Source organism: Phycisphaerales bacterium, assembly GCA_029268515.1.
In the GTDB taxonomy this organism is placed as follows: Bacteria; Planctomycetota; Phycisphaerae; order Phycisphaerales; family SM1A02; genus JAQWNP01.
The window spans coordinates 230,686-287,607 of the sequence record JAQWNP010000016.1 but is presented as its reverse complement, the minus strand read 5'-3'; the positions used below and the strand labels follow the sequence as shown (position 1 = coordinate 287,607).

Annotated in this window: 63 protein-coding genes and 2 pseudogenes (1 of these 65 only partly in view); 57 read left to right on the top strand and 8 right to left on the bottom strand. The window is 49.6% G+C overall.

Going from position 1 to position 56,922, the window contains the following annotated elements; genetic code table 11:
• The 4 genes from P8J86_11495 to P8J86_11480 form a co-directional block, all read left to right on the top strand.
• Nucleotides 1-803, top strand: the 3' portion of a protein-coding gene (locus tag P8J86_11495; protein ID MDG2055317.1) for an NAD(P)H-hydrate dehydratase. Its footprint begins 160 nt before the window's first position; 803 of the gene's 963 nt are visible here — the last part of the coding sequence; its start codon lies beyond the left edge, outside the window; it ends in the stop codon at nt 801-803.
• 94 nt (nt 804-897) lie between these two features.
• Nucleotides 898-1,899: an HD domain-containing protein gene (locus P8J86_11490; GenBank protein ID MDG2055316.1), complete on the top strand. Its 1,002-nt coding sequence runs from the start codon at nt 898-900 to the stop codon at nt 1,897-1,899.
• 66 nt (nt 1,900-1,965) lie between these two features.
• Nucleotides 1,966-2,727, top strand: coding sequence for a glycosyltransferase family 2 protein (locus P8J86_11485; GenBank protein ID MDG2055315.1), 762 nt, complete (start codon nt 1,966-1,968; stop codon nt 2,725-2,727).
• Complete coding sequence (locus tag P8J86_11480; protein MDG2055314.1) at nt 2,691-4,160, top strand: hypothetical protein; 1,470 nt, start codon at nt 2,691-2,693, stop codon at nt 4,158-4,160. Before P8J86_11485 ends, P8J86_11480 begins: the two co-directional genes overlap by 37 nt.
• On the opposite strand, the gene P8J86_11475 is transcribed toward P8J86_11480, so the two are convergent.
• Together P8J86_11475 and P8J86_11470 are read right to left on the bottom strand one after the other, a co-directional pair.
• Nucleotides 4,058-4,873 carry a hypothetical protein gene (locus tag P8J86_11475; protein ID MDG2055313.1) on the bottom strand — a complete coding sequence of 272 codons (816 nt, stop codon included), beginning with the start codon at nt 4,871-4,873 and terminating at the stop codon, nt 4,058-4,060. The two genes, P8J86_11480 and P8J86_11475, sit on opposite strands and share 103 nt — an antisense overlap.
• Nucleotides 4,873-6,342, bottom strand: a complete 1,470-nt coding sequence (locus P8J86_11470) for a hypothetical protein (protein ID MDG2055312.1) — start codon at nt 6,340-6,342, stop codon at nt 4,873-4,875. Before P8J86_11470 ends, P8J86_11475 begins: the two co-directional genes overlap by 1 nt.
• A gap of 418 nt (nt 6,343-6,760) precedes the next feature.
• On the opposite strand from P8J86_11470, the gene rpsJ reads away from it, so the two are divergent.
• The 30 genes and pseudogenes from rpsJ to tyrS all read left to right on the top strand — a co-directional run bounded on the left by rpsJ (nt 6,761) and on the right by tyrS (nt 24,952).
• Nucleotides 6,761-7,069, top strand: a complete 309-nt coding sequence (gene rpsJ, locus P8J86_11465; GenBank protein MDG2055311.1) for a 30S ribosomal protein S10 — start codon at nt 6,761-6,763, stop codon at nt 7,067-7,069.
• Nucleotides 7,070-7,134: 65 nt separating this feature from the next.
• A complete protein-coding gene (rplC, locus tag P8J86_11460) occupies nt 7,135-7,821 on the top strand; it encodes a 50S ribosomal protein L3 (GenBank protein MDG2055310.1) in 687 nt (228 codons plus the stop codon).
• A 175-nt stretch (nt 7,822-7,996) separates the two neighbouring features.
• On the top strand, nt 7,997-8,668 hold the full coding sequence (gene rplD, locus P8J86_11455; protein MDG2055309.1) for a 50S ribosomal protein L4: 672 nt from the start codon (nt 7,997-7,999) through the stop codon (nt 8,666-8,668).
• Between the two features lie 2 nt (nt 8,669-8,670).
• Nucleotides 8,671-8,949: a 50S ribosomal protein L23 gene (rplW, locus tag P8J86_11450; GenBank protein MDG2055308.1), complete on the top strand. Its 279-nt coding sequence runs from the start codon at nt 8,671-8,673 to the stop codon at nt 8,947-8,949.
• Between the two features lie 41 nt (nt 8,950-8,990).
• A complete protein-coding gene (gene rplB / locus P8J86_11445) occupies nt 8,991-9,845 on the top strand; it encodes a 50S ribosomal protein L2 (GenBank protein ID MDG2055307.1) in 855 nt (284 codons plus the stop codon).
• 68 nt (nt 9,846-9,913) lie between these two features.
• Nucleotides 9,914-10,201 carry a 30S ribosomal protein S19 gene (gene rpsS / locus P8J86_11440; GenBank protein MDG2055306.1) on the top strand — a complete coding sequence of 96 codons (288 nt, stop codon included), beginning with the start codon at nt 9,914-9,916 and terminating at the stop codon, nt 10,199-10,201.
• Nucleotides 10,202-10,235: 34 nt separating this feature from the next.
• A complete protein-coding gene (rplV, locus tag P8J86_11435) occupies nt 10,236-10,568 on the top strand; it encodes a 50S ribosomal protein L22 (protein MDG2055305.1) in 333 nt (110 codons plus the stop codon).
• Between the two features lie 2 nt (nt 10,569-10,570).
• Entirely contained in the window at nt 10,571-11,269 is a 699-nt protein-coding gene (rpsC, locus tag P8J86_11430) for a 30S ribosomal protein S3 (protein MDG2055304.1), read from the top strand.
• Nucleotides 11,270-11,337: 68 nt separating this feature from the next.
• Nucleotides 11,338-11,748 (top strand): 50S ribosomal protein L16, encoded by a 411-nt coding sequence (rplP, locus tag P8J86_11425; GenBank protein MDG2055303.1) that lies wholly within the window; start codon nt 11,338-11,340, stop codon nt 11,746-11,748.
• Between the two features lie 47 nt (nt 11,749-11,795).
• Nucleotides 11,796-12,008: a 50S ribosomal protein L29 gene (rpmC, locus tag P8J86_11420; GenBank protein MDG2055302.1), complete on the top strand. Its 213-nt coding sequence runs from the start codon at nt 11,796-11,798 to the stop codon at nt 12,006-12,008.
• Between the two features lie 75 nt (nt 12,009-12,083).
• Nucleotides 12,084-12,341: a 30S ribosomal protein S17 gene (rpsQ, locus tag P8J86_11415; protein MDG2055301.1), complete on the top strand. Its 258-nt coding sequence runs from the start codon at nt 12,084-12,086 to the stop codon at nt 12,339-12,341.
• 55 nt (nt 12,342-12,396) lie between these two features.
• Nucleotides 12,397-12,783 (top strand): 50S ribosomal protein L14, encoded by a 387-nt coding sequence (gene rplN / locus P8J86_11410; GenBank protein MDG2055300.1) that lies wholly within the window; start codon nt 12,397-12,399, stop codon nt 12,781-12,783.
• A 1-nt stretch (nt 12,784) separates the two neighbouring features.
• Entirely contained in the window at nt 12,785-13,123 is a 339-nt protein-coding gene (gene rplX / locus P8J86_11405; protein ID MDG2055299.1) for a 50S ribosomal protein L24, read from the top strand.
• Between the two features lie 59 nt (nt 13,124-13,182).
• On the top strand, nt 13,183-13,776 hold the full coding sequence (gene rplE, locus P8J86_11400; protein ID MDG2055298.1) for a 50S ribosomal protein L5: 594 nt from the start codon (nt 13,183-13,185) through the stop codon (nt 13,774-13,776).
• A 39-nt stretch (nt 13,777-13,815) separates the two neighbouring features.
• The gene (locus P8J86_11395) at nt 13,816-14,001 is read left to right on the top strand and encodes a type Z 30S ribosomal protein S14 (protein MDG2055297.1); all 186 of its coding nucleotides are present in this window, start codon (nt 13,816-13,818) and stop codon (nt 13,999-14,001) included.
• Nucleotides 14,002-14,071: 70 nt separating this feature from the next.
• Nucleotides 14,072-14,470 carry a 30S ribosomal protein S8 gene (rpsH, locus tag P8J86_11390; protein MDG2055296.1) on the top strand — a complete coding sequence of 133 codons (399 nt, stop codon included), beginning with the start codon at nt 14,072-14,074 and terminating at the stop codon, nt 14,468-14,470.
• A gap of 62 nt (nt 14,471-14,532) precedes the next feature.
• Nucleotides 14,533-15,090 (top strand): 50S ribosomal protein L6, encoded by a 558-nt coding sequence (gene rplF / locus P8J86_11385; GenBank protein ID MDG2055295.1) that lies wholly within the window; start codon nt 14,533-14,535, stop codon nt 15,088-15,090.
• Between the two features lie 21 nt (nt 15,091-15,111).
• Complete coding sequence (rplR, locus tag P8J86_11380) at nt 15,112-15,474, top strand: 50S ribosomal protein L18 (GenBank protein ID MDG2055294.1); 363 nt, start codon at nt 15,112-15,114, stop codon at nt 15,472-15,474.
• A gap of 79 nt (nt 15,475-15,553) precedes the next feature.
• A pseudogene (rpsE, locus tag P8J86_11375) lies at nt 15,554-16,069 on the top strand (30S ribosomal protein S5).
• A 322-nt stretch (nt 16,070-16,391) separates the two neighbouring features.
• Nucleotides 16,392-16,835, top strand: a pseudogene (rplO, locus tag P8J86_11370) (50S ribosomal protein L15).
• A 123-nt stretch (nt 16,836-16,958) separates the two neighbouring features.
• The gene (secY, locus tag P8J86_11365) at nt 16,959-18,374 is read left to right on the top strand and encodes a preprotein translocase subunit SecY (GenBank protein MDG2055293.1); all 1,416 of its coding nucleotides are present in this window, start codon (nt 16,959-16,961) and stop codon (nt 18,372-18,374) included.
• 46 nt (nt 18,375-18,420) lie between these two features.
• The gene (gene infA, locus P8J86_11360; GenBank protein MDG2055292.1) at nt 18,421-18,636 is read left to right on the top strand and encodes a translation initiation factor IF-1; all 216 of its coding nucleotides are present in this window, start codon (nt 18,421-18,423) and stop codon (nt 18,634-18,636) included.
• A 44-nt stretch (nt 18,637-18,680) separates the two neighbouring features.
• Complete coding sequence (gene rpmJ, locus P8J86_11355) at nt 18,681-18,797, top strand: 50S ribosomal protein L36 (GenBank protein ID MDG2055291.1); 117 nt, start codon at nt 18,681-18,683, stop codon at nt 18,795-18,797.
• A gap of 40 nt (nt 18,798-18,837) precedes the next feature.
• Nucleotides 18,838-19,218 carry a 30S ribosomal protein S13 gene (rpsM, locus tag P8J86_11350; GenBank protein ID MDG2055290.1) on the top strand — a complete coding sequence of 127 codons (381 nt, stop codon included), beginning with the start codon at nt 18,838-18,840 and terminating at the stop codon, nt 19,216-19,218.
• 89 nt (nt 19,219-19,307) lie between these two features.
• Nucleotides 19,308-19,682 carry a 30S ribosomal protein S11 gene (rpsK, locus tag P8J86_11345; GenBank protein MDG2055289.1) on the top strand — a complete coding sequence of 125 codons (375 nt, stop codon included), beginning with the start codon at nt 19,308-19,310 and terminating at the stop codon, nt 19,680-19,682.
• A 128-nt stretch (nt 19,683-19,810) separates the two neighbouring features.
• Complete coding sequence (locus P8J86_11340) at nt 19,811-21,097, top strand: DNA-directed RNA polymerase subunit alpha (protein MDG2055288.1); 1,287 nt, start codon at nt 19,811-19,813, stop codon at nt 21,095-21,097.
• Nucleotides 21,098-21,145: 48 nt separating this feature from the next.
• Entirely contained in the window at nt 21,146-21,883 is a 738-nt protein-coding gene (rplQ, locus tag P8J86_11335; protein MDG2055287.1) for a 50S ribosomal protein L17, read from the top strand.
• A gap of 85 nt (nt 21,884-21,968) precedes the next feature.
• On the top strand, nt 21,969-22,955 hold the full coding sequence (gene pheS / locus P8J86_11330) for a phenylalanine--tRNA ligase subunit alpha (GenBank protein MDG2055286.1): 987 nt from the start codon (nt 21,969-21,971) through the stop codon (nt 22,953-22,955).
• A gap of 30 nt (nt 22,956-22,985) precedes the next feature.
• Entirely contained in the window at nt 22,986-23,630 is a 645-nt protein-coding gene (locus P8J86_11325; GenBank protein MDG2055285.1) for a hypothetical protein, read from the top strand.
• On the top strand, nt 23,627-24,952 hold the full coding sequence (gene tyrS, locus P8J86_11320; protein MDG2055284.1) for a tyrosine--tRNA ligase: 1,326 nt from the start codon (nt 23,627-23,629) through the stop codon (nt 24,950-24,952). Before P8J86_11325 ends, tyrS begins: the two co-directional genes overlap by 4 nt.
• Nucleotides 24,953-24,971: 19 nt before the next feature.
• On the opposite strand, the gene P8J86_11315 is transcribed toward tyrS, so the two are convergent.
• Nucleotides 24,972-26,087, bottom strand: a complete 1,116-nt coding sequence (locus tag P8J86_11315) for a hypothetical protein (protein ID MDG2055283.1) — start codon at nt 26,085-26,087, stop codon at nt 24,972-24,974.
• Between the two features lie 58 nt (nt 26,088-26,145).
• Nucleotides 26,146-27,048, bottom strand: coding sequence for a diadenylate cyclase (locus P8J86_11310; GenBank protein MDG2055282.1), 903 nt, complete (start codon nt 27,046-27,048; stop codon nt 26,146-26,148).
• 248 nt (nt 27,049-27,296) lie between these two features.
• Between P8J86_11310 and P8J86_11305 the strand changes: the two genes are divergently transcribed.
• From P8J86_11305 to P8J86_11210, 20 genes are all read left to right on the top strand, one after another.
• Entirely contained in the window at nt 27,297-27,824 is a 528-nt protein-coding gene (locus P8J86_11305; protein ID MDG2055281.1) for a hypothetical protein, read from the top strand.
• On the top strand, nt 27,821-28,861 hold the full coding sequence (locus P8J86_11300) for a hypothetical protein (protein ID MDG2055280.1): 1,041 nt from the start codon (nt 27,821-27,823) through the stop codon (nt 28,859-28,861). The genes P8J86_11305 and P8J86_11300 overlap by 4 nt, the downstream gene beginning before the upstream one ends.
• Nucleotides 28,858-30,546, top strand: a complete 1,689-nt coding sequence (locus P8J86_11295; GenBank protein MDG2055279.1) for an RDD family protein — start codon at nt 28,858-28,860, stop codon at nt 30,544-30,546. Before P8J86_11300 ends, P8J86_11295 begins: the two co-directional genes overlap by 4 nt.
• A 183-nt stretch (nt 30,547-30,729) precedes the next feature.
• On the top strand, nt 30,730-33,387 hold the full coding sequence (locus P8J86_11290) for a tetratricopeptide repeat protein (protein ID MDG2055278.1): 2,658 nt from the start codon (nt 30,730-30,732) through the stop codon (nt 33,385-33,387).
• On the top strand, nt 33,384-33,902 hold the full coding sequence (gene flgN, locus P8J86_11285; protein ID MDG2055277.1) for a flagellar export chaperone FlgN: 519 nt from the start codon (nt 33,384-33,386) through the stop codon (nt 33,900-33,902). Before P8J86_11290 ends, flgN begins: the two co-directional genes overlap by 4 nt.
• A 7-nt stretch (nt 33,903-33,909) precedes the next feature.
• The gene (locus P8J86_11280; GenBank protein MDG2055276.1) at nt 33,910-34,866 is read left to right on the top strand and encodes an ATP-binding protein; all 957 of its coding nucleotides are present in this window, start codon (nt 33,910-33,912) and stop codon (nt 34,864-34,866) included.
• Nucleotides 34,863-36,329: a sigma-54 dependent transcriptional regulator gene (locus P8J86_11275; protein ID MDG2055275.1), complete on the top strand. Its 1,467-nt coding sequence runs from the start codon at nt 34,863-34,865 to the stop codon at nt 36,327-36,329. Before P8J86_11280 ends, P8J86_11275 begins: the two co-directional genes overlap by 4 nt.
• 125 nt (nt 36,330-36,454) lie before the next feature.
• Complete coding sequence (flgB, locus tag P8J86_11270) at nt 36,455-36,889, top strand: flagellar basal body rod protein FlgB (protein ID MDG2055274.1); 435 nt, start codon at nt 36,455-36,457, stop codon at nt 36,887-36,889.
• Nucleotides 36,890-36,930: 41 nt separating this feature from the next.
• On the top strand, nt 36,931-37,335 hold the full coding sequence (flgC, locus tag P8J86_11265) for a flagellar basal body rod protein FlgC (GenBank protein MDG2055273.1): 405 nt from the start codon (nt 36,931-36,933) through the stop codon (nt 37,333-37,335).
• Nucleotides 37,336-37,391: 56 nt separating this feature from the next.
• A complete protein-coding gene (gene fliE, locus P8J86_11260) occupies nt 37,392-37,712 on the top strand; it encodes a flagellar hook-basal body complex protein FliE (GenBank protein ID MDG2055272.1) in 321 nt (106 codons plus the stop codon).
• Between the two features lie 102 nt (nt 37,713-37,814).
• Nucleotides 37,815-39,485 (top strand): hypothetical protein, encoded by a 1,671-nt coding sequence (locus P8J86_11255; GenBank protein MDG2055271.1) that lies wholly within the window; start codon nt 37,815-37,817, stop codon nt 39,483-39,485.
• A gap of 3 nt (nt 39,486-39,488) precedes the next feature.
• Nucleotides 39,489-40,529 (top strand): flagellar motor switch protein FliG, encoded by a 1,041-nt coding sequence (gene fliG, locus P8J86_11250; protein MDG2055270.1) that lies wholly within the window; start codon nt 39,489-39,491, stop codon nt 40,527-40,529.
• Nucleotides 40,530-40,549: 20 nt separating this feature from the next.
• Nucleotides 40,550-41,266 carry a FliH/SctL family protein gene (locus P8J86_11245; GenBank protein MDG2055269.1) on the top strand — a complete coding sequence of 239 codons (717 nt, stop codon included), beginning with the start codon at nt 40,550-40,552 and terminating at the stop codon, nt 41,264-41,266.
• A complete protein-coding gene (locus tag P8J86_11240) occupies nt 41,263-42,690 on the top strand; it encodes a FliI/YscN family ATPase (protein ID MDG2055268.1) in 1,428 nt (475 codons plus the stop codon). Before P8J86_11245 ends, P8J86_11240 begins: the two co-directional genes overlap by 4 nt.
• Nucleotides 42,687-43,139 (top strand): hypothetical protein, encoded by a 453-nt coding sequence (locus P8J86_11235; GenBank protein MDG2055267.1) that lies wholly within the window; start codon nt 42,687-42,689, stop codon nt 43,137-43,139. Before P8J86_11240 ends, P8J86_11235 begins: the two co-directional genes overlap by 4 nt.
• Nucleotides 43,140-43,156: 17 nt before the next feature.
• Complete coding sequence (locus P8J86_11230; GenBank protein MDG2055266.1) at nt 43,157-43,900, top strand: hypothetical protein; 744 nt, start codon at nt 43,157-43,159, stop codon at nt 43,898-43,900.
• Nucleotides 43,818-45,482, top strand: a complete 1,665-nt coding sequence (locus tag P8J86_11225; GenBank protein ID MDG2055265.1) for a flagellar hook-length control protein FliK — start codon at nt 43,818-43,820, stop codon at nt 45,480-45,482. Before P8J86_11230 ends, P8J86_11225 begins: the two co-directional genes overlap by 83 nt.
• Before the next feature lies 1 nt (nt 45,483).
• Nucleotides 45,484-46,092 (top strand): flagellar hook capping FlgD N-terminal domain-containing protein, encoded by a 609-nt coding sequence (locus tag P8J86_11220; protein ID MDG2055264.1) that lies wholly within the window; start codon nt 45,484-45,486, stop codon nt 46,090-46,092.
• A 332-nt stretch (nt 46,093-46,424) separates the two neighbouring features.
• On the top strand, nt 46,425-48,197 hold the full coding sequence (locus tag P8J86_11215; GenBank protein MDG2055263.1) for a flagellar hook-basal body complex protein: 1,773 nt from the start codon (nt 46,425-46,427) through the stop codon (nt 48,195-48,197).
• Nucleotides 48,198-48,241: 44 nt separating this feature from the next.
• Nucleotides 48,242-48,439 (top strand): flagellar FlbD family protein, encoded by a 198-nt coding sequence (locus P8J86_11210; protein MDG2055262.1) that lies wholly within the window; start codon nt 48,242-48,244, stop codon nt 48,437-48,439.
• Nucleotides 48,440-48,458: 19 nt separating this feature from the next.
• Here P8J86_11210 and P8J86_11205 read toward each other — a convergent pair whose 3' ends face one another.
• From P8J86_11205 to P8J86_11190, 4 genes are all read right to left on the bottom strand, one after another.
• Complete coding sequence (locus tag P8J86_11205) at nt 48,459-49,625, bottom strand: DegT/DnrJ/EryC1/StrS aminotransferase family protein (GenBank protein MDG2055261.1); 1,167 nt, start codon at nt 49,623-49,625, stop codon at nt 48,459-48,461.
• 68 nt (nt 49,626-49,693) lie between these two features.
• Nucleotides 49,694-51,175: a hypothetical protein gene (locus P8J86_11200; protein ID MDG2055260.1), complete on the bottom strand. Its 1,482-nt coding sequence runs from the start codon at nt 51,173-51,175 to the stop codon at nt 49,694-49,696.
• A gap of 52 nt (nt 51,176-51,227) precedes the next feature.
• Nucleotides 51,228-52,931, bottom strand: coding sequence for a DnaA/Hda family protein (locus P8J86_11195; protein ID MDG2055259.1), 1,704 nt, complete (start codon nt 52,929-52,931; stop codon nt 51,228-51,230).
• Between the two features lie 743 nt (nt 52,932-53,674).
• Nucleotides 53,675-54,664 carry a GNAT family N-acetyltransferase gene (locus tag P8J86_11190; protein MDG2055258.1) on the bottom strand — a complete coding sequence of 330 codons (990 nt, stop codon included), beginning with the start codon at nt 54,662-54,664 and terminating at the stop codon, nt 53,675-53,677.
• A 121-nt stretch (nt 54,665-54,785) separates the two neighbouring features.
• Between P8J86_11190 and P8J86_11185 the strand changes: the two genes are divergently transcribed.
• From P8J86_11185 to obgE, 3 genes are all read left to right on the top strand, one after another.
• Nucleotides 54,786-55,427 (top strand): hypothetical protein, encoded by a 642-nt coding sequence (locus P8J86_11185; protein ID MDG2055257.1) that lies wholly within the window; start codon nt 54,786-54,788, stop codon nt 55,425-55,427.
• Nucleotides 55,428-55,510: 83 nt separating this feature from the next.
• Nucleotides 55,511-55,813, top strand: coding sequence for a 50S ribosomal protein L27 (locus P8J86_11180; GenBank protein ID MDG2055256.1), 303 nt, complete (start codon nt 55,511-55,513; stop codon nt 55,811-55,813).
• Nucleotides 55,814-55,886: 73 nt separating this feature from the next.
• On the top strand, nt 55,887-56,912 hold the full coding sequence (gene obgE, locus P8J86_11175; GenBank protein ID MDG2055255.1) for a GTPase ObgE: 1,026 nt from the start codon (nt 55,887-55,889) through the stop codon (nt 56,910-56,912).
• Nucleotides 56,913-56,922 lie beyond the last annotated feature (10 nt).

The window sequence follows — 56,922 nt, the reverse complement described above, 5'->3', positions numbered from 1 at the left end:
CAGCGGCCATGTGTGGACAGGCGGCAATGCGCGCGGGTGCCGGTCGTTGTGTCCTTGCTGTTCCAGAACCGTTGGCAGTCGCTGCTGGATGCATCGCGCCGACCGCAACGCTGGCTGGGCTTCCTGTCAATGCTCAAGGGCAGCTTCTGGCGAGTGCTGCCGCTGAAATTGTAGATCGCATCATTGACAGTGCATCAGTCGTTGCGATTGGTTGCGGACTTGGAACTGGTGAGAGCGTACAACAGCTGGTGCTACATTTATTAACACAAGATCGTTGCCCTATTGTTCTTGATGCCGACGGCCTACGCGCGCTTGCAGCCATTGTGGATGTTGGACCAGACATTCGAGCGCCCTTAGTTGTCACGCCGCATCCGGGTGAGTATCGGCTCCTGGCAGACGCGTTTCAGATAGAGGCTGACCCAGTGAGTGAAAAAGAGCGTTCGGCAGCCGCTCAGCTTCTGGCGCAAAGATTGGGCGCCGTTGTGGTGCTTAAGGGGCCATCTACTGTCGTGAGTGATGGGCAGCAGATCTGGATCAGTGATGTTGGAAATGTTGCTTTGGCCACTGGTGGCTCGGGTGACATACTGACGGGTGTGATCGCTTCCTTTATTGGTCAGTGGTCGGAAGGGGCCGGTTCGATAGGCCGGAAACTTATTACTTCTGCAATTTCAGGCGTATTTGTGCACGGGTCTGCAGGTGATCAATGGGCTCATCGCAATGGCAAAACAGGCATGCTCGCGACAGATCTATTGACTGAAATACCGACAGCTATTGCTGCTATTCGTGATTCTCAGGGATGTTAAGAAAGAGAGCAGGCCCAGTGGTAGAATAGTGGTCTCACTTTTTTGAGTGATGTGTTGGATGAACTGATTCAGGGTCTTATGAGAATGGCAAGACATGTCGATAGACACGCACCGTGATATTAGAAAACTGAAACCCCATGATTACGTCGAAGGTGCGTATAGCATTCTCAATCCGCAAATTGGTACCACGCGCAACGGTAAAGACTATTTAAAATGTTTACTACGAGACGCCACTGGGGATGCGCCTGCGCGACAATGGTCATTCAATCGTGATCATCTGAGCGAATTGGGAGAGACTGGCTTTGTCTGGATTTCGGGTCAGACACAGGATTACAACGGGCAACTACAGATTATTTTGGAGCAAGTACGAAAGCATGAAGTTTCTCAAGATGAGATGCTTTATTTACTTCCTGCGACCAAGAAAGATATTGATGTCATGTTTAGAGAGGTCGAGGGGCTTCTTCGTTCATTAGATCATCATGGAATGCGTGCGTTGGCCGAACTCTTTTTGACCGATGAAGATCTGATGCGTAGATTCCGCCAGGCCCCGGCGGCAATGTTGTTGCACCATGCTTGGATCGGTGGATTACTGGAGCACACACTACAGCTGATGAAGTTAGCAGATGGAATGCTGCAACATTATCCTGCACTGAATCGCGATCTCGTGCTGATGGGTTTGTTTCTGCATGACCTTGGTAAAGTCTATGAGCTGACCTGGGAACGTGGATTTGAATACACGATTGGCGGCAATCTCATTGGCCATGTTGTTGGTGGGGCAATGATCCTGAAAGAAAAGCTAAATGAAATGCCCGCTTCTGGGCAAGGTTCTTTGTCTGAGCATTCAGAAATGGCATTGATCCATATCGTTCTCAGTCACCACGGTGTGCTTGAATTTGGTGCGGCCAAGGTTCCGAGTACGCCAGAGGCGATCTTCGTTGCAAACTTAGACGATCTTGATGCCAAGACGCAGATGGGAATCACAGCTGCAAGGGATGGCAATGATGATGAAGAAAGCGTGCATCGTGGACCACTGACCGACAAGATCTGGGCTCTCAATACAAGGCTCTACAAGCCAGATCCGCTTGCAGGAGATTGATGATTGATAGGAAAAAGCGTTCTGGGGTTTTGATTGAGTTCTGTAGAGCCTTCAAAGGAAAATAAAATGCCAGCGAATGGTAGGGTGCTGATTGGCATTCCTGTATACAACGAAGAAGAAACGGTCAGTAGGGTCATTGAAGAAGTGGGGCGTGTTGCTCATGCCTCTTGTGCGGATGTGTTGGTTGTTGATGATGGATCAACCGACGGTACAAGCCAGGCGTTAGTGGGCCAGCCAGTCCATGTGATACGCAGTCCAGAAAACCGTGGCTATGGATGGGCAATTCGTCATATGCTTTCTTGGGCCGCGCAACATTCATTTGAGTGGCTCATTACGATTGACTGTGATGAGCAACATGAGCCAGCATCAATACCGGTCTTTCTAGAGGCAATTGCGGAAGATGATTCAGATGTGGTATCCGGCAGTCGGTATCTGGAATCGCGGCCTGAGAATGATGCGCCTCCCGCCGACCGTCGGCGTATTAACCAGCTGATGACCCATGAGCTCAATCGCTGCTTGGGTCTAAGAATTACTGATGCATTTTGTGGTTTCAAGGCTTACCGAGTAGCGGCCTGTCAGAAGCTGGAGCTCGACCGTGATGGTTATGACATTCCAATGCAGTTTTGGGTGGAAGTTGCCGAAGCTAAACTTCGTATCAGAGAGATTCCAGTAAAGCTTTTATATCCAGACGAAAATCGTACCTTTGGTGGAGAGCTTGATGACTTTAGCATTCGGCTTGCTCACTACCGCAGTGCCGTGACAGAACAACTTGCTCGGCGAGGTAAGGCGCCGTGTCCGAAAATGGACGCCGTTGTTTCATCGTCGTGAGTGAAGGTTGGGACCAAGGTCTGTGGTTTGATGGACCATCGAACGGTCCAAAATGGCGCACGCCAGATAAAGCCCATGGGGACTTAGATGGCAAGCCTATCTCTTGGTGGGGTGACGCAACCAAAGAAGCAGTTGGCGTTCCTCTTGCTCAGCCTATTGTGATGACAGGTCATCAGCCAACAATGCATCATCCAGGTATTCTGGTGAAATACATTGCGCTTGCGGAGCAAATGCGTGCTAAACAAGCTGTAGGTGTGGAACTCGTCATTGATCATCATGTGGGACCTGCTGGGGTGGTACCGATTCCGAAAGTTGTGGAGGGTGATGATGTTGTTGGCGATGGTTTGATACGACATTATTTACCGCTGCTATCACTCGATTCGACGGTTCCACTGTGCTGGCAATCGGCACAGCAACCAAAGCCCCTGGACACGGCAGATTGTCTTGCAACCGAAGGTGTTGCAAACGGTCTTCAGTTGATGCATGAGTTACTGGGTAATCATCTAGATGCAACTGATGCAGCTGGGCAACTTGCCATGATGACATCCAAACTCCGATCGCCATGGGTTAAGCCTGTGCAGGTTGTACGTGCCTCAAATTTATTGAACACGCCAATTGGTCGTCGCTTGGTGGCGCTGATGTATGAGAATCCTCGGTCGTGTGTAGAAGCCTATAACAAGGCTGTACAAGCATGGCCCGATAGCAAGATGCGGCTACTGAAAGTTGACGCGTCTCAAATTGAGCTGCCATTGTGGAAGCGTGATCAATCTGGACAACGTATTGCAGTGAAGATTCCAATCACAGGAGAATCCATACCTGAGCTCGATGCGTTGCTTCCCAGAGCGTTAGTGATCACAGCGATTAGCCGAATCGCCCTGGCGGATCTATTTATTCATGGCCAATCCGGTGCTATCTATGACAAAGTCATGGAGCAGTGGATGAATCAATGGTTGGGGATTCGCCCGGCTGGGGCTGTCGCTATTAGTTGCACCTTGACTTTGCCAGGTCTGAGTGTCTTTAGGGATAAGAGTAATCGTGGTTTAGATCGATTAATCTCGCTCGGGCATCGTCTGTGGCACGATCCTCAGCGGCTCGACTTACAGGATCAAGGTCCTAGTAAACATAAAAAGAACTTTCTCGACATGATTCAAGAGTCGCCCTGGAAATCGACGCAGCGGCAGCAGAAGTACATTGAACTACATGACTTCTTGGCGGATCAACGGCAGATCTATGCAAGCAGACTTCAAGCAACAGAGAGACTTAGTCGTGACGCTTTGGCATCTCGATTAGAAACTGACCTGCCGGCAGCACGAGACTGGCCCTTTATCTTTTATCCAGACGAAGCATTGGACTCATTAGTTGCTCGTGTTGAATCTGCATTAGGTGAAGAGGGGGCTGTGGTGGGGCGGACGACAAGGTCCTCTCTGAGGTAGGTTCCACTCTCAGATCGCATGGGGATTCCAAAGACACGCAGCTCTTCGGTGAGGACCATCGCTACGATTCCAGGCTGAGGTTGGTTGGCAACAAAAATGAGTCCCGTATATCTCGCTTGTGCAATTGATAGATCAGCTCGAAACATGGTGCGAATCTGTTGCGTTGTGATTGGTCCCTGATTGGTCTCTATGACACAGCTTCCTTCGTAAACTGCGGTTCGTCGACCAATGCCATGAGCTTCAACCTTCTTAATCGACTCACTATCTACTAGCTGGGCAGGCACTTCTTGGTGCGCCGGTTGTAAGGGTGGCTGAGAGGCACTTGCCAGAATCAGCGGTGTCGGGAAAATCGTAGTTGTGCCACGCTTAATGTCGGTGCTGGCATGCATCACAGTGTTGCCGCGCTTTGAGATCCCAAGATATTCAATGCGTTGGTCATTGAGGGTGCGCGATACGGAGCCACCAAAACGATCGTCGGGCGCAATAGTGATTGTCAGAGGTTCGGCTTGAGGTTTTTCAAGGTTGACGTAACGTGTCGTGCCTGGTTGAAGGAGCCCATAAGCTGGCGCGAGTAAAGGCCTTGTTGCTGGGGTGACAGGGCTGGCATTAAGTAATGCCAGATTCGCTGGTTTTTGCTGGCATGAGCACAAGCCAATAAAGGTGATCAGGCTCGCGAGCAACACGAAGTATTTTTGTTTTTGGTTGTATGACATTAGCGGCGTAATTTCTTGTCGTTCCAGATTCTGTCAAGTTCTGCGGATGTGACTGGAACGGTGACCACGCCATCTGCAGTTCGCTGTTCAATGAGAATGCCCTGATCGCTATAGCGTGCAGTGTTCGGTGTTGCCGTTGGGTTCAGTCGGGTTGTGAGAATCCACTGGCCAGATCGATTATTGGAAGGAGCCCAGTGATCAATTCGGCGACTGAGTGTGGGGGTCGTGCTCGTGTAATCGTAGAAATAAAAGCAGTATTCACCTTCTGCTTCTGCCGTTGTTGGCAGCAGTCTTCCCAATAGCCAGCCCAGTGGCTGTGACAGATAGACATCGGGGACAGTCCATTGTGATGGGGTTCTGGTGTTCGACTCACGCCCCTGGCGTATGACAATGAGTTCTGGGCGAGGTTTCCCAGCTGTGGGCGGTAAGCGCAGGCCCGACTCTGCTTCTGAGAGCTCTGCAGCGCCTTGTCGCTGTGTGCCGCGAACAGACCAGATTTCTTCCGATTGGTTCCAGGCCATCCAGTACAGTCCAATTGAGTCTCTGTAGATATCCCGATCTGCATCAACGATGACGCGCGCCTGGACGGTGACCAGAAGGCCCTCCTCCTGGTTGTTGTGTTTATCACCAGTCTGGACAGATTCTTTGCTGCCTATTTCTATTTTGAGTAGTGCGTAACCAATCTCTTGATCCGCACCATTGGAAGTTGTGGCAGGTCGGTAAATGCGAACCCACTGGCGCAGTCCAGCAAGCTTCTTTAGCCTTTCTGGTGTCAGTGAAGCTAAGAACGCATCACCTCGAGTGATGCAGGCTCTGAGTCCAAGTGAAGAGGCCGCCTTACTCGTGCGCGTGATGGTGTTGAGGCTACTTTCTAATAGTGAGCGGTAGGGTTGATAAGTTTCTGGTGAAAGAAGAAGTGTCAGGAGCAGAAAGTGGTTCTCGTGTATCGGAATCGCTGTGTAGCCCCAGATCACACGTGGGCCTTCCGGCAATTGCTGTTCAAAATAGTCCAGCGTGGCTCGCTCGCCTCGATCGACAGTGAACGGAATGGTCGCCAGATTGGTCAAATTCGCCCCAGCTTGCCGGTGGGCTGCAATGATCTCACTAATTAACTGAGGCCCGGTTGTCTCAATGTTGCTGCTTTGAACGACCTGGGCTCTGAGGGACCATGGCCTCATCGATGCATTGGGATTTTGGCTCGTTGGAGCTGGAATAGAGCTGGCCAAGAACTGGTAGGTCAGGCCTGCTGGGCTCTGTTGGCGTTCAACCTGAGTGCCTTTAGGCAGCTGAATTGAGAATCCAAGCAGCGGGATATCTATGGGAACAGATTCAAGTTGTTTATTTGCAGTGGTTTGTGAGTTTGCTGGGGCATCTTGGCGGCCCATCAGATGGGCTGAAATCACCATTACCGGCACGAGGAGGGCGAGTATGAGCGCTGATGTTGGCGGAATGGGGTAGGTCTTCACCATACAAGGACTGTAACCTCCATAATGGTTTGATGCCCCCCCAGGCTTCAAGTCAGTAGGGCCCACTTGCCCCAAAGTAAGTTACTAACGTCCTGCCAACATCTCAAACTGATCTCAATGGAGTTGACAGGGGCTGGAAGAGGCCTATCATCGCCGGTCTTGATCCCCTCAGGGCAGATTGAGCAATTTGACCGGCGGCATCTTGTCAGGCCTGTATTCCTTCAATGGGACGTGCAGTACCTGGTTTGATGATTGTGAATCCATTGCATGTTTCGTGTTGTAACAAGACACTAAATAAGTTGCGGTTTACAAATGGTTGGGTTTCATTGGGTGGGGAAATAGATCAGCGGATGTGCCGCTGGTTTGAGTTCTGGTGACCACTGTTTTTCGGTGGTGTTGGTTTCACAGGTAGAGACTATCGATGAGCGCTACGAAGATTCGAATCAGGATGGAAGCTTATGACCATCAGGCATTAGATGCTTCTGCGCGCGAGATCGTTGATCACGCAAAGCGCACTGGTGCTCGTGTTGCTGGTCCAGTACCACTGCCAACACGTCGTGAGGTATATACGGTCAACCGTAGTACCTTTATTGACAAGAAGTCACGAGAGCAGTTTGAAATTCGAACGCACAAACGAATTATTGATATTACGGAGCCCAATGCCCGTACGGTTGAGGCACTCAATAGACTGGTGGTTCCAGCGGGTGTGTTTGTAAAGATTAAGGCTTGATACGAGACAAGGGTGCACTGCGAAAGTGACACCCTTTTTTATTTGAATGAGAGAATGGGCGAGCAATGCCTGCAGCATTACTAGGAAGAAAAATTGGGATGACGCGTTACTTCCTGGAAGATGGGGAAAATATCCTCGTCACAGTACTCCAGGTTGGGCCTTGTGTGATTACGCAGGTCAAGTCACCTGAAACAGATGGTTATGCTGCTGTGCAGATTGGCTTCGAAGAACGCCGCGCTCATCGCAGCACGCAGCCAATGATCGGTCATGATGCAAAAGCAGAAACGACGCCCAAAGCTGAACATCGAGAGATTCGTTTAGAGCCTTCAGAGCTTGATGAATTTGAGTTTGGCAAGACATTAGATGCCTCAGTCTTTGAGGGTGTTCCATACGTTGATGTCATTGGATACGGTAAGGGCAAGGGTTTTCAGGGAAGCATGAAGCGTCATAACTTCAGCGGCCTTGAAGCATCTCACGGTGTGAAGCGCCGCCACCGTTCCCCTGGTTCAATCAATGGGCATGCAACCAACCTTGGTACCGGTCCGAAGATCAAGCGTGGCAAACGCATGTCGGGACGCATGGGTAACGAGCGTGTATCTGCTCGTAGCATGGATGTGGTTGCCGTTGATGCAGCAAACAATTTACTAGTGGTCAAAGGCACGGTGCCTGGCCCTAATAGCGGTCTTGTGTTTGTACGGCAGGCCGTACGACTCAATCGGAGAAAGACGCGTTTGGCGAAAGCTGGTTCGTAGATCCAGCGACCATAGAGGCCGTGTTCACTTCGTTGTGGCTCGGAACCGTATGGTCACAACAGTAAGAGCAAAATTGCCGAGTCATAATCCTGCCCTGTAAGTCAGACCAAAGGGTGGCACGACGAACAGGGAGGATGAGGCGAATCAAATGGCATAGGCCATCAGGTGTAGACGGATGATTGAACTTCCCGTATTAGATAGTGAGGGTAAGGAGACAGGCTCCTTGTCCATCGACGAGGCGCGTCTCGGAAACGAGGTGCGCCCCGCTCTGCTTAAGCAGGCCTATGTGATGTTCCATGCCAACCGGCGGCAGGGCTCAGCTCGCACCAAAAGCCGCGGTATGGTCGAAGGCTCCACACGAAAGCTTTATCGACAGAAGGGCACTGGTAACGCCCGGGTTGGTAGTGCTCGCACGGTGATTCGTCGAGGTGGCGGAGTGGCTTTCGCAAAGACCAAGGAAAAGAAGGCCTATCGAAAGCGTATGCCTCGAAAAATGCGACAACTCGCCAATCGAAATGCATTGCTTGCGAAGTTAGTTGACCAGGAGGTCAAATGCATTTCATCGCTTGAGATGGAAAAGCCACACACGAGCAATCTGAAAGCAATTCTGGAAGCCGCTGGTGTTGATCGAACTTGCTTAGTTGCCTTGAGTACAGAAAATCAAAATGCTGCACTGTCTGCACGTAATCTTCCCAATGTGACAACCATTCGAATTGAGCAGCTCAACGCATTTGAGTTGCTCAATCATCGATATTTAGTTGTTGCTAAAGAGACGCTGGAAGGCTTCGTCAACAGTGATCCTAAGCAGCGAGCAGTCACCAAGAGTGATGATCGGGAGGCCGCATAACAATGGAAGCCACGACCATCATTCGAAAACCTCTGGTGACCGAAAAGTCGACCTATGCGACAAGCGAATTTAATCGCTATGTGTTTGAGGTAGATATGAGGGCCAAGAAGCCAGCAATTAAGCGGGCTATTGAAGAGCTCTACGGCGTTCGTGTGATGTCAGTGGCAACACAAGTTCGCAAGGGTGAGTTACGACGTAATAAAACTGGATTTTGGAAGGCTGGCAATAAGAAGCGTGCCACCGTCAAGATTCACCCAGAAGACAGGATTGAATTGTTCTAGAAAAGCCTGCTGCTGAGGCTGTGAACACCAAGGGATTTGAGATGCCGATTCGAGTCTATAAACCAACGACGCCAGGACGACGGAATGCTTCCGTAAACCTCCATGCTGAGGTGACAAAGAAGCGACCTGAAAAGTCTCTGCTGCGCCCCATCAAGAAAACTGGTGGGCGTAACAGTCAGGGCAAGATCACAGTTCGTGGTCGTGGTGGTGGCCATAAACGACGTTATCGATCAATTGACTTTGGTCGAGCTAAAGACGATATGACGGCGAAGGTCATTGGTATTGAATATGACCCAAACCGCACCTGTCATATTGCTTTGTTGGAATATGAGGACGGTACCAAGCGATACATTCTTGCTCCTAAGGGTGTTACTGATGGCATGGTTCTACTTAGTTCTGTGGAGCCAGTAGAACCAAAGCCGGGCAATTGCATGCCGCTTAAGCACATTCCTACTGGCTTGACTGTTCACAATATTGAATTCGAGCCGGGCAAAAAGGGCGCTTTGTGTCGGTCGGCTGGAAGTGGAGCTCGCCTCACCAATAAAGAAGGTCGTTGGGCCACATTGGTGTTGCCTTCTGGAGAGATTCGTCAGGTTTCTATCGAGTGTCGAGCGACGATTGGTGTCATAGGCAATAGTGATCATCAGAATATTAAATTGGGTAAGGCTGGCCGCAATCGCTGGCGTGGTCGAAGACCCAAGGTGCGTGGTATTGCCAAGTCTCACCATTCCCATCCCCTCGGTGGTGGAGAAGGTCGTTCTAAAGGCGGACGTGAGCCAGCGAGTACTTCGGGTACGAAGGCAAAAGGTGGACGAACGAGGAAACGAGGTCAGTGGACCGACGCTCGCATTCTGCGACGTCGGAAGAGTAAGCGTTACGGGCAGTTGAAGGTCTAACGGGTTAGCAACTGCAGTTATGGATTTGATCAAGCGAGTAACGGCTTGAGCAGGAAGGACGAGCGAACATGAGTCGATCTCTAAAGAAGGGCCCTTTTGTTAACGAAAAGGTCTTCAAGAAGGTCATGATGCAAAGTGAAGCAGGCCCAGGAAGCCGAAGGCCTATCCGAACCTGGGCGCGAGCTTGCACCATCGTCCCTGAGTTTGTTGGTTTTACTTTTCAAGTACACAACGGGCGTTCTTTTATCGAAGTGTTCGTGACTGAGGATATGGTTGGACACAAGCTCGGCGAATTTAGCCCCACTCGCCTTTTTAGAGGGCATACGAATAAGAAGGAAGGCATCAAGAGGTCCTGATATCAGGCGATGAGCTTTCTGGAGCAGCACTCATATGGAATACAAAGCATCACATCGATTTGCTCGAATCGCGCCTCGAAAGGCGAGACTTGTCGCAGACTCACTTCGCGGCAAAGCGATCGATGTCGCCATTACTGAATTGGAATACAACAAGCGTCGCGCTGCCTATTACTTTAGGGCTGTATTGAAAAGCGCGATTGCAAACGCCGAGGAAAAAGATGCTGATCTGCCTCGCCTTTTTATCAGCGAATCACGCGTTGATGAAGGCCCAACAATGAAGCGATGGCAGCCCAAGGATCGTGGGCGAGCGCATCGCATCTTGAAGAGGACCAGTCATCTTCATATTGCTCTTGAGGAGAAGAACTGACTATGGGACAGAAGGTTCATCCATTTGGATTTCGCGTCGGTATTACTGAGGGGCACAAGTCTCGTTGGTACGCCCCGAAGGCGATCTTCCCTGAGCTATTAGTGGAAGATTACAAGATTCGTCAGTACGTGGATAAGCGACTTAATAGGACGCCACCTTTCGCTGCGGTTTCTGATATTCAAATTGAGCGCACGCGTGAAGAGCTGACAGTTATTGTTCGTACTGCTCGGCCTGGCCTCGTCATTGGCCCCAAGGGCACTGAGATTGACAAGTTGAGTACAGACTTACAGCTCCTTACTGGTCGTAAGGTGCAAGTCAAAATTGTTGAAATCAGGAATCCAGACACAGATGCTTGTCTTGTTGGCGAAGCGGTTGCTGAGCAGATGAAGAAACGAGCAAACTTCCGCCGCCTCTTGAAACAGCGTTGTGAGGCTGCCATTCAAAACGGTGCGAAGGGTGTTCGAATCATGGTTTCGGGCCGGCTTGGTGGAGCAGAAATGTCGCGTAAGTTCCAAGTCCGCCTTGGTTCGATTCCTTTATCAACCTTGCAAGCAAATGTTGATTATGCATCAGTACCGAGCCATACAACTTATGGCACGATCGGAATCAAAGTTTGGATCTACAAGGGAATGTATGAAGAAGAAGATGAGGAAGCCTCAACAGCCGCGGGTGCTCGCGGTCGAGCTAGAGGTCGCCACTAAGAGGAACATTGTTAGGTATTCCCTAGCCGAATGAGCGGTATGGGTAAGGAGTTCAGTCAATGCCACGAATGCCAAAGAGAATTAAGTTCCGTAAGCAGCAGCGAGGGAAACTTCAGCACAATGCATTGCGCGGTAACTACGTGGCATATGGTGATTATGGGTTGCAGGCCCTTGAGCCACATTGGGTAACCGCTCGGCAGATCGAAGCCGGCCGTATTGCTGCACAGCACTTCCTTCGTCGCCAAGGCAAGGTCTATATTCGCGTGTTTCCAGATAAGCCAATTTCGAAGAAGCCACTTGAAACACGAATGGGCAAAGGTAAGGCAGATACAGATTTTTGGGCTGCAAGAGTGAAGCGTGGAACGATGCTTTACGAAATTGCAGGCGTTTCGGAAGGGATTGCTAAGCAAGCCTTCGCACGTATTGCTCACAAAATGCCTGTTCGTTGCCGTTTTGTTGGGAGACGCCTGAGCGTGTAAATGGTTTGCCCGTATACACGACTTCATGAGTCTAAAGGTAAAGATAAATGAAAGCTAAAGAAGTACATAAGCTGAGTGATGAGGAGATTGGAATCGAAGTGGTGCGTTTGCGCCGCCAACTCTTTGACCTGACTACCCAGGAGGTCACAGAGAAGATTCAAGATACTTCTCAGTATGGTCATACAAAAAAAGATATTGCAAGACTATTGACCGAGAAACGAATGCGTCAGATTCAGTCTGATAGTCGAAAGAGTCTTTGAAGGTAAGAGAGGCAAATTGCTGTGAGTCATTCGAACGAAATTAAGATCTCAGAGAGTGCGCCCCGACGAATTGGTGTGGTTACGTCTGATGCTCGAGATAAGTCACGAAAAGTGGTGATCTCATTTCAGTCAAAACACCCGAAGTACGGGAAGTACATGAAAAAGAGAACTGTGATCAACGTGCACGATGAAAACAACGAGTCTCACAACGGTGATCGTGTTGAGATAGCTGAGTGTCGGCCGATTTCCAAGACGAAGTCATGGGTATTGGTGCGTGTTATTGAGTCAACGGGTGAAGTTCATGCGACCAAGCTTGCGGCTGACATCGCCTAATCGCAGTTCATGAAGTGATTATCAGCCATTTGGTATGGCGCAAAGGTAGACGAAGATGATTCAGAAGGAATCCAGACTTGAAGTTGCAGATAACAGCGGTGCACGCGTAGTGAGCGTCATTGGTGTTCTCGGTGGTTCAACAGCTCGTGGGCGACATTCTCGTCGTTCAGTAGGTGTTGGTGACCGGATTGTTTGCTCAGTGAAAAAATCGCTTCCGAACAGTCAGATTAAGACGGGCGATAAGGTCCGTGCCGTCATTGTTCGAACGAAGTATCCAACCAGACGTAAGGATGGTTCTTACGTCAGATTTGACTCAAACGCCTGCGTCTTATTGTCTCCAGAAGGCAATCCAGTGGGTACCCGGATCTTCGGGGCTGTGGCTCGCGAGCTGCGTGAGAAAAACTATATGAAGATTGTGTCATTAGCCGCGGAGGTGCTCTGATATGCCGCGACATATTTGTAGAGGTGATTCAGTAATTGTTACATCAGGTAATGATCGTGGTGTAACTGGAGAAGTACTTCGTGTATTTCCGAGTCGTGGCAAAGTGCTTGTTCAGGGCGTCAACATGCGCACAAAGCACATCAAGCCAACGCAAGCCAACCCTCAGGGTGGATTGCTTCGGAAGGAAATGCCTATAGATCAGAGCAACGTCAGCCCAGCGGCCGACGGTAAGCCTTCTCGGGTTCGCTTTGAAACAGAGAAGGATGGTTCAAAAGTTCGTGTCGCGGTGAGAAATGGAAAGAAGCTGCACACACTGCGGGGCCCGAAGGTCAAGCAGTAAGTAGGAACTACATTTGCCAGCAACCTTTGTGGTAAGGCTGGCGAGACAGGGATAGAGCAATGGTTGCTGATAAAACAAAGTCAAAGCCACGACTGCAAGAGCTTTATGAAACGACGGTAGCACCAAAGGTGATGTCGGAGTTCAATATCGCTAATGTGCATCAACTGCCTCGGCTAGAACGGATTATTATCTCCTGTGGTATTGGTCGTTATCTGGAGAACCAGAAACTCAAGCAGGACATTCATGACACTGTTGTGAATACACTGACCACAATCACAGGTCAGAGGCCAATTCTCATTCGAGCGAAGAAGTCGGTTTCAAACTTCAAAGTTCGAGAAGGTTCGCCATCAGCATTTATGGTGACCGTTCGCCGGCGTCAAATGTGGAACTTCTTTGATCGACTGGTCAATCTGGCGATTCCACGTATCAAGGACTTTAGAGGTGTAAAAGACAACTCCTTTGACCAAGCTGGAAATTACGGCATGGGTCTCACGGAGCAGGCAGTTTGGCCAGAGATTAATGTGGCCAATATCACCTTTCAGCATGGAATGAATATCAACATGATCTTCGAACGATCCAAACCGGAGGTCAGCAAGTTTGTTCTTGCTGAACTTGGTATGCCGTTCGTTCGATCTGAAGCAGAAATGGCATAAGTATTGGGCACTAAGCCCTCTATTGAAGGAGTTTGAAATATGGCGAGCAAAGCTAAGTTTGCCAAGATGAACAAGACGCCAAAGTTCTCTACCCGACATCGAAATCGATGTGCAATTACGGGGCGAGCACGAGGCTACTATCGTAAGTTTGGTGTCAGCAGAATCGTGCTGCGTCAATTGGCCTTACAAGGAATGGTTCCTGGTATGAGAAAGGCCAGTTGGTGATCCCATTCTGTCCGTATGTCGGACAGAGGGCAATTGGCATGTGTAAACGAGAGGCGACCTGGAGAAGTTCATGTCTCAGCAAGATCTAACAGCCGATATGCTGACCCGCATTCGCAATGCCGTCCGAAATAAGGCGGAAGTTGTGAAGTGCTTGAACAGCAAGCTGAACCGTGGAGTAGCCGGTGTACTCCAGTCTGAAGGTTATATTGACGCCTTCGATATTATTGATGATGGACGGCAAGGTGTACTGCGAGTGCGTCTGCGATATGGCCCACGTGGCGAGCAGATCATTAATGAGATTCGCAGAGTTTCAAAGCCGGGCTGTAGGCGCTATAACAAAGTGACCGAATTACCAAAGCCGCTACAAGGCCTTGGTATTGCTGTCGTTTCAACCAGTCGTGGAGTTTTGAGTGACCGTCAATGCCGTCAAGAAGGTGTTGGCGGTGAGCTCGTTGCAATTGTTATGTAGTTTTGGTTATCGGGTTGGCCCATACCGAGTCAGCCGCGTAATGCCTTGAAGGAATCGTGAGTATGTCACGCGTAGGAAAACAAGTCATAAAAGTACCGAAGGGTGTCACTGTTCGGCATGATGCCAGTAAGAATGAAGTGGCAGTTTCAGGGCCCAAGGGCGACCTTACTTACTCATATCATCGAAGTATTGAGGTGAAATGGGATGAGGCGTCTGGAGAGCTTTCATGTGCGATCAGCGATCAGAGCAAAGACCTGAGTAACGTCAAGGCTTTCTGGGGTACCACTCGATCGCGAATCGCCAACATGGTTGTGGGTGTGACAGAAGGTTACAGCAAAGTGCTGGAGATCATTGGAGTTGGTTGGAACGCTCGTGTTCAAGGTCAGGTACTACAGCTCAATATTGGTTTCTGTCATCCAGTTGATATTACGCCGCCCAAGGGTGTGGCTTTTGAGGTCAAGGACAACAAGATCACTATTTCAGGTGCGGATAAGCAGGCGGTCGGACAATTTGCAGCAGAGGCTCGTTCCAAGCGTCCCCCAGAGCCGTACAACGGCAAGGGTATTAAGTACTTGGAAGAGGTTATTACTCGTAAGCAAGGCAAAGTCTTTGGTGCTTAAGGGTCGAGAGAGGATTTTTACATGAACCGAATCCAGCAACGATTGATAAGGCGCATACGGCGCAAACGAGGTCTTCGAAAACGAATCCTCGGAGTGCCTTCTCGCCCACGCTTGACGATCTTCCGAAGCTCGAAGCATATCTATGCACAGATTATTGATGATCTATCAGGGCGTACCTTGGCCAGTGCATCAACGAATGAAAAAGGAAGCAAAGTCAACCCAGGCGGGAACTGCGAAGCAGCGTCTGAAGTTGGAAAACGATTGGCTGATCGAGCCCAGACAGCTGGGGTTAAGCAGATCAAAGTCGATCGTAATGGGTATCGATATCACGGGCGTATTAGAGCATTGGCCGATGCAGCTCGTGAAGGTGGTTTGAAATTCTAGGTGATTTGAAGACAAGAACAGGAAACAGTGGTTTGGCAGTCGAGAAACTGTCTCCACTCAACGGGACGAAGGCGTAAGCATGGCAGAGTTCATTGACGAAGGATCGGCAATAGAGTCGACGACAGTCGGGGTTTACCGTACCGCTGCTACCGTTAAGGGTGGCCGGCGTTTCAGTTTCTCCGCGCTTGTTGTGGTTGGAGATCGTAGAGGACGAATTGGCATAGGCTATGGAAAAGCCAATCAGGTCCCCCCAGCGATTGAGAAAGCCCAAAAAGAAGCGAAGCGTCGTATGCGCCCATTTCCAATGGCGATGCGGACAATCCCGCATGCGGTCACAGGAAGATTTGGCGCTTGTCAGGTTCGTTTGATACCAGCATCACCTGGTACTGGCATCATTGCTGGAGCGGCCGTTCGTGCACCGCTTGAATTACTAGGTCTACAGGATTGCCTTACTAAATCACTGGGATCTAATAATCCCAAGAACCTCGTTAAAGCAGTTCTTGATGGCCTCGCTCAACTTCGGTCAAAGGAAGAGGTGGAAGCACTTCGGAATGTTGACCTTGGGAAAAGTGTTGTTGAAGAGATCATTGAGCGTGGCCAGTCAGCGATTGTTGATATGCCCACGCCCAAAGCGACCCCTAAGCCTGGAAAGGACAAGAAGGGTGGACGCGGAGATCGATCTGGTAGGAAGAGGCCATCAAAGCAATCAAACCAGGCTCCACAATCAAGTGCAGCCGCACCTGCTCCTGAAGCACCTGCTGCTGCAGCACCTGCTGCTGCCGCGCCTGCTCCTGAAGCGCCTGCTCCTGAGGCACCTGCTGCTGCAGCGCCTGCTAAAGAATCAGCCCCAGCTAAGGAAGAATCAAAGGACTGATGTCCCGTGAGGGATGACGGTTTATGACTCGGAGAAACTGATCATGATGATCCATGAGATCACAAACAAAGTACCCAAGCACAAGGCGCGAAAGCGGCTCGGTCGTGGTCATGGGTCGGGTGTTGGAAAAACGTCTGGCCGTGGGCATAAGGGCGCCGGATCTCGCGCTGGCTTTAAAAGAAGGCCAGGCTTTGAAGGTGGCCAGATGTCTTTGCTGCGTCGTATCCCCAAACGTGGCTTTACAAACTTTCACTTTCGCAAGGACTTCTACATTATCAATGTGGCGCTTCTCAATGAGCGATTTGAGGATGGTGCAACAGTTGATATCCAAACACTGATTGGGATGGGCCTGGTTCGAGATACGACATATCCACTGAAAGTGCTTGGTCATGGTGAGCTCAAGAAAAAGCTGACTGTGACAGCTGGTAAGTGCTCTGAGTCTGCAAGAGCTAAAATTGAGGCAGCTGGCGGAACGGTCACAATTCTAGAAGTCAAGAAGTGGAAGCGTGATCGTTCAGTTCCGACTGCTCGGAAGATTAATGAAGAGAAGTCAAAGAAAATCGCTGAATCTCCAGCCAAGAGCTGAGTGAGTGCCCCAGTCTAAATACCTATGTTGAGTTCAATTTTCAATATTTTTCGGATACCTGAGCTACGCAATCGCGTTTTCTTTACGCTTGCGATGCTCGTGATCTATCGCATTGGCTTCTGGATTCCGTTAGTTGGCGTCAATCAGCAAGCACTCGAAGATCTTGCAACCAATGCGACGGAAGAAGGAACTGGTTTTGGCCAGTTCATGTCCTATGCATCTATCTTCTCTGGCGGGTCATTCAGCCAGTCAACGATCTTTGGCCTTGGCATCATGCCATATATCACCGCAGCGATTATCTTCCAGCTATTGCAAACAGTTGTTCCAAGTTTGCAGGCTCTCAAGAAGGAAGGCGCTTCAGGCCAGCAGAAGATCACTGAATGGACTCGCTATGCCACGGTCGGTATGTGCATTATTCAGTCAATCATGTGGCTGAAGTTTATGCAGGCCTCGAATCTTGTCCAGCCAGAATTTGATCAGAGTGGATCTCTGCTGCTGTTCTTTATTGCCGGTATTACAACGCTCACCGCAGGAAGCCTCTTTTTGATGTGGCTCGGTGAGCAAATCGATAAATATGGCATTGGTAATGGTGTCTCTTTGATCCTTGTTGCAGGCATCGTTTCCCAAATGCCTTGGGCGATCAAATACTTAATTGACAACTTCAATCCTTCGCAAGCGGAGGCCGAGCAAGGTGCCATTGGAGTCCTTGGAATAGTATTCCTGGTAGTTGCCTTCGTGATCGTGGTGGCTGGCGCTATTTTAATTACATTGGCGCAGAGACGTATACCAATTCAGCAGGCCCGACATACACGAGGGCGTAAATCATATGGTGGCCAAAGGCACTATTTGCCACTGCGGGTGAATCATGCTGGTGTGATGCCAATTATTTTCGCGAGCAGTCTTCTGATTTTCCCGTCTGCGTTTTTTGGATATCTAAGTAGTTCTGCTGCAGCATCCGCTGATCCAGTTGGTTGGTGGGTTGCAACGACAACATTCCTTAATAGTAATTTCCAGATGGGGGAGTACCCGTACATCATCTTTGAGATCGGGATGATCTACTTCTTTAGTTACTTCTGGACGACAGTGGTATTTTCCCCAGACGATATGGCCAGGCAGTTAAAGGAAAACGGCAGCTTCATACCAGGTCTGAGACCTGGTCCGAGAACGGCCGAATACCTTGAGACTGTCGTTGAGCGCGTTACATATGTAGGCGCGGGATTCCTGGCAGTTATTGCAGTGATTCCATCGATTGTGAATAAACAGATGGAAGTTCCATTTATGGTCTCGAGCTTCCTTGGTGGAACTGGCCTGTTAATTGTCGTGAGTGTTGGCCTTGACCTTCTCCAGCGTGTGGAGGCGAATCTCATGATGCGAAACTATAGTGGATTCCTTGGTGGATCCGACGCTGCCAGGCCGAGCCGCGCAGGGCGCAGGCCGTAGGTTTTATAGGTAACTAATTTTAAGATGGGGTTAGAGTGAATACATAATGGCGAAAGAGGAAAAGATCACACTGGAAGCTGAAGTAACTGAAGCATTACCCGATGCGAAGTTCAAAGTGAAGCTGGAGAATGATCAGGAGATTCTCGCCTATATCAGTGGAAAAATGCGTAAATTCTATATTCGTATTCTTCCTGGAGACAAAGTGACGGTTGAAATGAGTCCTTACGATATGACCAAGGGTAGAATTACCTACCGCCACTAGGATGATGGGCTTTGCGAATGAGCAAGGCTAGGAGTAGTGAAACGATGAAGGTTAAGAGCAGTATCAAAAGACGAACGAAAGATTGCCAGATCGTCATACGAAAAGGCAAGCGATTCGTGATTAATAAGAAAAACCCTAGGCTAAAGCAGCGACAGGGATAACTCGTGCTCACCTTTGAGGTGAGGATTTCGGAGCATTCACATGCCACGTATTGCCGGTGTAGATATCCCTGATAAGAAGAAGGTGCGTTATGCCCTTCGCTATATCTATGGAATTGGTCCCCGTTTTTCAGACATCATTCTGGCCGAGGCTGGCGTTGATCCTGAAAAGAAGGCTGGAGAGTTAACCGATCAGGAAGTCTCTCAAGTTTCTAGCGTGATTGACGGCGGCTATCTGGTTGAAGGTGCACTTCGTCGTCAGGTACAACAAAATGTGCAACGGCTTAGGGACATTCGAGCGTATCGTGGTGAGCGACATCGAAGAGGTTTGCCTGTTCGGGGGCAACGTACACGTTGTAATGCTCGAACTCGTAAGGGACGTAAGAAGACAGTGGCTGGTAAGAAGGGCGTGAAAGCTCACTAAACTGCCGGTTTTGAGATTCGTGAGGTACCTGCTGAGCCAAGATCGTGTGTTCAGAGAAGGTGCTGCATAAAGCGACGAGGTAATAACACATGGCTAAGAAGAAAAAAGTACGAAGGAACATAAGCAAGGGTATTGCCCATATCCATGCGTCCTTCAACAACACAATTATTACGCTAACAGATATCAATGGTGAGACCCTTTGCTGGGAATCAGCAGGTACTGTTGGATTCAAAGGTGCGCGAAAGGCTACGCCTTTTGCAGCATCGCGAGCGGCGGAGCGGATTGTGCAGAAAGCAAAGCGCATGGGTATGCGAGATGTCGAAGTGCGTGTGAAGGGGCCTGGTTCAGGTCGTGAATCCGCAATTGGTGCTTTGCAGAACAACGGGCTTAACATCACCGCGGTAGAAGATCACACGCCGATTCCTCATAACGGATGTCGGCCTCGTAAACGGCGCCGTGTGTAAGACGCGGGATATCAAAGATTTCTCTTCGATTGAGAAGATGGGTGCCATGCTGTTTAGCAGAGCTTGGCTTTCTCCGATAATCAATCGAAATCACTAAGAGTGGATACTGCTAAATTGGAGTTCGAGTAATGCATGTTCGATGGCGCGGATTAGAATTGCCTGCTGTTGTTCAATTAGACAGTGATACGGCAACAGATACTTTTGGCCGCTTCATAGCGGAACCCTTTGAGCGAGGTCTAGGGACGACGGTCGGCAATAGCCTTCGTCGGATCCTGATTTCAAGTATTGAGGGTGCTGCCATTGTGAAGTGCCGTATTGCGGGTGTGGAACATGAGTTTTCCACCATGCGGGGTGTCTTAGAGGATGTCACTGACATCATCCTTAACATTAAGGGCCTGGTTGTCAGCCTTGATTCTGATGAACCCAAGACAATGCGACTTTCAGCAAGTGGTCCTGGCGACGTCACAGCGGATTTGATTGAAGCTGATACAGCAGTGACCATTCACAATCCCACTCATAAGATTGTGACACTTACTGAAGCTGTTGACTTTGAGATGGAGCTTACTGTAATGAGAGGCCGGGGCTATCAGCCTGCTTCTGAGCTGCAGAGCTCTAACGAAGATCAAGTCATTGGAGAGATGGCAATAGATGCTGTTTTCTCTCCGGTTCAACGGGTTCGATTTCGTGTTGAAAACACCCGTGTTGGACAGAAGACAAACTATGACAAGCTCGTCATTGATGTCTGGACCGATGGCACAATTCTTCCGGAAATGGCTTTGGTCGAAGCCTCTAAGATCCTGCGAAAGCACCTGAATCCATTTGTACAGTATTTCGAATTAGGTAATGAGCGGGTCTCGGCTGAAGCAAGTGCGGCAGCGACTGTGGACGATGAATTGATTCGTAAGTTGGATATGTCGGTTGCAGATCTTGAGCTCACTGTTCGGGCTTGCAACTGTCTCGACTCTGGTGAAATTGCATCTGTGGCACAACTCGTTCAACGATCTGAGCCAGAGTTGTTGGGGCTACGGAGCTTCGGGCGGACCTCGCTTCGCGAAGTGAAGCGAAAACTTACTGAGTTGGGTCTCACGCTGGGTATGAGACTGCCAGATGGCTATCACGCTGACCCGCTGCCACCACTTACGCCACTCTCGTCAGAGCTGATCGGACAGATGAATCTAGATGATGAGGATGATGATAGTGATGACCTCGATGACTTGGTTGCTGGCGAAGAGAGTTCCTTCGAGACGCCAGTAACTCAGGAACAGGTCACTGAAGACAAGGCTCCTGGCGAAGGTGTGAAGACTACGTTCACCTCAGATCAGGCGATATTGGAAGATTTGGAAGAATCTATCGGCAGCATGCTGAAGGATTCTGAGCCCGAGAACCGTGAGGACCCGTTTACAACGGGATCATAATGAGTCGCTTCGCCCATTTGGGTTTATGCGATGAGAGGACCGACTGATATGCGTCATCGAATTGGTGGAAAACAACTCTGTCGTGACGGCGACCACAGGCGTGCAATGCTGCGCAATTTGGCAGCAGGTCTGTTTGAGCATGGGCAGATAGAAACAACATTGCCCAAAGCAAAAGCAGTTCAGCCATTTGTAGAGAAGATTATCACGCTTGCAAAGCGTAAGAATCTACATGCAAGGCGGCAGATCGAGGCACGGATTAATGACCGCAAGATCTTTACCTGGTTGCGCGATTCAAGTATGAGTGCAGCGAAGAAGCGTAATGCTTTCTTTGATCTTCCTGATGAATCTGCAATTGAGCTTAATCGCTATGGCGAAGTCCGAAAGGCGCCTCGTCTTGTTGAGCACATCATTAAAACAGTGGCTCCACTCTTTGCTGATCGTGATGGTGGCTACACGCGAATCATTAAGCTGGGTAAGAATCGACTTGGTGATGGAACTGATCTAGTTCTACTTCAACTGGTTGGACAAGAAGATGGCCCACAACTTGGTAGTGGTACACCTCGGCGACGTGAAATAGGTAATCGCAGAGCAGCATTTGCAGCCCGCTTGCGTAAGGGATTTGCCGGTAGCAATACCAAAGATGATGCCGCTGAATCGGTTGCAACAGCCACTGAGGCGCCGCCAGTTGAGGCAGCTGAAGTTGAGGCAAATGTTTCAGAAGAGCCAAAGAATGCGGCGCCAGATACTGAGGCGGCAGGCGATTCGGGCCAAGAAAAGACAGAGTGACGCACTCGGAAATTTCACTGACCGATCTAAATGGTTGTGATTGAGGCGTCTGGGTACAACAAACCTCTTTGTTACAATGGCGATCATGCTCCAGCAGTTGGAAGATCTTGAAAGGAACGCCCTCAGCGAGCTGGGTGGCGTTACCGATGGCTCGGCTTTAGAGTCGTGGCGTATTTCATATCTGGGTACCAAGGGAAAGCTGCGTCAGATTATGCCGTTGCTCAAGGACGTGGTTGCTGCTGACAAGCCAGCAGTTGGTAAACGTCTCAATGAAGTTAAAAAAGTTCTTGAGTCTGCTTTTGAGCAGGCCAAGGCAGGTCTCGGTAGTGCGAAGGTCGATGGTCAGCCAGCGGTTGATCTGACTGAGCCTGGTGTCGCGATGGGTGTGGGGCGCCGACATGTTCTGAGCCGAACGATCGATGAGGTGACGGAAGTTTTTGCACGCATGGGCTTCACGGCTGTTACTGGGCCAGAAGTTGAAGATGATTGGCATAACTTTACAGCACTCAATATGCCTGAGGATCATCCAGCCCGCGATCCCATTGACAATTATTATGTTGACGGTGGATTGATGCTTCGTTCACAGACTTCAACGGTACAGATTCGTACCATGGAAAAGACGGAGCCGCCTATCAAGGTGACCGCTGTTGGTCGGGTCTACCGGCCTGATACCCATGATGCGACGCATTTCAGTATGTTCCATCAGATCGAGGGACTTGCAGTGGATCGTCATTTGACCCTGGTTGATCTGAAGACGGTTCTTTTTGAGTTTGCAAAGGCCTATTTTGGCCCCGAGGCAGAGATCCGAATGCGCCCTGGCTTCTTCCCCTTCACAGAGCCATCAGCCGAAGTCGATATGAAGATGAAGATCAAGGACCAGTGGCAATGGTGTGAGATGGGGGGTTGTGGCATGGTCAATCCAAACGTGCTGCGCTCTGTCGGGTACGATCCCGATCAATGGATGGGTTATGCATTCGGACTTGGCATCGAGCGGATCGCCATGCGGAAGTATGGCATCTCCGATATTCGCTGGTTGTATGAGAACGATGCACGCTTCCTACGACAGTTTTGAAGCCTCTTTGAGATTATCTGGAGTTCGTTCATGATGAGCAATCATTTCGATGACACCCACCCCGCGATGTCTGAAGTATCTAACGGCGTGCCCTCTGGACAACCAAAGAAAACAACATGGCCAACGGTGGTTGGGGTCATTGGCATCATCTTGGCGTCGCTCAATATTTTGGGTTCAATTTGTTTAATTGCCTTCGCGAGTAATCTCTTCGCAGGTTTACTGAGCGAGACTGACCAGGCAAATTTGCCACTGGCAGCGTCCTCGTCATTCTCGGTCGTAACTTCTATTATTGGTTTTGTTGTTTCTATCTGGTTGTTGTTTGGATCAATCCGTCTTATTCAGCGTCAAGGTTCGAGTCGAGGCATCCTAAATACTTGGGCCATCGTGGCGATCATTTGGGCTGTGATTGCTACTGCTTGGTCCCTTTACGAATTCAGTCAAATAAGCGATGAGGAATTTGGGGAATCGGTTGCAGAAGTAGACAATATGAGCGAAGAACAGCGGGAGACCGCGGTCCAGCTGGTGAAGCTTACTGCTGGCGCGAGCTCGATTTGTGGTGGTGTATGGGCCATTGCATGGCCTGTGATTGTGCTTTGTTTTCTCAACGGCCAGCGTCGTAAGCAGGAGATGGCTACTTGGTCAAATACTGATGACCAACAGCAATTCAGCATATGACCAAAATGACTCAACCCCTCTTAGAAGAATTACAGTGGCGCGGGCTTGTACACCAAACCACAGCTGATGATGTGTTGCCTGGATTTCTTTCAACACCCGGTCGGGTTGCTTACTGTGGGTTTGATCCTACATCTGACAGTCTTACGATTGGCAACCTTGTGCCAATTATGATGCTGGGGCATCTGCAGCGTTGTGGGCACAAACCAATTGCATTAATGGGTGGCGGCACTGGTCTAATTGGCGATCCATCAGGTAAAGACAGTGAACGACAGCTTCAGACACTCGAGCAGGTGGCAGCCAATGTTGAAGCGTGTAGTAAGATCTTCAAACGTGTTCTTGATTTCGATAAAGCGCATCCGAATGCAGCTGTATTGGTGAACAATGCTGACTGGCTCGGTTCACTGGGATATCTCGAGGTGCTTCGCGATGTTGGCAAGCACTTCTCAGTGAATGCCATGATTCAGAAGGATTCTGTAAGAGAGCGGCTACACAATCGAGAGCAAGGTATTTCATATACTGAGTTCTCTTACATGTTGCTGCAGGCTTATGACTTTCTTCATCTGCGTCGCGCGCATGAATGTACGATTCAAATTGCAGGTTCTGATCAATTCGGGAACATTGTTTGTGGTATTGATTTGATTCGTCGAGATATGATCGACCAAGCTGATGAACTGCCGCGAGGATACGGAATCACGGCGCCATTAGTGACCAAAGCAGATGGAACCAAGTTTGGCAAAACAGAATCAGGCGCAATCTGGCTGACGGCTGATCGCACGAGTCCTTATGCGTTTCACCAATTCTGGCTCAATACGTCTGATGCAGATGTCGGCCGGTATCTACGTTTCTTCACGTTTCTAGGAAAAGAAGAAATTGAGTCAATCGAGCAAGAGCATCAACAAGAGCCTCAGAAGCGAGAAGCTCAAAGGGCGCTTGCGGCTGAGGCAACTCGATTGCTTCATGGACAAGAAGAACTCGAACGTGCTGAAGCAGCAGGTCAAGCATTGTTTAGCGGTGAGGTGAGCAAGCTTGATATGAAGGCATTAGAAGAAGTGTTTTCAGATGTGCCTCATAGCTCACACGCAAAGACGATGTTGGAGGGTGATGGGTTATTGCTGGTCGATCTTCTAGCAGAGACTTCACTTACACAGTCAAAGCGTGAAGCTCGAACCTTCCTGAGTCAAGGTGCAGTGTCGGTCAATGGCAGTAAAGTGACTGGTGATGACGCCGTTGAGAGGCGGCTCAAAGTGAGCGATCTTCTTCACGGCAAGACGATTCTCTTACGCCGCGGCAAGAAGGCATGGCACGCAAGCCACTGGGCGTGAGTGAGTCATGAGAAACGAATTACGGGTTCGTCGTGTTCGCAGGTGTTGATGGCGTTTCGCGGCGTTTAATGACCACCTGTACTTCGGGCATTTTATTGCTGCCATCGACACTGGCTTGCACAGGAATGCCTGTGCCATCTGGCAGAATTGCTTCAAAGTAGGAGATCTTCTTTGATGCAATTTGCTGTTCCTTCTCATTCGCGCTGAGGTAAATAACAGCAAATACTTTGGCCTCTTTGGCGGCAATTTGTGCAATGAGATCTGCGCTGGCAATGATGTTTACATCATTAAGAACGCCAGGTGTGAGCTCAATGTCGTACTGACCGAAATCCTGTGGGGGGCCAGCGACCTGAATTCGAACTCGATCTAATAGATGCTCATAGGTCTGGCTGACTAGTTTGAATGAAACTTCGACAATATTTGGTTGAACAGTGACGTCAGGATTGGTGCCAAGGCCCTCAGGCATTCGCAAAGGTACGTCCAGTGTGTGTAAGACTCCAGGCTCAAGGTCCTTAATATCATCGCGATTAACAAATGCCTCGACCGAGATGTTCTCGGCCAGGGTTCGTCTCAGAGATTGTGGCATAGAGATTATGACGTTTGGAGGAAAAATCTTCACCTCTGTTGTCTGAGCGCCGACGAATTTAGATTTGACTATGGCAGGGGACTGAATAATCTCGTCGATGTCAATAGTGGTCGTTGTTGGATCCACTGAGATAATCTTGACTCCTGTGTCTTCGATTACTGCACTACGGCGAAGTTCATCAAGCAGATCAAGCGTGAGTCGCTGTTGACGCGCAGGCACTTCAATAGCCAGCGCTTCGCTAGCTTCCTTGATTGCCAAATCAATTGATCGATGTGTGCCGTCAATGACAATTCTGATATCTCGCTGCGTGGGGCTTGTGACCCATCGCTCTGGATCAGGCACGACAAAATTAACGAGTGCATTGATCTCGTTGCGCATACGCGTTTCGCCTGCAGCCCAGAACCAAATCAAGACAGCCACGACCGTAATGATGCCGTAATTCCAGATGGATCTACCAACTCGAGACTTGGAAAACCAACGGTCAACCCACAAACGAAGACGTCCCGCATGGGAGACCAATCGATCTGGACGAAGTGGGGAGGTCTTCATGGGTTACTCATTGGTCCTTAGAGTCGCGGTTTGGGCGAATGATCCAGTTAACTTTCGTTTAGGCGAGCTGATCGTCATGGTCTTTTTCGGGGCTATTTTGCTGGTCAGTGCTTGGATTCGCATCAGTCAGATCTTGTTCTGGCGAATCGTCTTTAGAATCGGTAACGGTTGTGGGAGCCTCTTCGGTTGAAGGGGTGACCAGTCTTGTACGTAGCACGGCCTCGAATTCTTCTCGAGGAATGTCATAGGTAAGCTGCCCTCGCTCAGCAAGGCTGACAGCGCCATTTTCTTCGCTCACGATGACAATCACTGCGTCTGAGTCCATTGAAAGTCCAACCGCAGCACGATGTCGCGATCCGTATCGTGATGGTAGTACGCCTTCTTCAGCCAGTGGGAACTGTACGCCAGCAGCAATGATTTGGCTGCCTCTGATGACAACACCGAGATCATGAAGAGGACTGTTGGGCCAGAAAATAGATTCAATGAGACTTGCGGATAGTTCGGCATTGAGTGTCTGCCCGCGTTCCACAAGGCCACCCAGTTTAACTTCTCGCTCGATAGCAATGATCGCACCAAATTGACTTTTGCTTAGGAAGGTTACCGCTGTAGCGATCGTCTCTGGAATAGAAGATCCGAGACCTCTGCCGACACCAAAGAGCCGAGCCTGTCCAAGACGAATAAACGCTTGTCTTAACTCAGGTTGGAATACCACAACCAACAGAATTGCCAATAGACCGAGAAACTGGCTATAGATGAAGTTGAGGCGACCAAATGCATCGCTGTCGCGTGTCATGACCCTGATAATTAGGGTGAAGACAACTAAGACAATCGCGAAGCCCTTCACCGCACCAGCGGCTCTTGTGCCTTGGACGAACCGAAATACGAAATAGACACAAATCCACAAGACGGCCATTTCAAGAATGACCTGATAGAGTGGATAGCTTCCAAGATATTCCAGCATGGCTTGCCTATTCGCTGCGGCGTCTGATTGCCGCCTTCCTTATAAAGAAGTATATACAGGGAGCCCTTCGGATAGGTTTTTGAGCAGGAGTGATCTACTCTGGGAGCCTTAAAATCTGTCATCGACACGTCACGTGACTTGTATGCACTCTTGCTTGAGGAAGTCGCAGGTGCATTGAATCTCAGTGACTTGAAGCCAGGGTGACCAAAAGACTGCACTTTTGGGTCTCGATCCCGTAGTATCACGATATGAGCCGGTTTGGATCTGATTATCAAGTCACGCCACCGACGGGCCACTGTGCAAAAACAGGCATTGAGCTACTGCCTGGCCATGCATGTATGGCCAGTCTCTGTGATGATCCTGAAGGCGGTGGATTTCGCCGTCTGGATTATTCCCTAGAAATCTGGGCCGAGGGGTACCGGCCAGATGGCCTATTTGGTTTCTGGCGTACCACCATTCCAACTGCTCAAGAGAATCATCGTCCGTTCGTAGACGACGAAGTCCTGATGGAGATCTTCGAGCAGCTCAGTGATGATTCTGCAGAGCAGCGGGTTGCCTTCCGATTTGTGCTCGCACTCATTCTCATTCGCAAGAGACTGCTTCGTTTTGATGGGCGCACAGAATCAGATGCAGAAGGAAATGAGGTCTGGCTTCTGAAAAGACGTGGTCAAGATACGGGTGGGTTTGAGATCGTGAACCCACAATTAACAGATGACGACGTTCAAGCACTGACTGATCAATTGGGGCAGGTGTTGCGCGGCGATCTGCAAGCGTGAATCAACTTACACGTCATTGGATTGCCCGTGCTCTGGGCATGATGAGGCCCCTCGAATTGTGGTCTCAGCGTCAATCTATTCTTGTGATTTTGTTGTGCCTAGTAGTGTCTGCTGGGGGTTGTCAATCATCCGATCAGGTGACGCTGGGGCAGCTTGATCATCCCGCAGAAATTTCATCTGCAGAGCTTGTTCGTGCATACAACCAGCGGATTGCGTCAATCACACAATTCTATGCCCACGGTGTTCTTGAAATACGTTGGGAAGATGAGGATGGCCACCACCTCGAACAAGGCAACATCGATTTGTGGGTAGAGCGGCCTGAAAATGTCTCACTGCGGGTTGCGAAGCTCGGTGAGACTTACCTCTGGGCTGGGCAGAATCAACAGACGGCTTGGGTTTTTGACATGACTGGTCCCGACACCACGCTTGTTATTCATGATCGAGGCGATAGAGATACAAAAACAGCACCATCCATGAGTTTGCTGGCGTTACTCGGTCTTGTCACCTTGGGCGACCAGGTCGATGAAATACCTGAGTCAGTGATGACGCAACAAACAGCTGAAGGTCTCTGGGAAATGAGTATCAGCGATGGACGCGGTATCCAACAGTGGCTTATCGAGCCTCATTCATATGAGCCTCGCAGTATGAGAGTGCTTGATGTAGGTGGGCAAGAGCTCGCCCGTGTTGAATTTGATCCGTCGGCCTTTACGCCATTGCTGATGCCTGGAACTTCAGTTCTTGCCACGTCTCAGATTCCGGGTCGAGTACACCTTTATTTGAGTGCACCAAATCTGACTGAGAAGAGCGCGTTCGAGCCGGCCAGAATTGCCTTGCGCATAGTTAATCCAGATGCTGATGTTCAAGAAGAGCCAATGGATCGTGTGTTCGATCTTGAGAGACTTACGCAGTCGCTCCGGCCTAAAAAAATTAATCGCGGGCAACAAGGCGGTTGGCTTGGTGGTGGATTACTCGATGTATCTGGACCGACAAGTAGCCCTTCATCAACAGAACAAGAGTCTGAGGTGCCACTGAGATGACTTGGCGCCTTTTCAATAAAAAGTTAATTGCAATTTGTTTGATGGTCTTTGCGCCGCTGGTCAGTGGTCAGGTCAGCCCTGGATTCGTTGCAACATCAAGCCAGGATCACATCTGGTTTGCTGTTGAAACAGGCCGTGCTGGTGGCCCAGTATCCCTCCTGCATATTCCAGTGTCGTCAAAGGAACCAATTTACAACACGATTCTGGAGCTGCCGTTTCTTCCTGAGGCTATGGCAGCATGTAAAGATCGACTCTGGCTGGTCTTTCCACCCGAGGTGGGCGCTGAAGATCGAAGAGAGGTCTTCACAATACGAATTGGCTACAACGCAACACTGGAGCGTTTTTTCTCCAGTCCAAGTGATCATCTGATTCAAGAGCCACCACTCCCTAATGAGGGTCGTTTGATTTCTGCAGTAGGCGCAAAGCAGGGGCCGGTCGTCATGATCGAGTCATCGTCACAGCAGCCTGAACCAGGTACTCGACGGACAGGAGCTCCAGAAGGACATCGTGTTGTAACGTCATTAGAAGACGTAGAACTTTATGCCCTCAGGCGAGGGAAGTGGGATCAGCTTCCCGCATTAGTGAAACCAGATTCGAAGGATGACTCTGACCTGACAGGGCCTCTGTTTCTTGCAGCACAGGGTACCGCTCGCGATCAAGTGACGGTTTTGGTCAATGTTGCTGATGGTGTTCGTTCAGGTCATGCGGCAGCAGCTCTGACCTTGGTCATGGAGGGTGGAGAATCAAAGTGGAATTCACGGCTCATTAAACTCGACTTGAGTCAAGTACAGCATCTCTTGACGGTGAGTGGAAGACTGATGCTGCAAGAGCAGGCTCAACCTGGGGCAGAAATGGGTGGCCCAGCGATAGAGGATGTGATTTCGTTGGCCTATGTCTATGCCAATAGACGATTGCCGTTGCTCGAATTTGACCAGCCTGCGGCAGAAAACTGGGCATTGCTGGGAACATCTAGCGGCGTCGAATTACTCGAGATCTTTGGTCCTGGGCGTTTTATGATCCGGCACATTCGAACGAATGCGATGGCGACGATTGCTCAGTCTTCCTCGTTGAGTGGTGACAATGAAGCAGTGATTGGGATGCCCCTAGAGCTCCAACCAGCCAGCCATTTTGGACCCGATCTTTGGCAGGTGACGGTGCTGTCGGTTCTTATGATGGGACTTGTCTTGCTGCTCTTGTTGGTCCGTCCACCGGCTCGGGGTGCTGAGATGGCGCTGCCGCAAGGCGTCCAGTTGATGCCACTTTCAACACGTTTCTTGGCACTTCTGATTGATTTTATTCCTGGTGGAATTGTTGCGATCTTCATCTTCCAGGCTGATATTTCAGATTTACTGAGAATACCGAGCTTGAATCTGACCCTGACTGAGGGGCTGCCATATCTAGTGATGGTGACAATCACTGTCATTCATGAGGGTATCACTGAGCAAATTTGCCGTTCTACTCTTGGTAAGGGAATTCTGGGATGTCAGATCATCTCTCTTGATGGGGCGGTGCCTGACCGGCGACGGCTATTGATTCGTAGCGTGGTTAAGTGGATTGTGCTGCTGCTCCCAGTGCTGGTGATCGTCAATATCCTGAGCCGTCTATTGCAAGGGGTTCATGATCAGGCCGCTGGCACCCTCGTTGTGCGGCGAACGAGAGCCATCGTTCCTCCGCCAGAGGCCTGAAATCAGATCTATTGGGGGTAGAGCCGTGTTGATCTGGCCAATGCTGGAGGCACAACGCAATCGACGCCGATAAGTCGAGTCGGTAGTGCATGGATGCGCTACATCTGGGAATGATTTGGAGCCCGAGACAATCTGGCTCCAAATAGCCCGATTTGGATGGAGACTCTTGTGCCGGACGGCAGGATGCCATGGCAGGATGTCAATCGCCCTGAGCTGAGCGATCTGGATGCACCAGATGGATCAGCTGAAGAGAAGGCGGATACTGACAGTCCACCACGAACTTCGTTGAGTACCAAGCTGGGGAAACCTGGCTCGGTGGCGGCTGCGAATACCACTGAAGAGTCGGGGCAGGTGCCTGTGGGCACTGCTAGTGCAGCGAGGCAGCAGCTTTTAGATGATGTTGCTTTGGCTCAAACAAAAGACCACCAAGTATCTGGTCCGGAGTCTCGTACTGGGAAGCTTAGATCACTATGGGCAGTTCCAGTCATTGTGCTCAGCTGTGCCTTGATTGGATTAGGCCTCTACCTCACGCTTCTGCATGAGCCCCCAGTTCCAGTCAGTAAGGTCCTTAGTCAGGCAAGCAAGGAATTGGCTGATGGAAAATTGGAACAAGCAACAGCCTTACTCCGTGGATCTGTTGAGCCTCGTCTAGATCAAGCAACAGCAATTGAGCGAGCCAGCTACTTTCGACTGGTTGGCGATCTATTGGTTGCTTGGCGTCTAACATCAGATAACAAAGATATAGCCTACGCAAGAAAAATTTGTGATGTTTACGGTCGTGCACGTGCAGTTGGCGGTGGTCTCAATCATCTGCAAGTTGAGTCTATGGCACTGGCCCAGATTGAGTGTGGCAATATTCTTGAAGCGCGTAACGAATTAGAATTTCTGGGGGCGAAAGCAACGCATCCAGCTCATGGTGATTTAGTTCGGCCAGGAATGTACCGAGTTCTGCAAGCAATTGTATTGGCAGAGCTCGACCTGTACCAAGATGATCCAGCTCGCTCGCTCGCAATCCTTGAAGCATTTATTTTCGATGTATCAATCCCTAAAGATACGTCAACACTCGCGTGGCTCATGCTGCGGCAGGCTGAGATTGAGCTTGCTCAAGGTAAAGCTCAGGAAGTGATAGATCAGTTATTGGTCTTTATGAGAAGGTTAGAGCAGTCACCATCTGGCGTTGGGAAAGAGACACTGGCCGAAATTTCTGTCGTATTAGGTGAGGCCTATGAACTCAACGGTGATCCCATTCGATCGCGTCATCATCTCAATACAGCAATGCAAAATTCAGAGTTGGGATCCTTACACCGAGCAAGAGTCCTTGTGAATCTTGGTGATTTGAATTTATCCGAAGGCAAGATTCCCGAAGCAACCGTGTTTTTTGATGAAGTTATTTTCGATTATCCTCAAACAAAATTCCGAGCGGATGCCTTGCTTGGTCGAGCGGCCGGCTTCAGTATTGAAGGGCAGCATCAAGAAAGTATTCAGGACTATCAAGAAGCATGTACAGCCATAGAGATGGCGCCTGCTAGTGACGAACAAAGACTCCGTCGCATTGCTATTGCGTTGACAGATCGGCATGATGCAGCGATTGTGCAGCGCGATCTCGTACTCGCGTTGGATTATATTATCTTGGCAAACGGTTTCTTTCCAAGCGAAAACCCACCAGTTTCTGTCTTGGAGCGTTTGGCTTCGACGAGTAAGCAGCTCGCAGATAATCTCACGACTGACCAAAGTATTGCGAGCGAGATAACGAAAGCTCACAAACTCTATAGGCAAGCCGGTGACACTCATCTTGAAATCGCTCAGGCTATTCAGTCATTAAATAATCATGATCATCAATTGGCAACCCATCTTCGATTGGCAAGTGAGTCCTATGATCAGGGAGCATGGCGGTCTGCAACAATTGAAGTTTGTCAGACTTATCTAGCTAGTTTTCCAGTGAGTGATGCACGGGCTCCTGAGATACGCCAGCGTTTAGCAACCAATCATGAGGCGCAGCTGGATTATGAAAGTGCTGCGTCAATCTATCAAGAAGTTATTGATCTTCATCCTTCGAGCCCAGCAGCCACGGCCAGTTTTGTTCCATTGGCTCGATGTCTACGCACCCTTGAGCGATCCTCTGAAGCGAAACAGCACTTGTTGGCGGTGATATCTGGTGATCGAGGTCTGGCTCCGGCAGCAATTGACTTTCGAGATGCCATGATTCTTCTCGGTGAAATTGAATACGAAGAGGGGCGTTGGGCTCGTGGTATTGAGTTTCTTACTCAGGCAGCAGTGCGGTATCCACTTGATCCAAGGCGTGGCGAAGTTCTCTTTCGAATTGGAGACTGCTATCGACAATTAGCTGCTGAGCAGAGTGGTTTATTGCGGGATATGACGCCAATGAGTCAAGAGAAGAAAAAGTCTTTGCAAGAGCAGAGGAAAAAATATCTCCGCAGTTCTATGAGCACTTTTTCTCAAATTATGTCGACTCCAGTACAGGGGCTGGCGTTAGATAAAAGTTTGTCAGATGAAGATCGCCTGGCTCGTCTCTATTTTGCTGATTGTGCTTTCGAACTTGGTACCTATGACCAAGCAATTACGGAATATGAATCAGTTGCTCGTCGCTATCCAAAACATCATTCATCAGTCTATGCACTTGTGCAAATTGTCAATGCATATACCAATTTAGAGAGTGCTAATGAGGCTCAAGCAGCCCATCGCCGTGCCATGATTCGATTGGGACAAATACCAGAAAGTGCCTTTGCGGAGCCTGATGCACTTATGGATCGAAGGGCCTGGGAGCGATGGATAGAAAGTAGTCCTGTGACGACAACGGTTCAGGTGGGAACAGATCCTTGACAGAAAGTATGGGTTCGATGATGCAAGAGAATGTCAGCAAAAATGACAATCAGAGCCGCAGCGCTGAGGCGTGGGCTGCTGAACTCATTGAGTTATTGCGGCAGCAGCGCACTCTTGTGAATGAACTAGTCGCAAGGGCAACACAGCAAGAAGCGATGATTAAAGAAGGTCGGACGGATGCAATCATTGGCTTGCTCTCGCAACGGCAGGAATTGATTGATTCATTCAGCACCACACAAGAAGATTTTTCTCCATTGCTAAGTCATCTTGATGAGCGGCTTGATGGTGCGACATCAGATGAAAAAATACAGATTAAGAGCTTGGTTGAAGAAATTGGAGAGTTGCTCGGGATCGTTATGCGTCGGGACGAGGAAGATCGGGAACGCCTCGAGGTTAGCAGTCATCGGGTCCAACAAGAGATGAAAGATCTCTCAGAATCCCGAGAAGCACATGAAGCGTATCGGAATACAGGTCATGAAGAGGACAAGCAGAGATTTGCAGATCAATGTGGATAGGGAACCGATGACAACGATTGAAACAACACCGCGTAAAGCTACGACAGTTGAAGAGCTGAGAGAGTTAATGCGGTCAGTAACGCTCGCCACAGAGCGGCTGGAATCAACTCATGGAACACTTCAGACAGAAGTGACTCATCTTAAAAGCGAGTTGGCTGAGGCGAATGAACAGCTTCGTCGATCTCGCGATCTTGCAGCTCTGGGAGAAATGGCTGCTGGTATTGCTCATGAGATTCGAAATCCTCTTGGCTCAATTCGCCTCTATGTGCAACTGCTTGGTAATGACGAGGCGGCAACTGTTGGCCAAAACAAGATTTGCAAAAAAATTGATAGAGCTATTACAGGCCTTGATTCGATCGTGCGAGATATCTTGTTGTTTGCAAGAGAGTCTTCATTGCGTGTTGATGAAACGCAGTCGGAAGAACTCATTTTAAGAGTGCTTGCTAATTGTGATGGATTATTAGGTCATCATAATGTCATTTTAAACCAGTCTATTAGCGACCAAGTGTTGTTGGCAGATTCGGGATTGTTAGTGCAAGCGATTTCAAATGTGCTTCGTAATGCAGTTGAGGCGAGTCTGCTGGAGGCAGATGATGAACCGATGGTGAGCTTAGAAGTGTTTCGAGCTGACGTTCGGTGTTCTAATGGCCAGCGTATGGATCGTGTGGTTATTGCCGTTGAGGACTATGGCCCAGGGATTCCTGCAAAGGCGCTTGGGCGAATTTTTAATCCATTTTTTACGACGCGAGCAACAGGTACGGGCCTTGGTCTTGCGATTGTTCACCGCATTGTTGATGCACATGGTGGACATGTTCAGGTTCGAAGTAAAGAGGGTAAAGGTACGCGGATTGAACTATGTCTACCACCAGACGGTGTCCAACCTAAGGAAGCATCGTCTGCCGATTGCGTGATCGGGCGGCATGACACAGCACTAGGCTTTTATGACACGGAGAAGCAACCGTGAGTACTATTCTTGTTGTTGATGATAAAGAAATGATGCGTGACAGTGTTGCAAGCACGCTCTCTCAGAAGGGGCATACGGTCGTCACTGCTGTCAATGGTGTTACTGCTTTGCAGCGCGTATCGCAGCGAACTTTTGATGCGATAGTCACAGATCTACAGATGCCAGAAATGGATGGCCTGGGGCTTCTTGACGCTATTGGGCCAATTGATGATCAGGTTCCAGTTGTGGTAATGACTGCATATGGGTCAATTGAAACAGCTGTTGAAGCAATGAAGCGCGGTGCTTATGACTATCTTACGAAACCATTTAGTGGTGATATTCTTCTGCAGACAGTAGAGCGTGCAATTGAACACAGTCGTTTAGTCAAAGAGAATCAAATTCTTCGTGCATCGATGTCTCAAACATCGGATGCTTCACTTATGCCTGCTCATGCACTGGTTGGAGGTGGCATGACCATGCAATCCATCAAGCAAGAGATTGCCAAAATTGCATGCAGTCATGCGACAGTCCTCTTGTGTGGTGAATCTGGTTCTGGAAAAGAAGTGGCTGCTCGATCAATACACGAACAAAGCCAACGGTCTAAGGGCCCATTTCTAGCACTCAACTGTGCGGCGCTGTCGTCGACCCTGCTTGAGTCTGAGTTGTTTGGACATGAGCGAGGTGCTTTTACTGGGGCAGATAAACTACGTAAGGGTCGTTTTGAATTAGCTGATGGCGGTACGCTACTGCTTGATGAAATCAGTGAGATAGCGCCAGAACTACAAGCTAAACTCTTGCGTGTATTGCAAGAACAGGCATTTGAGAGGGTTGGTTCCAGTACGAGTCGCTCGGTAGACGTTCGTGTCATCGCGACTTCTAATCGTGATTTGCAAGCCGAAGTTCGTGATGGAAAGTTTAGAGAAGATCTTTTCTACCGTCTAAACGTGTTGCCAATGCGAATGCCACCGTTACGAGAGCATACAGATGATATTCCTTTGCTGACCGCTCACTTCCTTCAGCAGGTCGCCCAGCGTGAAGGACGACACGTCAAGCAATTCGAACCGCAAGCAATGCAACGGCTTATGCAATATGCCTGGCCAGGTAATGTTCGGGAGCTTCAAAATGTATGCGAACGAGCCGCAGTGCTATCAAGTAATGACATGATTCAGGAATCACTTGTTGGGCCCTGGTTAGGTTCTACTGCGAAAGATCGTTTTAGCGTTGCAATTGAAACCAAGCCAGTCAATACCAGGGTTCATAACATTCCAGTGATTGATGGCTCCTACTGGACAGTCAACGAGCATCTCGTTTGCGCTGGTGATATCACGCTTGAGCAGATTGAGCGAGATGCGATCGTGGCCACCCTAAGAAAGCATGATGGGCATCGCCAGCGTAGTGCTTCAGCGCTCGGAATTGGAGTTCGGACGCTGGGTCTGAAACTGAAGAAATGGAAGGAGATGCAGGTCGTTGAGCAGAGCCTATAGAACAGCGCATGGATTGCGCACTGCGCACCAAATGCACCTGTTGAGGTATTGTTACATGGCCTCAGGCTCGATCTTGGCGTTCGGAGCGCCGTTTGCTGCCTGTATAGAGGAATCTAGGAAATAAAATGATTAACGGCGTAACAAATTCGATGGGACTTGATGTATTGGAGCGAATGGTGCAATTCTCTGCCGCGCGGCATGAGGTCATTGCGAACAATGTCGCCAATCTATCGACGCCTGGTTTTCAAGCTCAGGACTTGTCTGTTGAGGCCTTTCAAGGCCAACTTGCGGATGCCATTGACCAAAGGCGCAGCGGCTCGGGTGGTGCTAGTCAAAGCTTGCAGATGACCAATACAAGCCAAGTTGAGTTTCTTAAAGATGGCCTCAATGTTCAACCAGAATCGGATGGGCAGAACATCCTTTTTCACGACAAAAATAATCGAAGTCTTGAACGTACGATGCAAGATCTGGTCAAGAATTTTATGACGTTTCAGGCGTCAGCCCAGTTGCTACGGAATCGTTTTGACATCATTAATACAGCTATTTCTGAGCGGGTCTGATTGGATGAAGACCTCTTTATACACCGAGCATGGAAGCCACAATGTTTGAAGCACTTGATATATCAACGACTGGACTGATCGCTCAGCACACAAGGCTGAATGTCATTTCCAACAACATTGCCAATGCTGAGACGATCCTTAATGAAAAGGGTGAGTATGCCCCTTATCGGCGGCGCGCAGCGATACTGGCCGCCGGTGACGGCATGACAGGTAGCACTGAAGGTGTCAGCGTCATTGAGATCGAGTTAGACCAAAGTGACTTTCAGATGCGATATGAGCCTGGATCGCCTTGGGCTGACGAGGCTGGCTATGTGGGCTACCCAAACGTCTCTGTTGTGGTCGAGCAGATGAATGCCCTCGAAGCGGCTCGGTCCTATGAAGCAAATATTTCAGCTATTGAGGCCTCTAAAGCCATGATTAATGCAGCGTTACAGATCATCGGATGATTCTGCCGATGTCAAGGGTTGTGGCGGCAAACGTCGCCACCGTGTGAGAATGAACCATGAGTGATCCATTAGGACTGATCGGCAATTCAGTAACAACCGTCAAGGGACCGCTGCAGAAGCAGAATCCACTTGGCCCACCCGGTACTGCGCCGACTGGGCCAGAGTTCAAGCAGGTTTTGCAAGGTCAGCTTGATCAGGTCAATCAATTGCAGGCAGATGCAACCGCTGCAATGGAAGATCTTTCGGCAGGGCGGCGTGATGATATTGAACAAGTCATGATTGCAACACAGAAGGCAGATACAGCCTTTAAGATGCTTCTTCAGGTACGCAATAAGGTGTTAGAAGCATATGATGAGATTAAGCAGACGCGGGTTTAGATCGCGTTAGGTTCTAGAGCCATGGATGGCTCTAGGTGAGGGTAAGCCGACTGATCGCAGTCGGCTTCGGCGAAAGCCGATCGTGGCATGGAGGCCAAAGCGATGCAGGCTCAATTTAAGTCAGTACGACGTTACTGGGATGGAATGCGCGAACTTCCAGCAAGCGCACGTCTTTTTGTGGCATCACTGGCTGTCATATTAGTTATGGCGCTGTTCTTGGTCGCACTGTATGCGGGTAATCCCGATATGGTACCTCTGCCTTTGCGACTCACCCCAGAAGTGAAGGCAAATGCAATTAGCTATTTAGATAGCGCTGGTATCAATTACGAGGAGTCGCGCGGCCAGATCCTTGTTGCTACTGAAGATCGTTCATTGGTGTTAACACGTATGAACGAGTCGCAAGTGATTCAGCCAGATCAAATTGACTTTGAATCCCTGGCAGCAGATGAAAGTATTTTCATGACGCGTGGCCAGTTTAAAACGCGTGAGCGTATTGCTAAGCAGAACGTGTTGGCCCGAATGATCACTCAAATGAAGGGCATACAGTCAGCTACTGTAGTGATCGCGGAAGATCAAGATGCAATCGGCTTTGGTACGTCGCATCGGCCGCGGTCGGCATCGGTCACTGTTGTGAGTTCTGGTAATGAGATATCTCAAGATGGTGTTGATGCCATAGCGAGGCTCGTTGCGGGGTCGCATGCCGGGTTAGATGTCGAACGTGTTCAAGTGATTGATGCAATGACGAGTCGATCTCGCAGTGCTCGTGGTCAAGAAATGTCGAGCGTGAGTCGTAATCTTGAGGTCAAAATCGAGCGAGAAAAGCATACTCGGGAGGCAATACTCAATATTCTGGGCTACATTGATGGGGTTCGGGTGAGTGTCAATGCACAAGTTGACACGCGTGAAGTCGTTGAACATTCTCAAGCCTATGAAGACCCCAAGCGGAGTACAGTACGAGAGGCTTCTCGTTCAATCACTTCAGGTACGGGGAGTGTGCATTCGGAGGCCGGCATTCGTCCCAATGCGAGTCTTAGTATTAATGTTGGAAACGACAACTATAGATCGCTGGAAGATGAAAGTAACGAGACAAGTTCAGCGGTCGCTTTCGGAAATCGAAATCGGCAAACTCATGATGCAGGGGGCTACGCAGTCAAAATCAATGCGAGTATTGGGGTGCCACGATCTCATCTCATTCAAATATTTGAGCGACAGTATCCTCAGGCAGAAAATCCACCAACATCACTTGAATTAGATCCCATTCTGCAGGAGCAACAAGCGGCAATCAAGGCAGCTGTGTTGCCGCTTGTTGATACAAGTGCGATGCAGGGAGGCATGCTAGGAACAGTCGAAGTCAGTTTTCTTAGTGATTATCAGAAAACCAAAGCAATGGCTGGTCCGTTGCCAAACACAGTGCAAGGGTCTTGGTTAGCCAGTCCATTGGTTGATGCGAGTATCAAGTACGGAGGCCTTGGCGGGCTTGCGCTTATTAGCGTGGCAATGATGTTTATGATGGTTCGTCGTGCGAGTCATAAGGAGCACGACATTACTCAGGAAGAGCTTCTTGGCATACCAGTCATGCTAGCAACCGGAGATGCGGATGTAGCAGCAGAAGTTGATCCTATGAAGCCAGCGCTATTAGGTGTTGAGGTTGAAGATGAAGCTCTTCGCCGCCAAGAGATGATTGATCAAATTTCTGGTGTCGTTCGAACGAGTCCAACTGATGCAGCGGGATTGCTGCGGCAATGGGTTGTCAGTGATGGAGAGAATAACTGAGCCGTGATTCCACTTCCTAGGCAACAACTTCCTGATCAATGCGATGATCTAAGTGGCGTGCAAAAGGCAGCAATATTACTCTTGGCGTTAGACCATGAGTCTTCTGCAGCTTTGCTGCGTGAGCTGCCAGATGATTTAGTGGCCCAAGTGACAACGACGATTGCAACTGTCAGAGATGTGCCCAAGGGACTCAGTGAATCGGTTGTGCAAGAGTTCTACAATGTGCAGTTGGCGGGTTTCCAGTCACGTTCTGGCGGTATTGATTCAGTTAAGACAATGCTCTCTCAAGCGCTCGGCGTGGAGTCTGCTGATCGTATTCTCCAGTCAATTGAGGAAGAAGCTGAAAAGCGGCCGTTCTCATTTTTGCACGGAGCAGAGCCTGGCACCATTCGAGCATTTGTGCGAGATGAGCATCCTCAAACAATTTCTCTTGTCATGAGTTATCTCGATCCAGAAGACCGATCTGCGGTTCTGAGTGGTTTGCCTGCGCAGATTCAGATTGAAGTTGTTCGTCGCATTGCAGTTATGGATCAAACGAGTCCAGAAGTGATCGAAGAAGTCGAAGCAGGATTGAGGACACGATTTGCGGGTGTTGATAATGCTTCGATGGAACGGTTGGGTGGTGTGGATGCAGCAGCTGAAATACTTAATCAGTGTGATCGATCAATGGAGCGAACAATTCTTGAAGCATTAGAAGAATCAGATGCAACGCTAGCAACAGAGATTCGTAAACGAATGTTCGTGTTCGAAGACATACTCAATGTAAATGACAAAGGTGTTCAAGGTATTCTCAAGGAAGTGGATAATGATGAGCTTTGTATAAGTCTTAAGACCGCGAGTGAAGAACTTAAAGAGAAAATTTTCAGCAATATGTCTACGCGCGCTTCAGATCTTATTAAAGAAGACATGCAGTACATGGGGCCCTTGCGTGTATCTGATGTAGAAGCTGCCCAGCAGCGTATTGTTGAAATTGTGCGTCGACTAGAAGAAGCCGGGGAGATCATCATCATAGGGCGTGGTGGGGAAAGCGATCTCGTGGTCTAAGATGGAAATGCAGGTAGGCAATGCCACTGATTAAATCCAACCAGGCAGCAGAAGCGACAAGTGGAGCTGTTGTTGTTGATTTCGAAGATCTTGGTCGGCAGGCGACTCGCATTCTTGATGATGCTCGAGCGAAAGCGTCGGAGATTATTGCGAAGGCTTCTCAAGAAGCATTAGAAATTAAAGCCAAGGCTGCTGTAGAGGGGATGGCTCAGGGACAAACTGAGGGATTCAAAACGGGCTTATCAGATGGCCACGCCAAGGGAGAGGCTGAAGCTCAAGCAAGTCATAGCGAGGCAATTGTGCAGCTCGTTGCACAGTGGCAGACACAAATCAACTCGTTTGTTGATAGTCGTGCTCAGCTACTTGAATCGTGTCGGACACAGGCTATTCAGCTTTCGCTGGCAATTGCCAGGCGGGTTGTTTACCGCGTCGTTCATGAAGATCCAGGCGTCGTAGCAGATCAACTTTCCGATGCACTGGCAATGGTTTCTCAAACGTCTGAAGTCGAAGTGGTGATACATCCAGATCAGGATGCTCTTGTTCGTGACGTATTGCCAGATATCTGTGCGACACTACAACAAGTCGATTCAGTTGCACTGACGCTTGACGCTGCCATTACACCTGGGGGATGTCTGGTGCGTACTCGGGGCGGTGCCATTGATGCAACTATTGAGACTCAAATTGATCGTATCATCGACGAACTGATTCCATCCGTACATGATGGGACTGGCCTTTGAATGGGCTTCAACAACATATTGAACGAGTAGCGACTATGGAAACGATGGAACTGTCTGGTTCTGTTGTTTCGGTTCAAGGGCTGAGCGTGCAAGTAGAGGATCTTCCAGTCCCTATTGGTGGCTTAGTGCGCTTTGAGCAACGCGGTCAGCAGCTGCATCAGGAGCAGAACGCGCCTCGCGGTGAAGTCATTGGTTTTACGCAAGGGGCGAGCATTGTCATGCTCTTTGGTGAGTCTACGGGTATTTCGCCTGGTACGCGTGTCACAGGAGAACAGTCCGCCCAGACTGTTCAGGTGGGGGAAGGCCTACTCGGACGCGTGATTAATGGTCTTGGGCGTCCGATCGATGGAAAGGGACCGGTGCCTCATACCAGACCACGACTGTTGATGCCGGATCCAACAACAGCGCTTCGGCGACGTCGTATTCAAAATCCACTTCCGACTGGGATTCGCGTCATTGATGCCATGATTCCTATTGGAAAAGGGCAGCGAGTCGGTGTCTTCTCTGGGCCTGGTGTTGGCAAGTCGACTCTGTTGTCATCAATTGCAAGAAATGCAAGCGCTGACGTGAATGTCATCGGTCTGATTGGGGAGCGAGGCCGTGAGGTCCGAGACTTCTTGGAGCAAGCACTCGGGCCTGAGGGATTAGCTCGTTCTGTGGTTGTGGTTTCGACAGGTGATGAGTCTCCATTGATGCGTTCTCGGGCGGCATTTGTTGCTTGTAGTGTGGCGGAGCACTTTAGAGATCAGAATCAAGATGTGCTTTTGATCATGGACTCAATCACTAGATTTGCGCAAGCACAAAGACAAATTGGTTTAACTGCTGGAGAGCATCCAGCGACGCGTGGTTATACGCCTTCTGTTTTTTCCTCGCTGCCAAGACTCTTAGAGCGAGCTGGTACTTTGGAAAGCGGTGGTTCTATTACCGGCTTATATTCCGTTCTTGTTGAAGGTGATGATCTCTCTGAGCCCATTGCCGATGCTGCTCGAGGCGTGCTTGACGGACACATGGTCTTGAGCCGTTCTTTAGCAGCTCGAGGGCATCATCCAGCCATTGATTTGGCTGATTCAATTTCACGGGTTGCAGATGATATCTGTGGAAAGCCACATCAAGCTGCGCGTCGCTGTTTGAGTAGCTTACTGGCAGCATATAGGGGTTCTGAGGAACTTATTACGATCGGCGCCTATGCCAAGGGCTCTGATCCTGAATGTGATTGCGCTATTTCTATGATGCCGCAATTAGATGAGTTTCTTCGCCAAGGCGAACATGAGAAGGCGTCATACCCAGAGACTTGTAAGCGCATTGTGGAGTTGGCAGCTCATTCTCAGATTCAAAATGCCCAGCAGATGCGTGTTGCTGCAATGAGCCCTGGACAACAGGTTGCAACGACTGGAATGGGCAAAAATAGGAATACAGGCTTATGAGTCGCTTTGTGTTTAAACTCGATCCGGTACTTCGCGCTCGTCAGGCTATTCAGAGGCAGCAGCAGCGATCTGTTGCTCGGCTAGAACGGCAGCGGGTTATGCTTGAGCAGAAGCTTCGCCATCAACAAGAGTGTCTCAAAGCAGGCCAAGAAGCATTACGCGAAAGAATGGTTGGTGTAGTTGATACGGCTCAACTGCGGTTGCATGCAAAGTCTGCATTAGCTGTTACGCGGCACGCACAGAGTATGGTTATTGATTTGGCGACTGTTCATCAGGAGCTGCAATCTGCCAGGGTTGAGCTTTTAGAAGCCAGGAAACAATGTCTGGCCATAGAGATTACCCGACAGCGTAGATATGAGGTTTGGCAGCAAGAGCAGTCCCGCAAAGAGCAGGCCAATCTGGATGATCTCAGTAGTAATATTAAGAGAAGAGAGGAGTCGCTCATATGAAAACCTTGTGGAACGTCGTGAGCGTCATTGCTGTTATTAACTTGCTGGCACTCTTATGTATTCTTGTGGTGCTCTGGCAAAAAGGCTCTCTTGATCATAATCGTATCGAAAATGCATGGTTATCTCTGACTCATTCAGAAGCAGAGGTTGCCGATCAGGCCAGTGACAACAGCATAGAAGCGGTTGTTGTTTCAGAAAATGAGGCGAATCTCCCAGACTATCTTCCCCTGGCGAGCCAACAGGAAGTCCAGCGAATTGCACATGTTCATACCGTCCATGCACAAGCAAGACGACGCTTGGGTGATGAGAGAGATATGCTCATTCGTCAGCTTGAATCAGTGAGTGCTGAGCTAGAGCGACGACAAATAGCATTTGAAGAGCAAAGGGAAGCATGGAAAATGGCCATCGAAGCGCAAGTGGTGCGCAAAAAAGACGCGCAGTTTCAGCACACGGTTAAAGTGTTAGAAGCTCTTCCAGCGAAACAGGCAAAAAATATTTTGCTTGAGATGATAATTCAAAAAGGCCCCCAGGAAGGCATGCAGGAGGCCACTTCTTATCTAAATTCGATGTCAATTGATGCCACTTCTCGCATTCTGCGTGAGATGAAAGACCAAGAAGAGACAAGAGTGGCAACGGATTTGCTTGAACATCTAAGACGCTTCGGATTATCTGGAGTTGATGAGTTCAACACTAATGCAAAACCCAATGCTCCTAACGCAACAATCCACAATACCGAAGGTGTCGGTGCCGACACCTTGTAGGAACTGCGCTAGTCGAGAAACAAAAACGGCTGAAATACCATTTCATGAATATGCGAAGGCAGAGCATCAGAGCGGTGCGTTGGCCGGTGCAGGGGAATCACTGATTCAGCAGCAGGAGCCAGAAGTGGTGGTTCCAGACCAGGAAAATGCGGTCGAAGTCGCAGCAGACTCCGCATTTGAGGCCAACGCCAGCGTTGATCAACCGAAGGCTCCAGTCGTCGGTGATGCAACCAGTGGTGTGATCGTGGTCCAAGATGTCGTGGAAGCAGCCATTTCAAACATCCAAGTGGGCCTTGAATCGATGCCATCATTGGTCGCCATGCCAGATGCCCCGCCGAGCAGTGCTCATATTCCGCAAGATGTATCTGGTATGTCTGAATCAGCATCGTTCTTCGCAAATTTGGCGATCGGTGCTCAGGGCGACTTGGTCAGTAGTACTGGAGCAGTCGCGGCTCGTTCGATGAATTTGCAACAGCTCGAAGCAGGGCATGAATCTCATCGTCTTGGTATGTCTGCTGAATCAATTGCTGTGAAGCAAACATTACTTGAACAAATATCATCAATGAGCAAGCAAGTGCCTGGAGCAGAAAGCCAGTCGAAGGAAAGTCTTCAGCTTTCTAGATCACCAGAATTAGCATCTACTTCGCTCGTAGATAAGTTGCGTGGCCAACTCAATCAGAAGCCGATTCAGTCGCTTCTGTTATCAGCAAATGAGAATACGTCATCACTAAATCATGGTAAAAATCAGTTAGATCCGAAGCAGATATCTACAAAGGTGATTCAGCAAAATGCTGGCCTACGCCAGTTTGGCGAAGATCACTCTTTTTCGCCAGCTCAAGCACGAGCTGAGCAAGTTGATATGCAGTTGCAGCATCAGCGAATGATGAAGGTATCAAATGCTCCCTTAAGTGAGCCGCTGAGAGCAGCAAACGTTTCGGCCGTTGGAGATGCTGTTCAGGGAAGCGCTCACGCGCCTTTGTCTTCACCCATTTTCTTAGGTGAAGCTTTAGATAGCCCATTGGTGGCACGTGGATCAGTCTTACTCAATGGTGGAAGTACTACAACATCTGTAGCCACTGATGCTTCAAATGGCTTGATCCAAGATCGTAGTGAGTTGAATCAAATGGGTACTCGACTTGTACGTGGTATGAGTGCCATGCTGAATCAAAATGGCGGCATGATGCGGATGCGTCTTGAGCCGGATGCACTCGGTGAAGTACGTATTCAAATGAATCTGAATCGTGGCAGCGTATCAGTGTCTTTTGAGGCATCCTCAGCAGAAGCCCGCGGCTTGATACAGCAGCACCTTCAGACATTGGAAGCAGCCCTTAAAGCCCAAGGAATGACAGTCGAGCAACTGACTGTGAAGGGTGGGCAGTCTACCGCAGGTCAATCCAGTGAATCGCAGCAGGGCCAGTATGGGGACGAGGCAGGAGAGAGAGAAGAGCACGGCCAAGATCGCGGCGATCACAATTCTGAGAAAAGAGCTGGTGAAGATCGCTTCGCCCCGCTCCTTGATTTGCTGAATTTAGAATCAATAGCAGTTGAAGAAAAAGAGCATCTAAGCACGGAGGCGATGTGAAATGACAGATATCTCAGCTCTTGCGGGAACAGCGAGTGTTGATCGAAATCCGAGTAACGGATTCGCGTCAATGACCAGTGAGGACTTCATGAAGATTATCTTCACGGAGTTGGCTTATCAGGACCCACTGTCGCCGACTGACTCGACGGCAATGTTGCAGCAGCTCGATTCAATCCGATCCATAGAAGCTGATCTACGTCTCAACGAGGACCTTAAGGCATTGGTCTCTCAGAATCAGTTGGCAGCAGCAAGCTCAATGGTTGGCAAGTTTATAGGTGGTATGGCTGGAGACTTCGGCCGGGTTGCTGGTTATGTCGTCTCAGTTATCAAAGAAGGTGACAGTGTCAATATGGAATTGGATACTGGATTCGTTGTGCCGTTTGAATCGGTAGAAACGATTGTCGACCCATCTATCTTTGAAAATCTAGGCGACTCTACTGATGAGACATCAACAGAGGGCACTGGTGACGAAAGTGGTGCTGCGGGGACCGATGATTCAGCAGATGAGACGGGTACGGATGACGGTGGTACATCTGATGGAACTGGTACAGATTCGGGTACCGGCGGTGATGCCGGTACGAGCGGTGAAGGCGGTGAGGAGCCTGGTTGATCACGTGGGCGTCTTGGTCCTCGGTTCAACAAGATCATTGGTAAAGCAGCCCTTTTCAAAGAGGGCTGCTTTGTCTTTTGCTGATGAGCGACGCATATTTCGCCGGTCGATCGGCAGAAAATGCCGAGCGTGATCAGCGCTTTATTCGTCGAGTCCTTGCCAGAGAGGCCTCAAAGGGTATTTCGTCGATTTTTGGGTTCTTCTGAATCGGAGGTATGGCAATTGCACTTGTCATAGGTTGACTACGCGACCACCACTCTGGTCGTTTCCTTAGAGGCACTTTGGAACCTCTAGGAATTGGCGACTGAGTGTAAAGCAGGAGAATTTTGACGATGCCATCAACCACAGCACTATTCACCGGACTTTCAGGGTTGGCAACAAATGCAAGGCGTCTGGATGTCATTGGTAACAACATTGCCAACGTCAATTCAACCGCATTTAAGTCCAACCGAATCCACTTCGCCCCGACGTTTAGTCGAACGCTTTCGATGGGCACCTCACCGACGGGGCTCACTGGCGGAACAAATCCGCGACAGATTGGCCAGGGCATTATGATCTCGGCCACGCAACGAGACTTCCAGAATGGCGCAATCAGTGCTACTGGTATCTCTACTGATGTCGCTATTGAAGGTGATGGGTTCTTTGTTGTGCAGCAGGCAGGTGAGCAGTTCTATACGCGCGCAGGCTCTTTTCAACTGAACGAGAATAATGATCTGGTCACCGTTTCGGGTGGGCGTGTCATGGGGTATGGAGTTGATGATAATTTCGGCCTCGTGGAAGGGCAGTTAGAGGGAATCAATGTCCCTCTTGGCGTCCTTACAATTGCAGAAGCAACACGAAACATGAGCTTTAGTGGCAACTTCAATGCAGCAGGTACACCAGCAACGACTGGATCCATACATGAGAGTCGGGCCTTTTATCTAAATGACCCAAGCTTAGATCCTGGAAATCTCCTACTCGATACCAGCATTGATTTAACCGATCCAGCGAATGTGCTTTATATCGATGATGGAAGTGGCGGCTCATCGGTTGCATTAGAAGGGGGCTCTAACGCGTCCATTACGATTAGTGGAATTGAAAAGGGTGGCCAAGATATCGGCGAATACACCTTTGCCTTTTCTTCTACAGAAGTTGCTGGCGCTGACGCATTCGGCACAACGCTTCAGGACTTTCTTGACTTTATGGGAGATGTCATGGGGCTTGATAGCTCCACGGTTTCTGGTCAATCCTTAGGCGGCGGTGTTTCTTTTGCTGATGGTGTCATCACCGTCAATGGCAATGAAGGCACTGCTCAAGATTTGAATATTGATACCGCTGACATGATTGTCAACAGTGACTCTGCAACAGGTATTAATGCTCCATTTGTCATGACAAAGACTGCAAGTGCTGACGGTGAATCAGTACGCACGAGTTTTGTGGTTTACGATTCTTTAGGTACGCCTATTACAGTTGATTTGACCTTCGTGCTTCAAGAGGCGCTCGATGGAGAAGGTACGACTTGGGAGTTTGTGGCCGAATCAAGTGATAACGCAGATGTAGATCGCCTGGTTGGAAATGGTGTGGTTAAATTTGATGACAGTGGCCAGTTTATTTCTACGACCAATGAGTCGTTTAGTATTACTCGAGACAATGGCGCTGTGTCGCCGCTCACCGTCCGAATGGATTTTGCGAGTGAGGGAGGGCCGGTCAGCGCGCTGACCGGAAATGTGAGTCAGTTAGCAGCTACATTCCAAGATGGTTCTTCGCTTGGCACACTGGCTTCTTTCTCGATTGGTGAAGATGGAACAATATCCGGAGCGTTTACAAACGGATTATTGCGACCTATCGGGCAAATATCATTGGCCAAGTTCGCTAATTCAGCTGGACTTGAGGATGCAGGAGATAATCTCTTTCGTGTTGGCGCTAATTCTGGAGAGGCAATTGTTGCAAGCCCACTAGAGTTTGGCACTGGCCGATTGATTGGCGGCGCTTTGGAGATGTCGAACGTTGATCTCTCACAAGAATTCATCAGTATGATATTGGCTTCAACAGGATACTCTGCGGCAAGTCGAGTGATCACGACCACTGATGAACTGATGGATCGCCTTCTGGCCCTGGGTCGCTAAAACATCAATAGAGATTTACTAGTGCATAATGACAGGAGGCGAACGTGATCACTGTCACCCGGCTCAATGGAAAGCCGATTATTGTCAATGCTGACCAGATCCGTAGCATCGAAGAAAACCCAGATAGTACCATTGCTCTGATGAATGGCGATCGAATCATTGTTCAAGAGAACATGACTGAGATTGTGAGCCGGGTTGTTGAGTATGGACGATCGCTCAGAAAATTGGTCGTTCCATCGTAGTGTGAAAGCACACGAGTCATTAGTCACGTGTGAAGCTAATACGACTGAGCATCACCTCAAGAGTCTGGCATGCCAGATCTATTTCATCCTCTGTGATTCCAGGGAAGAATGGCAACGCTAATGTCCGCTGGCTTACAGACTCAGCGACTGGAAAGTCGCCGAGATTATGGCCGCACAATTCACGGAAGTGCGCCAGATGCGGAATAGTAGGGAAGTAAGCCGCCACACCAACATCGTGGCGATGTAGGCCACCCATAATGAAATCACGATCATCTTTGTTGAAGTGATCAGTGAGTCGAATGACATAAACGAACCAGCTCATAAATGTTTCAGGTTCAATTGTGGGCAAAATGAAGTGTGGATTGCCCATTAAACGACGTGTATAGGACTCGGCAACCCGCTGTCTAGTTTCAATAAGCTGGTCGAGCCGGTGAATCTGTGAATGCCCGAGTGCGGCATGCATCTCACTGAGACGGAAGTTGTAGCCCATCTGGGTTGGAAGCATGGGGGCACCTAAATCTACCGGTAGATCTATTGTGTTCGGTTCGGCGCGGCCATGATTTCTGAGTGAGCGACATGTAGCGGCGAGGCGATCATCATCGGTCACGAGCATTCCACCTTCGCCGGTGGTTATCTGCTTATTTGGGTAAAACCCAAAGACAGCGACGCGTCCAAAGCGTCCGATTGGTGTATCACCAGAGTGGCCACCGAGGCCCTCACAAGCATCTTCAATGAGTGGAATCTCATGTTTTGTGGAAAGTGCAGCGAGCCGTTCCATTCCGGCAGGATTGCCAAAAACTTCAACGCCAATGATGGCCTTGGTCTTTGGTGTGATATGTTTCTCGACCTGATTAGCGGTCATATTCAGGGTTCTTGGATCGCAATCAACAAAGACAGGCGTGGCGCCAACATGAAGAATGCAATTGGCACTTGCAACAAAGCTAAATGCGGGTGTGATCACCTCATCACCTGGTCCCACGCCTAAAGCAAGCAGTGCCAAGTGCAATCCAGCGGTTCCAGAAGAGACGCCAATACCGTGTGATCTGCCAATTCGCGTGGAAACTGCTTGCTCGAAAGACTCCAGATGGGGTCCCATACTGAGGCGCCCACTCTTTAGCACAGATGTGACGGCGTGAATATCAGCTTGAGTAATATCAGGATGAGAAAGCGGGATTACATTGTCCAAGGGAAGTGTACTCCATGGAAGTTTATATTAATCCACATCGTTCCATGACCGGTGTTGTGAGCAAGTTACTACTCTTCAAAAACTTCAGCAAGAGCACGTTCAACACTATCTGTGTGGCGTAGGTAAAGCCATGCAGCTTGAATCTGAATAACGTCAGCGACTCGTCCTCCGCCAGCTGCAATGACCTTGAGTTGCTGAAGATCTGTAGGTGTTAATTCTTCAAGGTGTCGAGCCATCAGAATTGTGGCAAGAGAATCAGCGCGGCCAAGTCCAATACGGCGAAGAGATTTAGCCTCGTTGCCTAGTTCAGGAATTGGTGAAGCAAGGAGTCCCATGAGTATGGCCTGCTGTCGCGCGGAATCATCCTTGGCTTCACGAAGCAGGGATCGAAGAACACCAGGATTAATCTCTGCGAGCTTGCTGGCAGCGATGATGGCCAGCATGAAAGAGTCCTCAGATGTCTCGTTGGCATCACCAACGCGTTCAATGATCCAAACTAAAAGTGGTGTGGATTGATCTGTAGGCATCTCGTCAATTTGTCGAATGATCCAATCAGTAGTCTTGAGGTGCTGCAGTTCTAGTAACGCAGTAAGCTGTTCAGTTGCAGTTTGTCCCGCATTAATGGGTTCACCTGCATCAAGCATCTTATTGATAAGCACGTCATCACTGCCCAGTATTTCTCGAACATTGGCAGTAATAGGCGCGCCGCTTTCGAGCATAAGCAAAGAAAAACGCACTTTTTGTCGGTGACTGGGATCGGGTCCCAACATTCGAGCCCAGAGTTCAGTGCCTTGCTCAGGATTGAGTGACAGAATTGTATAGAGGCCCCAATAGACAGCATCTGGATCAAGATTAGGATCTTCTAGTTGGCGGTAGACCCATGGGATGGCTTTGGTCAGTTCGTGTTGACGTATAAAGTCAAAGACGTATACCAACTGACTGGACGTCTCTTTTTTGGATCTTGTTGACAATCGCTCGCTGAAATTATTGAGTGCGCCAGAATCACCTTGCTGACACAGCAAGCTGCTCGCGAAACCAGATACGCGGAGATTTGGATCATCGGAAAGATTGATTAGTTTTTCAGTAGGTATCGATTCACCCTGCTGGGTCAATACACCGTACAAAAGTAGTTTTGGAACCTGCTCAAGATCATCCCACTTGAGGATCTCGTGTATTTGTTCAGTCGTGAGAAGATCTGAATCCAATGCGTTCGCGATCACGGCTTGTCTTGCCTGTGGTTGCAGTTGGGTGATGAGCCAGGGGTCAAGGCCGTTTTCGGCGTCCAATTCTGCAAGTCCCAATAAAGCATGGACTTGAATCTGCCATTCAGCAGACGGCACCAACTGGTAAAAGACGCGTCGAAGTTCTGGATCTCGAAGTTGCCTCAGGCTGGCTAGGAGATTGAGGTGATTCCCATCACGCTGCGGGGTGGTGGCTCGGCGCAGTAAGTTGACATTGGGATCAAATGTTTGGCCACTCGCGAGAGGGACCGTCGTCATGACCAGGAGCAAGATGGCCAATTGGCCATACAAATAACGGTGAAAGCACATGTTGGGATTGTAACGCCCTTGGATCGGTCGGGGCATTTTGAGGCAATTAGTTTTAGCTTGATAGTGAAGATGTTTGCCGTCGAACCTCGTGACGGAGCTGATCAGTGAGCTCTCTGAGGTCGATTGGTTCTGCTTCACCAGGGATATCAACACGATCCTCTGCCTCAATCCGATGCGCAATTCGCTTGGCTGCAGTGTGGATCGTGGAGTGATATGAACGTCCGAGTGCCTGGGCAATCTCTGGATAACTAAGAGCAGTCATTTTTCGGCCCATATAGGCCACTACGCCACGAGCGAGTGTGACAGTGCGCTGGCGACTCGATCCAATCAGATCGGCCTGGGAAATCGTCAATCGATCGCAAACAGCCTGCATGATTGTCCCAATTCGAACAGGGGTGGAGGGTTGCCAAGTGTCACCCTTAAAGAGCTGTTCCGCAAGTAAGCGGCCGATCGTGCCCTGTTCTCCACCGCTATCTTGTTTACCAATCGACTGCAGGGCGCCAAGTTTTGTGATGGCGCCTTCAAGCTCTCGGACAGATCCGACGCAGTTGCCTGTGATCATATCGATGGCAGCATCGTTAATTCGCAGGCCCCTCTGATTTGCTAGCTGAACGATGAGGCGGCGTCTGGTCTCCCTGTCTGGCCGATCAACACAGACCACCATGCCGGACAGAAAACGACTAATCAGTGCGTTGCTAAATCGCTTGATGTGTCTGGGATGCTCATCTGAAGCAAGCACAATTCTTGAACCTGTAAGGTCAATCGCATCTAGTGTGTGAAGGAACTCGCTCTGAGTTCGAACTTTGTTAGAGAGAAAGTGCACGTCATCAATAGCAAGTAAATCAAGTCGCCGATGTCGTTGTCGGAACGCGTCTAATGTTTGGGTTCGCACTGCAGCGATGTATTCATTGGTGAATTGCTCGCCGGTGACGTATCGGACCGCATCTGGGCGATCGCATGACTGAAGAAACTTGCGGCAAACACCTTGGAGTAGGTGTGTTTTTCCAACACCACACTCTCCGTGTATGAATAGGGGGCTGTGCGAAGCAGCATTCGGATCCGACGAGAGTCGAATAGCAGCGGCATAGGCAAGCTGATTGCTTTTGCCAACAATAAAGTGCTCAAGCGGGCGAAGTGATGAGTGCCGAGGCAGCGGACTTCCAGCAGCGGTAAGGTGCCCATCTCGTGAGGTGCCCCATCGAGCAGGAGGTGGCGCGGAGGGCGAGTCGTCTCGATCTTGCCACTGGTGCCATCCTCGGTCGCCACGGGAACTCTTCTTTTGTTCGGTTTGCTGTGGTGCCTCAGCTCGATCCTCAGCGGATGTAGATGGGCTTGAGGTGCTGCCAGGGGAGGAATCCTCAAAGAGGTGGGGTGCGAAGGAGACGAGTATCTCAGCGGTCTCACCAATTGTTTCCTGGGCAACCTGTTTAAGATCTGCGGCAAAATTCTTGTCAATCCAATTCGCAGTGAACTGGCTATTGGTAATCACATTGAGGCAATTACCTTCAATGTCTAGGCGTGCATGAGCAAACCACATGTCGTATTTCTGAGTCCCAAGTCGATCTTCAAGGGTCCTGGCGATCTTTTTGGAAGCCCCCTTGGAGGAAGACTGACGAGCGGCCCGTTTGGAAAGGGGTTGGGCGTGTTCGTCGGCAGATACTGTTCTACCGCTTGCGCCGTCCGATGGACCTTTGCTAGAGCAAGTTGTATCCCGTTGCTGGGGTTGCTCAGCAGCATGACTGGACCGAGGTTTCACAGATCGATCTCCTCAACGTCTGTGCCGGATTCATGAGGGTTCTCAATATCGGAGAGAAATCATGAAACCGAAATTCGTTGCCGTTGGTTCAGCAGCATTCATCGTTCAACATCACTTATCTGAACAAGGCTTAGCACATATGTTCATCTGATGTTCAATACGAGCCCACCTATCGAAGGCAAACAGTTACCAATAATAATTTGTGAGTCCATCCATTCAGCACCAGATAAAAAACAATCTCATATCTGGGCATTGTTTCCCACTCATCCATCTACAGCTCTCATGCTCATGATCGAGGGTTGTTTCTTGATGCGATTGAAGAATCAAGGCACCACAAAAGAAACATCATTCGATCTCGCGAGCGAGCACTGAAAACTCTGTCACCCACCGTCACTTCGTCATGTTCATAGTTCATGACCAAGTGAATCGCTAGGCGGATCCCATCGACATCACGTCGTGGCATCCTGGCTACACAAAGTGGTAACAAGCGTCTACCACTTTGCTCGATGGCATCATGCGCGGGAATCTATCATCCTGACAGACGATCGAAGGCTACGATTCATCGGGCGTATATACAAGGGGCAATACCAGAACGTAAGTGACAAAACGTGCTTTCACCTCTATTTTTATAGGCTAAAAGTGAATTCAAAAAGAGTTGTCCACTCAATACTGACAAGATGTCAATCAACAGTGGACAACTACTGATTTGCATCATGAATTGCAGCCTACTTGACGGCGTTCGTCTAATCGTGCAGCGCATAGATCAGTGCTTGGCGTTTTAGAATCGATCTAAAACCAAAACGCCCGTAGAGAGCAATTGCGGGCACATTATTGACATCAACTGCTAAGTGGCATTTTCTTGGATGGATCTGTTCAGCAGTTTGTAACGCATGTTTCAACATTGCGGCACCAGCGCCACGGTTGCGCGCTGCCTTAGCAACACCCAGATATGTTAGTTCCAACGAGTTAGCGTTCATGTGGGATGCCAACATGATTGCGCCAAGGGGCTTTTTATCCTGTCTAAGGACCCACCAGAGGTTGAGTTCCGCATTACCTGTTGCCTTGTGTCCGGCCAGGATATCGGCGGTCTGGCGTAGTCCATGTAGGCCAGGGCAATCTAATGTGCCTTCATAACTTGCATCCAGAGCTGATAGAACGTCAGAATCATCATCTTTTGAGTAGGCATGTAGCTGGAGGTCTTCGGGTAGTGGCGGACAATCAGGCAGCGCGGTTTGAGCTGGCCTTTCCATGTAATGCAGTACCGCGAGTTCCTTAAGTCCAGCTTCTAAAAGTGTTTGCTGAGCGAGATGCTCTTCTGGAGCAATGAGGCTCTGTACCAGATGGACCTTTTTTCGGTCGAGCTGGCTCATGGCGAACGAAGCGAGGGCGGCAATTGGTGTGGTTTCTGCCTTGGAAATGGGTGGGGATGTCAGCAGCATGGCCGTCCGCCCGCGGTTAATGGCGCAGAGTGCTGCAAAGGCCAGCGGATCGTTCTGACCGGCTCCAGCGGCGGGACAGGCGATAAGGTTGTCCAGGTCGAGGTGATTCTCTCGAGCATAGGTCAGGAAGTTCTGAGCCTCGACGGCCGAGGCTTGATGGCGGCCTAAGAGGCAGATGATGGCCTCTTGAAGCCGCTCTGGATGATTTTTAGAGATCCAGAGGCCTGGTTCACGACTCCCCGGCTGGGCAGGTTGGATTGGAGAGGATGATGGCACTGCTACTTGATTCTCCATGCAGATCTCAAAAAAGACTGTTGGAAACTAGGCATTATTGGCCATGAAAGGATGGTCTGCCTTTGACGGACCCTGATGCAGGACTACAATACCCCACTTGAGGATCATAGGAGCTTTTCACATGGGCACTTGGCGTGCACATCAATCAATCAGTGGCTGCATGGGTCGCATTCTTTGTGTGACATTGGCCATTCTTGTCGTGACAAGCGTTTCGTGGGCCTATCCAAAGCCACGAGCGGTGCCAACGCGATGGGAGCTTGAGTTTACGCCTGGCGTTCTGCGTCTTTATACAGATACAGCAAGTGGTCAGAGCTATTGGTATTTCACTTACAAAGTGATTAATAACACCGGTGATGATCAGTTGTGGTTCCCAACCTTTACGCTCTATACCGATGGTGGTGAGATACTTAAATCTGGCGAAAATGTGCCATACCAAGTCACTCGGAAAGTTCGAGATTATGTTGGTAATGACTTTATGCAGATTCACTCTGATGTGATTGGCACACTTCGACAAGGACGTGGTCAGGCACGTGAGGGTATGGTCATATGGCCTGCCGGGAAGCTAGATATTACCGAGCTCTCATTGTTCGTAGGTGGTATCAGTGGCGAGCGAGCAACAGTCATCAATCCAGTTACTGGTGAACGCATCTCACTTCAGAAGACGATGCAACGAAATTACATTGTTCCAGGCAATCTTGTGCCCCGATCTGATCGGCCAATTGAATTGGACCCAGATGATCCGGAGCATTGGGTGTTCCGCTAAATCGCAAATACAGAAACCTCTTACAGAATGACAATGGCCCTAAGTTTTTAAAATAGGGTGATACCGACCGGGAGTTCAATTCAATGGCACATAAAAAGGGTCAAGGTTCATCAAAGAACGGACGAGACTCCAACCCTCAGTTCAGGGGGGTCAAGCTGTATGGTGGCGAATTTGCGAAAGCCGGAGCAATCATCGTGCGCCAGTGTGGCACGCATTTCAAAGCGGGTTATTTAGTCCGAAAGGGTCGAGATGACACATTGTTTGCGCTAGAAGCAGGAAATGTGTCGTTCCGAGGTCGTTTCATTGATATTGATCCCGCTGATCCAGACACACCGCGGATGACTGTGATCCAAAATCCTGTTGCGAGTAAGCAGCCTGCAGCATAAAGGCATTGCTTTGCGTATCGCGATTGCTTTGAGATCTTAAGGTTATAAATCAGCCCCAGTTGGTTGTTTGGCCATGCTTGTTGATAGAGCCAAGATATTTGTGCGAAGCGGAGCTGGCGGCAATGGCTGCATTAGCTTTCGTCGCGAGAAGTTTATTCCTAAAGGCGGTCCCAATGGTGGCAACGGTGGTCGCGGCGGTGATGTGATACTCATTGCAAGACGTTCGGTGGCAACACTTCTTGGTGTTGGTGCGCGGCCTCACTATCGTGCCAAGCGAGGTGATCATGGTACGGGTAAGAGCTGTACTGGTGCAGATGGAGCGAGTTGTGAGGTAGAAGTACCCCTGGGAACATTGGTCTTTGATGATGACAGTGGTCTGGAGATTGCTGACTTGATTGATGAAGGCCAGCGTTTTCTGGTGGCTCAGGGTGGTCGAGGTGGGCTTGGCAATGAATACTTTAAGTCATCAACTAATCAGACTCCGCGCGAATCGACAGATGGTGAGCCAGCTGTCGACAGAACGTTGCGTTTAGAACTGAAGCTGCTCGCCGATGTCGGCCTGATTGGATTGCCTAATGCAGGCAAGTCAACATTGCTCTCGGCGCTTACGGAAGCTCATCCCAAAGTTGCTGATTACCCGTTTACAACTCTTCGCCCACACCTCGGCATGGCAGAACTTCGTGGAGATCGCCGTTTTGTACTTGCCGACATTCCAGGGCTTATCAAGGGCGCTGCTCGCGGGGCCGGACTTGGATACGATTTTTTGAGGCATGTGGAACGCACAAGTACCTTGGTACATGTGATTGATGTGGCATCAATGGATGGTAGTGATGCGGTACAGAATTACTTCACGATTCGGGCTGAGCTTGAGGAACACTCAGAAACACTCGCAAGTAAACCCGAGATTGTGGCGATCAACAAAGTCGACTTGGTCATGCCTCAGGACATTGAGGAAGTATCACATCGCTTAATGACGGAAGCAAAACTGGCCAGTACACCTTTGGTTATTAGTGGTGCTACGCATTTAGGCTTAGAGGCATTGTTGGAGACTTGTTGGAAGTCCTTGACGCCCGATGATTCGGGTTGGAGGCCTTCATGAGCCCAGCTTC

Bases quoted from the DNA above. Each gene is read 5' to 3' on its own strand.
- rplF (MDG2055295.1), top strand. From the start codon at position 14,533: ATGTCACGCGTAGGAAAACAAGTCATAAAAGTACCGAAGGGTGTCACT.
- rpsM (MDG2055290.1), top strand. From the start codon at position 18,838: ATGCCACGTATTGCCGGTGTAGATATCCCTGATAAGAAGAAGGTGCGT.
- flgC (MDG2055273.1), top strand. From the start codon at position 36,931: ATGTTTGAAGCACTTGATATATCAACGACTGGACTGATCGCTCAGCAC.
- fliE (MDG2055272.1), top strand. From the start codon at position 37,392: ATGAGTGATCCATTAGGACTGATCGGCAATTCAGTAACAACCGTCAAG.
- infA (MDG2055292.1), top strand. From the start codon at position 18,421: ATGGCGAAAGAGGAAAAGATCACACTGGAAGCTGAAGTAACTGAAGCA.
- pheS (MDG2055286.1), top strand. From the start codon at position 21,969: ATGCTCCAGCAGTTGGAAGATCTTGAAAGGAACGCCCTCAGCGAGCTG.
- rplC (MDG2055310.1), top strand. From the start codon at position 7,135: ATGCCTGCAGCATTACTAGGAAGAAAAATTGGGATGACGCGTTACTTC.
- rpsH (MDG2055296.1), top strand. From the start codon at position 14,072: ATGTCTCAGCAAGATCTAACAGCCGATATGCTGACCCGCATTCGCAAT.
- P8J86_11280 (MDG2055276.1), top strand. From the start codon at position 33,910: ATGACAACGATTGAAACAACACCGCGTAAAGCTACGACAGTTGAAGAG.
- rpsC (MDG2055304.1), top strand. From the start codon at position 10,571: ATGGGACAGAAGGTTCATCCATTTGGATTTCGCGTCGGTATTACTGAG.
- P8J86_11245 (MDG2055269.1), top strand. From the start codon at position 40,550: ATGCCACTGATTAAATCCAACCAGGCAGCAGAAGCGACAAGTGGAGCT.
- rplB (MDG2055307.1), top strand. From the start codon at position 8,991: ATGCCGATTCGAGTCTATAAACCAACGACGCCAGGACGACGGAATGCT.
- P8J86_11220 (MDG2055264.1), top strand. From the start codon at position 45,484: ATGACAGATATCTCAGCTCTTGCGGGAACAGCGAGTGTTGATCGAAAT.
- P8J86_11310 (MDG2055282.1), bottom strand. From the start codon at position 27,048: ATGCTGGAATATCTTGGAAGCTATCCACTCTATCAGGTCATTCTTGAA.
- P8J86_11225 (MDG2055265.1), top strand. From the start codon at position 43,818: ATGAGTTCAACACTAATGCAAAACCCAATGCTCCTAACGCAACAATCC.
- P8J86_11475 (MDG2055313.1), bottom strand. From the start codon at position 4,873: ATGTCATACAACCAAAAACAAAAATACTTCGTGTTGCTCGCGAGCCTG.
- P8J86_11295 (MDG2055279.1), top strand. From the start codon at position 28,858: ATGACTTGGCGCCTTTTCAATAAAAAGTTAATTGCAATTTGTTTGATG.
- rpsJ (MDG2055311.1), top strand. From the start codon at position 6,761: ATGAGCGCTACGAAGATTCGAATCAGGATGGAAGCTTATGACCATCAG.
- P8J86_11200 (MDG2055260.1), bottom strand. From the start codon at position 51,175: ATGTGCTTTCACCGTTATTTGTATGGCCAATTGGCCATCTTGCTCCTG.
- P8J86_11255 (MDG2055271.1), top strand. From the start codon at position 37,815: ATGCAGGCTCAATTTAAGTCAGTACGACGTTACTGGGATGGAATGCGC.
- rplQ (MDG2055287.1), top strand. From the start codon at position 21,146: ATGCGTCATCGAATTGGTGGAAAACAACTCTGTCGTGACGGCGACCAC.
- P8J86_11235 (MDG2055267.1), top strand. From the start codon at position 42,687: ATGAGTCGCTTTGTGTTTAAACTCGATCCGGTACTTCGCGCTCGTCAG.
- rpsK (MDG2055289.1), top strand. From the start codon at position 19,308: ATGGCTAAGAAGAAAAAAGTACGAAGGAACATAAGCAAGGGTATTGCC.
- P8J86_11290 (MDG2055278.1), top strand. From the start codon at position 30,730: ATGCCATGGCAGGATGTCAATCGCCCTGAGCTGAGCGATCTGGATGCA.
- rplW (MDG2055308.1), top strand. From the start codon at position 8,671: ATGGAAGCCACGACCATCATTCGAAAACCTCTGGTGACCGAAAAGTCG.
- rplX (MDG2055299.1), top strand. From the start codon at position 12,785: ATGCCGCGACATATTTGTAGAGGTGATTCAGTAATTGTTACATCAGGT.
- rplP (MDG2055303.1), top strand. From the start codon at position 11,338: ATGCCAAAGAGAATTAAGTTCCGTAAGCAGCAGCGAGGGAAACTTCAG.
- rpmJ (MDG2055291.1), top strand. From the start codon at position 18,681: ATGAAGGTTAAGAGCAGTATCAAAAGACGAACGAAAGATTGCCAGATC.
- P8J86_11340 (MDG2055288.1), top strand. From the start codon at position 19,811: ATGCATGTTCGATGGCGCGGATTAGAATTGCCTGCTGTTGTTCAATTA.
- P8J86_11315 (MDG2055283.1), bottom strand. From the start codon at position 26,087: ATGAAGACCTCCCCACTTCGTCCAGATCGATTGGTCTCCCATGCGGGA.
- P8J86_11215 (MDG2055263.1), top strand. From the start codon at position 46,425: ATGCCATCAACCACAGCACTATTCACCGGACTTTCAGGGTTGGCAACA.
- rplV (MDG2055305.1), top strand. From the start codon at position 10,236: ATGGAATACAAAGCATCACATCGATTTGCTCGAATCGCGCCTCGAAAG.
- P8J86_11305 (MDG2055281.1), top strand. From the start codon at position 27,297: ATGAGCCGGTTTGGATCTGATTATCAAGTCACGCCACCGACGGGCCAC.
- P8J86_11185 (MDG2055257.1), top strand. From the start codon at position 54,786: ATGGGCACTTGGCGTGCACATCAATCAATCAGTGGCTGCATGGGTCGC.
- P8J86_11180 (MDG2055256.1), top strand. From the start codon at position 55,511: ATGGCACATAAAAAGGGTCAAGGTTCATCAAAGAACGGACGAGACTCC.
- P8J86_11485 (MDG2055315.1), top strand. From the start codon at position 1,966: ATGCCAGCGAATGGTAGGGTGCTGATTGGCATTCCTGTATACAACGAA.
- P8J86_11470 (MDG2055312.1), bottom strand. From the start codon at position 6,342: ATGGTGAAGACCTACCCCATTCCGCCAACATCAGCGCTCATACTCGCC.
- tyrS (MDG2055284.1), top strand. From the start codon at position 23,627: ATGACCAAAATGACTCAACCCCTCTTAGAAGAATTACAGTGGCGCGGG.
- rplN (MDG2055300.1), top strand. From the start codon at position 12,397: ATGATTCAGAAGGAATCCAGACTTGAAGTTGCAGATAACAGCGGTGCA.
- P8J86_11190 (MDG2055258.1), bottom strand. From the start codon at position 54,664: ATGGAGAATCAAGTAGCAGTGCCATCATCCTCTCCAATCCAACCTGCC.
- P8J86_11490 (MDG2055316.1), top strand. From the start codon at position 898: ATGTCGATAGACACGCACCGTGATATTAGAAAACTGAAACCCCATGAT.
- rplE (MDG2055298.1), top strand. From the start codon at position 13,183: ATGGTTGCTGATAAAACAAAGTCAAAGCCACGACTGCAAGAGCTTTAT.
- P8J86_11325 (MDG2055285.1), top strand. From the start codon at position 22,986: ATGATGAGCAATCATTTCGATGACACCCACCCCGCGATGTCTGAAGTA.
- flgB (MDG2055274.1), top strand. From the start codon at position 36,455: ATGATTAACGGCGTAACAAATTCGATGGGACTTGATGTATTGGAGCGA.
- secY (MDG2055293.1), top strand. From the start codon at position 16,959: ATGTTGAGTTCAATTTTCAATATTTTTCGGATACCTGAGCTACGCAAT.
- rplR (MDG2055294.1), top strand. From the start codon at position 15,112: ATGAACCGAATCCAGCAACGATTGATAAGGCGCATACGGCGCAAACGA.
- obgE (MDG2055255.1), top strand. From the start codon at position 55,887: ATGCTTGTTGATAGAGCCAAGATATTTGTGCGAAGCGGAGCTGGCGGC.
- rplD (MDG2055309.1), top strand. From the start codon at position 7,997: ATGATTGAACTTCCCGTATTAGATAGTGAGGGTAAGGAGACAGGCTCC.
- rpmC (MDG2055302.1), top strand. From the start codon at position 11,796: ATGAAAGCTAAAGAAGTACATAAGCTGAGTGATGAGGAGATTGGAATC.
- P8J86_11395 (MDG2055297.1), top strand. From the start codon at position 13,816: ATGGCGAGCAAAGCTAAGTTTGCCAAGATGAACAAGACGCCAAAGTTC.
- rpsS (MDG2055306.1), top strand. From the start codon at position 9,914: ATGAGTCGATCTCTAAAGAAGGGCCCTTTTGTTAACGAAAAGGTCTTC.